This window comes from Sphingobium soli, assembly GCF_020782245.1.
Taxonomy (GTDB): domain Bacteria; phylum Pseudomonadota; class Alphaproteobacteria; order Sphingomonadales; family Sphingomonadaceae; genus Sphingobium; species Sphingobium soli.
Genome location: NZ_JAJGNP010000012.1, coordinates 1 through 57,671, shown reverse-complemented (window position 1 = coordinate 57,671; position 57,671 = coordinate 1). Strand labels below are relative to the sequence as shown.

Here is a 57,671-nt window from a genome sequence, read left to right as displayed (position 1 = left end):
TTGGCGAAGCGATTGCCAACGGCGTTGGTGATCGCCTGACCCGCGATCGTGCCGGTGATCTTCGTGTCATTATAACCATAATTGACCAGCGCGACCCAATTGGCGGTGATGTCGGTCGACAGGTCGATCTCAAACCCCTTGCTCGTCACCTCGCCGATCGGGCGTAGCTGGTCCTGCCCGTTGACGGGCGGCAGGCTGGTATCGGCCTGGAGGATATTCTTGCGCACGATGCGGTAGGCGGCCAGATTGGCTTGGAGCCTGCCGTCGAACAGGTCTGTCTTAATGCCGCCTTCGAACTGGTCGCCGGTGACAGGCGCGAAGGGACCCCCGACATCGCCATTTTGGCTGGCGGCGGTCTGAGGCTCGAAACTTTGCGACCAGCTCAGATAGAGGGAGACATCCTTGCGCGGCTTGTAGATCGCGCCGGTGCGGAAAGTGATGTCGCCATCCTCATAAGAGCCGGCGTTGATAACGGCATCCTCGAACTTGTCGTAGCGCACCCCACCGACCAGCATGAAGGCATCGGTCAGGCTGATCTGGTCCTGCAGATAAGCGCCCTGACGCTTCGTCCGCGTATCGGTCACGGTGAAGGGTAGCTTAGCAGCCCGCGCCACGTCGCGCGCGCTGTTGGTATAGATGGGATTGCTGAGGCTTAGCGACGTTACGTCGTCTCGCAGGATGCGCGAATTCAGCACGCTCGTTTCGTCATACCAGTCCGCGCCGGTCTGGAATTTATGCTCCATGCCGAACAGGTTGACTCGCGCCGTCAGATTTGCGGAAAAGGACAGGCCGTCGACATCACGGATCTGGTCGCGAAATTCGCGCGCGACAAGGTCGGTGCTGCCTGCGACCAACCCACGCGGTTCATGATATTGCTGCGTCTCGGTCGCCTTGAAATAGCGGGCTCCCGCGTCGAATGTGATCCGCTCTCCGATGGCGGTTGCATAGCGCACCTGATAGGCCTGTGACTTGAGGTGCAGAAAGTCGGTGGGTTCGTTGGCATTCCAGCGAATGTCGGTCAGGAAATTGCCGTTATCGTCGGTCAATATGCCGCGCAGTCGATTTGCCTGAAGATCATTGTCGTAGACCGTCGCCTGGAGCGTCAGCTTGCCGCCCTCGTTTGTCTTAATGGCAAGGCCGCCGTCACCGATCAGCGACACATTCTTCGTGTTGCGTCGATAGGGGTTCATCGCCTCGTAAAAGCCGCCGACGCGGTAGGTGACGATCCCGTCCTTGTCGATCGGGCCGGTCGCTTCGGCGGATATGCCGCGACGATCATAATTGCCCGCCGTGGCCACCAGGCGCATGGCGCTGGTGTCACTAGGCACCTTCGACACATAGTTGATGATGCCGCCGGGCGAGCCGGGGCCGAAGAAAAGCCCGGCCGGCCCCTTCAGCACCTCCACCCGTTCGATATTGAAAAGCTGAGGCACCGAAAAGCCGATGAACGGATTGCCGCGCATTCCGTCGTAGAAGGACTGATCCTGGCGAAATCCACGGAAGGTGACACCGGCATAGCTGAAGAAGCTGACACCGGAAATATTGCGATAGATATCGGTCGCGTTGCGTGCGCCCTGATCGGCAAAGAGGTCCTTGTTAATGACCTGTAACGCCTGCGGAATGTCGAGCGGATCTTCGGCACTTTTGCCGACAGTCGTGACTTCGGTGCGGTAGAGACGCTGGGCACGGCCTGTCACGATGATCTGATCGCTATCGGCCATGGCGGCATCCGGTGCCGACGCGGGAACTTCCTGTGCGCAAACCATCGACGTGCAGAAGGAAGCTGACGCAAACAGCGCCGTGCGGAACATGAACAAAACAGCCCCCGTATCATTTGTCGCTAATGATAGTGACTCGCGATAAAAGGTTTGAATGGTTAGTGCAAGCCGCCAAATTTTATTCTCCCTGTTCCGTAATTGGGAGAGACAGACACAGCGCCAAGCTGGCGGTCCATTAAGGAGCAGACCTTCCGTACTTGGGACCGTCCCTTGGGAGGCTGAGCGTCGTCCAAGCGTCGAACATAAGGTATTTGCAACGGAACATACGCGCCATTCGCTGCTTTCCCCAGCATCTTGAGATGCAATCGGGGATCAGATGATGAGCACAATAGCGCAGGTAATCGTGCAAACGCTGGCGGCCGCAGGTGCTCGGCGTTGCTATGGCATTCCTGGCGACACCCTCAATCATGTGACCGATGCGATCCGCGACAGCGATATCCGCTGGGTGCATATGCGCCATGAGGAAGCCGGCGGCTTTGCTGCTGGCGCCGACGCGCTGTTGACTGGCGAACTCGCCCTGTGTGCCGGATCGTGCGGACCGGGCAGCCTTCACTTCATCAACGGTCTGTTCGAATCCCATCGCAACCGCGCGCCCGTCGTCCTCATCGCCAGCCAGATCGTCCGCGACGAACTCGGCTTCGATTTTCCGCAGGAGGTTGATTTCCAGCAAATCTACCGGGCATGCAGCGTCTTCTGCGAGGAGATCAGGACACCCGCCCAGGCCCGACGCAAGACCGCCATGGCCGCGCAGGCTGCATTGGCGAAAAAGGGCGTCGCCGTACTCATCGTGCCGGCCGACATAGCCAGCGCCAAGGCCCCCGACGAACCGCCCTTCGCGGTCCACCTGGCCGAGCCCGTCATCCGTCCGACCGATATCGATCTGGACCGTATCGCCGCCCGATTGAACGAGGGGAAGAAGATCGCCATCTATGGCGGATCGGGCTGCGAAGGCGCGCATGACCAGCTTGTCGCCCTTGCCTCCGCCCTCCAGGCCCCGGTCGCCCATACATCGCGCGCCAAGGATTTCCTCGAATATGACAATGACTTCAATGTCGGGATGACGGGCATATTCGGCGGCGAATCCGGCTATCACGCGCTGATGACGTGCGACACGCTGCTGCTGCTGGGTTGCGATTTTGCCTGGCGGCAATATTATCCGGACAAGGCGACCATCATCCAGGTTGATATAGACGGCACCCATCTGGGGCGGCGTCATCCCGTCGATATCGGTGTCGTCGGCGACGTCGCGGCCACCTTGGACGCCCTGATGCCACGGATCGCGCCACGCAGCGACCGCGCGTTCCTGGACGAATGTCTGGCCCACCGGGTCCGCACGCTGGAGGTGGAGGCCAAACATGCGACCATCGGCAAGGGCGGCGCGATCCATCCCCAATATCTGACCGAACTGATTTCCAGGCACGCCCCGGATGACAGCATCTACACCGCGGACGGAGGATCACCGATGGTATGGTGCCTGCGCCACGTTGCCGCCACGGGGAAGAACCGCACCGTCATCAGCCTCAGCCATGGCACCATGGCCAATGCCATGCCCCAGGCGCTGGGTGCCAAGGCCGCCTTTCCCGACAGGACGGTGATATCCCTGTCGGGCGACGGCGGCATCGCCATGATGCTGGGCGATCTGCTGACGGCGGTTCAGGAACAGTTGCCGATCAAGGTCGCGATATTCAACAACAGCGCGCTCGATTTCGTCGAAATCGAACAGAAGGTCGAAGGGTTGCTGGAAGCCTATACCGACCTCGTCAATCCCGATTTCGCCCGCGTGGCCGAGGCTATGGGGTTCTGGGGGCGGCGCGTCGAGCAGGCCGAACATCTGGAAGACGCCGTCAAGGACTGGCTCGCCGCGCCCGGCCCCGCGCTTCTCGATGTCGTGACGGATCGTTTCGAACTGGTCATGCCGCCCAAGGTGGAGGCGGGCCAAGTGGCGGGCATGGCGCTCTATTCGGCCAAGGCGGTGCTGAACGGACGGGGCCGCGACGTGGTCGGAATGGTCCGGAACCTTCTGTCGTGAGCGGCAAACCCAGTCTGGTCGTAGCGCTGACCCGCGACCATGCCCTGTCCCGCAACCTGTTGCTGGTGATCGGGCTGCTGGGCACGCTGGGCGCGCTGGCGGTCGGATGGCGTCATTCCCGCGCGCTCTGGTTGCTGCTTCTCTTCGCGCCGATGCTTGTCTTGGCGCTGATTGATTTGACCCAGCCCCATCACAGCCTGCGCCGAAACTATCCCGCGTCCGCCCGCTTTCGCTGGTTCTTTGAATGGCTGCGTCCTTTTGCCCGGGCCTATATCGTCGAAAGCGACCTGGACGGTCGCCCCTACAGCCATGACGAACGGGCGCTGGTCTATGCCCGGGCAAAGGGGGACGGAGACGCCCATCCATTCGGCACGGAGCTCGACGTCTATTCCGACGAATATGAATGGCTCGCCCATTCGATTGCGCCGTCAGCCGATGCGCCGAAGGAAACCCGCGTCCATGTCGGCACCGATCAGTGCAGCCGCCCCTATCAGGCCGCACGCCTCAACATCTCGGCGATGAGCTTTGGCGCACTTGGCGCCCACGCGATCGAGGCGCTCAATCTGGGGGCAAAGATCGGTAAGTTTTATCATGACACTGGCGAAGGCGGGCTGTCGCCCTATCATCTCAAACATGGCGGCGACATCGTTTGGGAAATAGGGTCGGGCTATTTCGGCTGTCGCGACCGACAGGGCCGGTTTGATCCTCGCCATTTCGCCGAACGCGCCGCCCATGACTCGGTCAAGATGACGGAAATCAAGCTGAGCCAGGGGGCTAAGCCCGGTCATGGCGGCTTACTCCCGGGGGCGAAGGTCACCCCGGAAATCGCTGCCACCCGCGACGTGCCCACGGGCGAGGATTGCCTGTCTCCGCCCGGCCATAGCGCCTTTTCGACCCCCATTCAGCTGGTCGAATTTGCCGGCAGGATGCGCGAGCTGTCTGGCGGAAAGCCGGTTGGTATCAAATTATGCGTGGGCTACCCCCATGAACTGTTCGCGGTCGTCAAGGCTATGATCGAAACTGGCATCCTTATCGACTATATCGTGATCGACGGCGCAGAAGGCGGCACGGGGGCGGCGCCTACGGAATTGTCGGATCGCGTCGGCATGCCCCTGCGCGAGGGGCTAATGCTGGCGCGCAATGCGCTGGTTGGCAGTCATCTCAAGGGCAAGATCAGGCTGGCCGCATCGGGCAAGGTCAGTTCGGGCGCGGGTATCGCCATGAATGCGGCCCTTGGCGCGGACTGGTGCAATGCGGCGCGTGCCTTCATGTTCTCGCTCGGTTGCGTCCAGTCGATGCGCTGCCATACCGACACCTGCCCGACCGGCATTGCAACCCAGTCTCCCGCACGCCAGAGAGCTCTGGTCATCCCGGAAAAGGCCGAGCGCGTAGCCCGGTTCCAGCGATCCACCTTGTCAGCCCTGCACGACATGGTAGTCGCCTGCGGCCTCAACTCGCCAGACGAGTTTACGCCCGATAGCCTGCGTCAGCGGATCAGCGCAGTGGAGATGCGCTCAATGGACGAGCTTTATTCCTTCGTCGAGCCCGGCGAACTGCTCGATGGGGCGCGCGATGCCCGCCTCGCGCGCTGGTGGGCGCAGGCAGATCCGGAATCGTTTAAAAGGCGCATCACATGATCACTCGGCTCGCTTGTGAATGAGCAACCGGCTTTGGGAACCTGCTGCGTTCGCGTGCTCGATGCGTGTCGGCAGATCAGGATCGCCCAACAGACGCCATAGGTGGCATAAGGAATCTATTGGCCTGAAGGTCGATCAGATGCGTCGGACGAAGGATTTGGAGCTAGAGAATGCGCAGCCGAGGAAACTCGTGGCGGATCTGGCGCTGGACCAGGCGATCCTGAAAGGGGCGTCGAAGCTGCCTTCTTGAGTCCCTCCATATAATCGGACCATTCATCGCCGGCAGTCTAAAGGCGAAGCAACCGTAACCAATGCGACTCTCGAACTGATTGTGCAGCTACAACAGGGTCTTGATGCGTTGGTCGAGCATCTCGTTCCATGCGCGGATGAAGCCGAAGGTTCATCCTGGTTCATGGCAAATAAAGACGATCGGCCGTGACTATATCTGCGTCACGGCCGACCGGCGATCCTTTTTGGAAAGGCTATTTTGTCACGTTAGTCGAGCATGACCGCCCGCAATTTCGCGATGTCAACGTTGGTCAGGCCCAGCGCCTTTTTCATATAGCCTTCCGACCCGCCATATTCACTGTCGATATGCGTGAAAAACTGGGCCAGATGCGATGCGCCGGTGGGGGTGTAAAGTGGTTCGGCAACAGCGCGCTTTTTTTCGTCCGCGCTAAAATAATATTTCAGGATCGGATTGTTGGGATAATCTGCTGGATTGACCTTGGGCATTTCATATTGCGGCCGCCGCAGTGCGGTCGACATATGATAATCCTTGAGGATCGTCTCGCGATCGACGCCCAGCATATCGTAGAGGATGGCTGTCGCCATACCTGTGCGATCCTGCCCCGCCGAGCAATGATACAATACCGCGCCTTCATTCGCCTCGATCCGGCGATAGAGCGAACGAAGTTGTGGAACAAGCATCCGCTCCATGCCCTTGTAGGTGTTTTCGCCATTACCCTTGCCATAGGCTGCCATCAGGGGCTTGAGCGAATAGTCGTTGGCGATGAACAGGGCGCCGGTGCGATCGTCGATCTGGTCGGGCGCGACTTCGCGTTCTTCCAACGATCGCAGATCGACCACCGATCCTATGCCGAGTTGCCCAACCAAGGCATAATCGGCCTCCGTGAACAGTGGCATCGCGCCGGAGCGATAGACTTTGCCCCACCGTACGCTGCGGCCGTCTTTCGTCACATAGCCGCCAATGTCGCGGAAATTGCTGCCCTGTTCGATCGGCAGGACGCGTTCGCCCGCGACCGCGACGTTGCCAGCCTTGTCTTTCAGCAGGACATAGCGGCGTTCGGCGGCGGTAATGGGCAGCGTGACGGCGTCGCCCTTCGCCGCTGCGTTCATGAGCGCGCCATCGACCTTCTTGTCGTCCGCGTCGATCTGGTCATCCTTGCTGATCCAGATGCCGACCGGGATGATGTCGCCCCGGTTCAACGTGACGCTCTGCGCGTCGATGCGGGTCAGGCTGGCCACTTCCTTTGCCATTGCCGGGCTGGCCGAAGACAGCGCGATAAGGGCGAGGCTGATGATGAGGGTTGTGCGCATGGTGGGATCTCCCGTCAGAAGCCGAAGCGGACGCCGAACAGATAGCGCGACCCGATCTGCTCGACCTCGGTCGGCGTGGCAGGCGTGCCCTGATAGGCGATATATTTTTCGTTGGTCAGGTTGGCGAGGTCGGCGAAGAGCGTCAGATTTTCGGTCAATTCGTAACGGAGTGACACGTCGAGATTCTCATAGCCCTGACGATATTCGCCGCTGCCCATGCCGCCCAGAGTGTCGAGCCAGTGCGACCGCCATTGATAGCTGACGCGTGCCGAAATGCCGTATTTCTCGTAGAAGAGCGAGGCGTTGGCGATTGTCTTCGACATGCCTTGGAAAGCGATGCCCTTTTCTGTCGGGGTATCGAAGCTGCCGTCCAACAGGGTTACATTGCCCTGAAAGCCGAAGCCGTCCAGCGCGCCGGGCAGGAAGTCGAACTGCTTGAGCAGGTTGAACTCTACGCCGTAAAGCTTGCCGCTTTCGCCATTATAGGTGCCACTGAGCAAATAGCCCGACCGGTCGATACCACCGAAATTATAGAAGTCCGTGCCGACAGGCGCCTGGTTCTGATAGAGCACATTGTCGACCCAGCGGTGGAAGCCAGCAACCGAAATCATGCCGTTGCCGGGCAGATAATATTCGATGCTGGCGTCCGCGCCCCAGGTATATTCCGGACGAAGGGCGGGATTGCCGCCGCTGATCGTGCCGGGACTGTTGGTATCGTTGATAGATGCGCCGACACGGATTGCGCCATAGGCCGGGCGTGAAATGCTGCGCTGACCCGCCAGACGCAGGACCAGATTGTCGGTCGCGGCATATTTCAGATTCAGGCTGGGGAAAAAGTCGGTCTTCGTGTCGTCATAGGTTAGCGGCGTGGCGACGCCCTCGGCGACGACCGTGCCCTTGTTGTTCATGCTGTAGCGTTCGATGCGCACGCCACCCACGGCGGTCAGCGCGCCGCTTTCGACCTTACCCATAATATAGCCGGCCAGCGTCTTTTCGCGCTGGGCGTAGCGGTCACTCGCAGGGGTATCGAGCGCGGGATTATAAAGGCCTGCCGCTTCCATCCGGGCCAACAGGCTGTCGATGTCGCGGCGCATGGCGACATTGTCGACATAGTTGAGCGTTACACCAAGCGGAAAGCCGGTGTCCCAGGCCGTGTTCGTAACATAGCTGTTGATGTCAAACGGTTGACCCACGCTGGCGCCCAACGCGCCAATATATGCGAGGTTGGCGGTCGAGAAGAGAGTACCGTCAATCGTGCGATCGGCATAGAGGCTGCCAGCCGACACCGTGATATCACCCATTTCCTTGGCGATGTCGAACTTCGCCGTATAGCTGTCGGACACAGTCCTCTGCCGCGCGGCGATCATGTAGGCACCGCTGCTCGACAGGCTCGCCTGATTAAAAGGACCCTCGACACTGACGATCGGGAAATTAGGATCGCTATTGTCATAGCTGAGCGACAGATTATTCTCCCCGCTGGTAGACGCCTGCACCAACGGCAGGTAACTGGTATTTTCTGTACGGGTATAGTTGAACTTGAAAGATGCGGTCAGACCGTCATCCGTTTCATAGTCGCCGCCCACGGTGCCGATATAGTTGCGATTGCGATATTCACCGAAATTGAAGCTGCCGCGCAGCGGTACACCGGTCAACGTGCCGCTATCCTGCGTGCGAATACCGCCTGTTGCGCGATCCAGTCGGAATTCATACTGGTTGCGCTGTTCATTGTCGTTGAATTCACTGAAGATCGCCTTGGCATAAATGCGCTGGCCATCCGCTGGACTATACTCCACACCGCCAAACAGGCCGTTGTTCCAGCGCTCGATTTTATACTGGCGCACGTCGAATTCGGTTGGACCGTTCGCGTCGTAGGCGCCGACTTCGCGATTGTCAGTCAACTGTTTGCGGCGATAATGGGATCCGCCCAGCACGACGCCGAAATTGTCGTTGGACCAGGACAGGCGCAGCGACCCCTGACGCTGTTCGCCGCCGCCCAGATCCATCATGCCGTAGCCGGCATCGCCTGAAACGTGCAGCCCCTTGCGATCCATCGGGGAATAAGTCCGCAGATCGATAGTGGCAACGACCGCGTCAGCCTGCAGATCGCTGGTCAGTGACTTGTTGATGACCATTTGCGACAGCAGCACAGCGGGAATGGCATCGAAGCGGAAGGCGCGGGTGTCGCCGCCTTCATCGACACCGACCATCGGGATGCCATCGATACTGACACTGGTCCAGCGATTGGGTGCGCCGCGGACTTGAATATATCTTTCCTGGCCCTGATCGCGCTGAACGGCGACGGCGGGCAGACGAGACAGGGCAGCAGCGGCGTTCTGGTCAGGGAAGCGGCCGACGGAGTCGGATGCGGCAATGTCGGTCAGGTTGACCGCGTCGCGCTTCAGCCCGATTGATTCCTGCTGTGCGGACAGGATGGCGCCGGTGACGACGATTTCGCCCATATCGTCTTCCGCGGCAGGCGCAGGGGCGGGTGGTTGTTCGGCGGCAAAAACGGGCTGAGTTAAGGCTAAAACACCGCAGATGGCGGTCGTTCGCAAAAGCAAGGTGCCAGACAAGATCATGGTGCAGTCCCCCAAGTGGTTCGCCGGCCGACTAGAACGGTTGTATGTAACTTGTGTGACGCTTGTTCACTCGGACGCAACATATGTATGGCGCAGATTGCGGGTCGCTCGTTTGCGATAGGCTTGCTATGAGGGGCGGCCATATCCTTCAGATCAGAGCCGGTTCCCAATGATTGAAACGACAGCTAAATCGTCTGATATCAGGCTAATAGATGCTGTTATTGATATATGGGAAACGGGCGGGGCTGATGCCGTTTCCGCGCGGCAGCTGTCCGCTAACGCGGATGTACCCGCGTCTTCCATATACCATCATTTTGGATCTCTGGAACAGTTGTCGGTATTGGCGCAGGAACGGGCGCAGCGTGATGCACGGCTATGGGGACAGGATCGTCTGGTACAGATGGACGGCCTCTCGACCGATCCGCGGGCTTTTCCTGGTTTTTTTGCAGGGCTGGTTGACGATTGGGTGCATGATCAGCGCGGCGTGGCCTTTGCTTGGCGCGAAGGTCAGCTGCTTCGCACAAAAAGCCCGGCTGGGGCGCAGGTGCGGGCTGGCTGGCGCACGCTGTGGAGGGATTTTTGGGAGCAGGCCTGCGATCGGTTCGGTCTGAGCCATGGCGTAGACATGGTCGACCATCTGTTCGAGAACGAGGCGTTCCTGCATATGCTTAAGTGGCGCCGGGCGGTAGATCGCGCGGGGCTCGACGAATTGGCACAGGGTATCGGCGCATGGCTGATGGGGGAGGCGATGCCCGCGTCGCCCTGGCGCGATTTTGCGCGCAATCTGGCAATGGCGCAGGCCCCCGAACCTCCGGACCATGACCCCACGACCGCGCGGATTGCGGAGGCCGCGGCCGCGCTGGTCGAGGAAGCCGGGCCATCGGGGGTGACCCATCGCGCCGTAGCTGAACGGGCGGAACTGACGCTGGGCGTCGTGTCTCACAAACTACGAACCAAGTCGGAGCTGCTACAGGCCGGATATGAGGGCATTTATGTCGAGGCTGCCTCGCGCGTGCGCGCGCGCGCATCGGCTGCGGCAGCCGATGCGGCGGCGGCGCTGGACGGCATTGCCGATTTTCTCACTGTATCGCGAGGCGGACGGGGTGTTGATGCACTGCATCTGGCGGTCGCACGCGATGCTGCGCTACGCCCGTTCGGCCTGCAACTCCGCTATCTGCGCGGCGCTACATCGCGCTCTCTGCTCAGCCTGCTTCGCCCCGACCATCCTAAACCGGGTCATTTGGAAGCGGCCATATTGTCGGGTTTCCTGGCGGCGGTGACGCGCCTTCATGCCGACAGCGACGCCGATCATGCGCGCACGAAGATCAGGGCGGATATCGTCCGGATGATAGCGATACGCTGAAATATTCGCGCAGTGGGCGGTCATAAGCCTGTCACGCGCGCGGCGTAACGGCCCGCCATGTCGATCGGCCTTTCCTTGCAGGCGAAGTCCACATCCTTTGCACCGGGCGTGCGTATAGGACGCCTGGAACTGGCGGCCTTCACTTTGCCGGTGCTGCTGTTCCAGGCGATCGAACTGACCTGGCGTGCTTATCTGCCCCGCTTTCTCAATCAGGATGTGGGCATTGCGCTGGGCGCTGTCGGGGCATTGCTGCTGGGCGCGAGATTGCTCGACGCCATGGCCGATCCGCTGCTGGGATGGATCAGCGATACGGTCCGCACCCCCTTTGGCCGACGCAGGCCCTGGATGGTCTTTGGCGCCACCTTGGTGCCCTTCGGTGCGTTGCTGCTGTTTCTGGCGCCGACTGACGCTTCCATGACGATGATCGTGGCGGCCAGCCTGTTGCTGCACATCGGCTACAGCTTCATCATCACGCCGCATGGCGGCTGGGGACTCGAACTGTCCGACGATCGGCATCAGCGGACCCGGATCATGGGGGCGAAGGTCTGGTTCGCGGTGGTCGGATCACTTGGCCTGCTGGCATTCCTTGCCCTGCTGGAACGCGGCTTTGCAGTCCCGTTGCGGCTTGAAATGGCGCTGTTGGGCTGGGCGATTGCGGTCCTTGCGCCATTGACGGTACTGGTCGTGATCCTGCGTTTCCCCGAACGGCCTGCACCTGACGGGGCGGGACAGGCGGGTGGACCGATGATGCTGATCCGGGCGATGCTGACCAATGGCGATATGCGCCGGATACTGCTGCTGTATATCGTGACCGGCGCGGCCGATGCGGCGGCCGCCTCCATCTTTCTGTTTCTGGCGGAGGATGGGCTGGGGCTGAAGGGGTGGAGCGCGACATTGCTCATGATCCAGCCGGTCATGGCGTTGCTCACCCTGCCTTTGTGGAGCCGGTTGAGCGTCCGGATCGGGCGCAAGCGGGTATTGATGATCGCTTATGCGACGCAGGCTCTGGCCGCGCCGCTGCTGTTCCTCGTTCCTGCCGGGCAGCCGGTCCTGTTCGGTGCTTTTCTTGTGCTGCGGGCGCTGGGCTGGGGCGTAGACTATATGCTGTTGCGCGCGATGATCGCCGACGTTGCCGATGAGGGTGATAGGGGCGCCAGCCGCTTTTCCGCCAGCTATTATGGCGTGAGCAGCATCACCCTGAAAATCGCAATGGGGCTGGGCGGCGCGGGCGGCCTGTGGCTGATCGACCTGGCCGGGCGGGCAATATGGCCCGGCGGCGGCGACCTCATTCTGCGCATGGCTTTCGCCGCGCCGGCGATGCTGGCGGCGCTGATCGCGCTTCCCTTGCTGAACGGAGGACGGCAGATGGTCCCGCATGCGGGCACTTTACAAGCCGACGCTTGACCAAACCTGCATTTCGACGATCGCGGACGCGCTCGGAATCGTGGCGGCGGATGTCACGGTTAAATTAGGCGCCTCCGACCTTCCGCCATCGATTTGCGCGGGGGCGCGTGGACGACGGCCTCGGCAGGTTCTGCCATCCATCTTGCATGCAAATGGATCTAGGCGCGCTTTGGCGGTGCCTTGCCGAAATCGCTCGAGGCAGCTGGCGCCACCGTTATCGAGAAATATACCGAGTTCAACCCGCCGCATGGGGCGACCGAGATGGCGGACCTCCACCACGGCGCACTGATGACCGGAGGCAGCATCGCGACGCAGCCGATGCCTGACCCGCCACAAGCCGGATCATCAACCAGCAGACCCGCCGCAGCCAGCTGATGGGTGGCATGATTTGGGGTATCGCCTCGGCGTTGCACGAGGTGATGGAAATCGACGAACATAATGGCGGGGCGGTGAACGACAATCTCGCCGAATATGTCCTGGCGGTGCAGGCCGACATCCCTGACGTTGATATCATCGTGCTGCCGGAACGCGACGAGCAGGTGAACGCGCTAGGCATCAAGGGTGTGGGCAAGCTCGGCAATGTTGGTACTGCCGCCGTGTTTGCCACGGCCGCTTCGTCCAAGAGCAGTCACCCGCAAGCGCTGAGCAAGCGCTTGAGCCAACTCGATATGTTGCGGATGGCGTCAGCCTGCCAGCCTTTTAGCGATAGCTAGGGACTGTCGGATAAGGGGCATCCGCTTCCGCTCTGTACGCACCGCCAGATAGCCTTTCACTTCGATCAGCGAGGAGTGCGTGTCGAGCGGCAGCACGCGGATGCGGCTGTCGGGCGGGCATTCTTTTTCGAACATCAGGCTCATGCCGATGCCCTGCGCCACGCCTTCGCGGATCATCTCGCGTGTGTGCAGTTCCATCGTCTGGCCCGGCGCAATCTCCGCGTCGGCGAGCAGGCGGTTCATGGCGGCCAGAGTGCGAGACGTTGCCTCGCGCACCAATATGACCTCCTGCGCCAGACGCGCGATCGGAAACCGCTTCGCGCCATCGTCGGGCCACGACGCCGGCATGATCGCGACCAGCCTATCCTCATAAAGCGGGGTGTAAGTATAGTCTTTCTCAATCGGTGGTTCGCAGATGATGCCGATGTCGACCTGGGCCTTCAGCAGCAGTTCGTTGGTCTGCATGGCGTTGGCGATCGTCACGCGAAACTGCGCGTTGGGCACCTCGGCCTTGAACGCCGCCATGAATTCGGCAGCGTAGGGCGGCGAGTCCGTGCCGAGGCGCAGCAACGCGCCGCTGTCGATGTCATCCTCCCCCAGCAGCGCGCCGATCTCGTCGGCGATACCGAACAGATTTTCGGCCTTTTCATATAGCGCGCGCCCGGCGCTGGTCAGGGTCAGCGGCGGACGGGCTCCTTCGATCAGCTTGACCTTGTAGCGGTCCTCCAGAGCCTTCAACTGCTTGGACAGGGTCGGCTGCGAGATGTTGAGCCGCCGTGCCGCCTTGCTGACGCTGCGTTCGCTCGCCACCGCGTAGAAGGATCGCAGGTGCAGGAAATTGACGCTCACTTCATGCCTTTCAGGCCCGACCGCCGGCCGTCTATGGTCGCCATGCCTCAGATGCATTGGCTCTGACCGAGGCGCTGCCGCAAAAAGCCGTGAAGCAGAATTGTTACAAACAGGTCACAGGCAGGCAAGTACGCCATGAACAGGGATTTCGACGTCGCCGTCATCGGACGCGGCATAGTGGGCATGGCCCATGCGCTGGCAGCCGCGCGCACCGGCAAACGAGTCGTGGTGATCGACCGCCATGCGCGGGCGACGGGCGCCAGCATCCGCAATTTCGGCTTCGTCACTGTCACGGGGCAGGAACGGCATGACATGTGGCCAATGGCGCGCCGGGCGCGCGACGTGTGGGCCGATGTCGCGCCGCGCGCTGGCATCATCGTCGAACAGACTGGCCTCGTCCTGCCTGTCCGTCGCAAGGCGGCGGTGGCCGTGCTGGAAGCCTTTCTTTCCACGGAGATGGGCGAAGGCTGCGACCTGCTGACCGATGCGCAGTTGCGGGTGCTCGATCCGCAGACACCTTTCACCCCCTGCGAGGGTGCGCTCGTCAGCCCGCACGAACTGCGGGTCGAGGCGCGCGAGGCCATCCCGAAGATAGCCGCATGGTTGGAACGGGATATGGGCGTGACCTTCGCAGCCCCCACCACGGTGATTGCCTGCGAACAGGGGTGCGTCGTCACCAGCGGCGGCAACATTCGGGCGGAGGCGATCTTCGTCTGTCCGGGCGACGACCTCAACGCGCTGTTTCCCGACGTCATGGCCGACCATCAGGTCACGCGCTGCAAGCTCCAGATGCTGCGGCTTGCCGCGCCGGGCTGGCGCATGTCGCGCCCGGTGATGAGCGACCTGGGGCTGGCCCGTTACGAAGGTTATTCGGCGCTGCCAGAGACGACGGCGCTCACGCAGGAATTGCGCGCCGAGCAAGGCGCGCTGTTCGATGCGGGCATCCACCTCATCGCCGTCCAGTCGGCCGACGGCTCGCTGGTTGTCGGCGACAGCCATGATTATGGCGAAGCGCCCGATCCCTTCCATCATGCGGCGATCGATGCGCTGATGCTGGAGGAATATGCCGCCGTGCTGGGGCAGCCGACCGCCATCATCGAGCGCTGGATCGGCATATACGCCTCCTCGCCCAAGCAGAACTGGTTCACGCACCAAGCCGCCCCCGGCGTCCATGTCACCGTCGTGACATGCGGCGCGGGCATGTCCACCGCCTTCGCGATCGGCGAGCGGGTGGTTGGCGCGGCCCTCAACGCCCCGATCAAGGAGATTGCATGATGTCGGATATTGTCGCGGTGCTGTTCGACTGGGCAGGCACGATGATCGATTTCGGTTCCCGCGCACCGGTGATGGCGATGGAACAGGTGTTCGAGAAGACAGGCGTGCCGGCCGACGAAACGACCATCCGCCGCTATATGGGCATGGCCAAGCGCGAGCATGTCGTGTCTATCCTGTCCGAGGATGCCATGGCCGCGCGCTGGCAGGCGGCGAAGGGCAGCGCTTGGAGCGAGGCCGATGTCGATGCGCTGATGGTCGATCTAGAACCGGCCATGGCGGCCAGTGCTGCGCTCTGCCGGGAACTGATCCCCGGCGCGGCGACCGCTGCCTCGGCGCTGAAGCACAAGGGCATCAAGGTCGGATCGACCACCGGCTATACCCGCACGATGATGGCGGACATCATCCCCGCCGCCGCCGATCAGGGCTATGCGCCCGCCGCCATCGTCTGCGCCGGAGAGACGGCGCTTGGCCGCCCCGCGCCGCTGATGCTGTGGCAGGCGATGGCGGAGCTATCCGCATGGCCCGCCGGGCGCTGCGTTGCGGTGGATGACGCGCCGGTCGGCATCGTCGCGGGCCGCAATGCTGGCCTCTGGACCATCGGCGTTGCGAGATCGGGCAATGGCGTCGGCATGACCTATGACGATTTCATGGCCTTGGCAGTGGAAGAACGCGCGGAACGGATGGCGCCGGTCGTCGACGAGTTTGCCGCCGCCGGGGCTGATTTCGTCGTCGAAAGCGTCGCCGATCTGTGCCTTGCCATCCGCGCCATCGAGGAAGCGCTGACGAAGGGCGATCAGCCCGGCGCGGCGGCGACGCGGATGCTGGCGGGCCAGCCCACGTGACCGCGCTGGCGGTGGAGGACGGGATGGGACAAAGCGCGCCGATCGCCGCGCGCCGGACACTGACCGGACGTCTGGCGAGCGCGCATCCCGCCTTTTTTGCCCTTTATGCCGGCCTTGCCGCCTTCGTCGCCTATTGCTCCATGTATGCCTTCCGCAAGCCCTTCACCGCCGCGACCTATACGGATGCGGGCGGCTGGGAAGGGCTGATCGATTTCAAGATCGCACTCGTGATCGCGCAGGTGGCGGGCTATGCCCTGTCCAAGTTCATCGGCGTCAAGGTCGTGTCGGAAATGGCGGCGACCCGGCGCGGCCTTGCCATCGTCGGGCTGATTGTCGCGTCCTGGATCGCGCTGCTCCTGTTCGCCATCGTCCCACCGACATGGAAAGTCGCGGCGCTGTTCCTGAACGGCCTTCCGCTCGGCATGATCTGGGGCCTCGTCTTCGGTTATGTCGAAGGCAGGCGGACCAGCGAAGCGATCGCGGCGATCCTGTGCGCCAGCTTCGTCGTGTCGTCGGGCATTGTGAAATCGGTGGGCATGTGGCTGATGACCGATATGGGCGTCGGCGAATATTGGATGCCGGCGGCGACCGGCGCGCTGTTCATGCCGCTGCTGATCGTCGCTGTCATCGGCCTTGCGCAACTGCCGCCGCCCACGCCCGCCGAGCAGGCCGAACGCATGGCGCGGCCGCCCATGCCGGCTGAGGCGCGGCGCGCCTTCCTGCGCGACTATGGCCCCGGCGTCTGCTTCCTTGTCCTTGCCTATGTGCTGTTCACCGCCATCCGCGATTTTCGGGACAATTTCTCGGCGGAGATCTGGGTCGACCTCGGCTATGGTGGCGTATCCAGCATATTCACCGCCAGCGAAGCGCCGATCGCACTCGTGACGCTCGTCATTCTCGCCAGTCTTGGCTTCATCCGTGACAATATGCGGGCGCTGATCGTCATCCATGCCATCGTCATGGCAGGCGCAGCGCTGATCGGGGTGTCGACACTTGCCTTCCAATTAGGCTGGCTCGCGCCGTTGCCCTGGATGATTTTGTCCGGGCTGGGGCTGTATCTGGGCTACACACCGTTCAATGCGATGATGTTCGACCGGTTGGTGGCCGCGACGCGGCGGGCGGGAACGGCCGGCTTTCTAATCTATGTCGCCGATGCATCGGGCTATGGCGGCAGCGTGCTGTTGACGCTGCTGCGCAACATGCCGGGCGTGACACTCGACTGGCTGCATTTCTTCATCTGGCTTGCCTATGCGGGCGCGGCGCTGTGCCTGGTCATGGCGATGGCGTCGATCCTCTATTTCAGGCGGAAACTGGGAAACAGCGATCGATAGACCCGGTCAGATCATGTTTCCCATATCATGCCCCGTCCGGCAAAGCTGGACGGGGCATTTGTCGTCAAACCTTCATGTTGCTCTGTATATTGCTGCAATGCACCCAATGAATTGGTTGGAATCGACTAAGTCATGGCAACCCATTCGTCATGATCTGGCGGCGCAAGAATGCGCTGTAATCTATCGAGGGGTGACAACATGACTAAAGCAATCCTGCATTCCGCCGTCAGCATCGGCGTACTGATTTTTACGACCAGTGCCTATGCGCAGGCATTGCCCGAAGCAGAATCCGTCAGCGGTGATGATATCGTCGTCACCGGCACAATCGTCTCAGGCGAAATGAAATCCATCGCGGCGCAGCGCAAGGCGGACAATATCGTCAACGTCCTGACCAGCGACGGCATCGGCCGCCTACCGGACCGCAACGCCGCCGAAGCGGTGCAGCGCCTGCCGGGCGTCGCCATCGAGCGCGATCAGGGCGAGGGCCGCTTCGTCGCGGTGCGCGGTCTGCCCTCGCAATGGAACTCCACCCTCATCAACGGCAGCCGCCTGCCGACCGCCGAGGAGGAAACGACCAGCCGCGCCACCGCCTTCGATTTCTTCCCGTCCGAACTGATCGAGCAGGTCGTCGTCGCCAAGGCAATCACGCCTGACATGGAGGGTGATGCCATCGGCGGCTCCGTCAACTTCATCACCAAAACCGCGCCCGACAAGCGCACCCTGCAACTGACGGCCGGCGGCAATTATTCCGAAAAAGCCGACAAGGCAGGCTTCCTCGTCAACGGTCTCTATGGCGACCGTTTCGCCGACGGCAAATTCGGCTTCGTCCTGTCGGGCAGCTACTACAAGCGCCACTGGGCGACCGACAATTATGAGCCGCGCCGGGGTGGCGACGGCATCGGTATCACACGCTTGGAACTGCGCGACTATACCGGCGAACGCGAGACGATCGGCCTGAACGGCGCCATGGAATATGCGTTCGACGATGGCGGCAAGCTGTATGCGCGCGGCATCTACGGTTCGCTCAAGGATGATGAGACCCATTACAAGCATCGTCTGAACTTCGCGTCCAACCGGGTCGAGGTGCAGAATATCTTCAACACGCTGATTACCGAATTGTTGGGTGGCGAGATCGGCGGCGTCCACATGCTGGGCGGCGACGGCGGCGCGAAATTCGACTGGAAGGCGGCGCATTACGAAAATCTCTTCCGCTATGGCAACACGCCCGACGGCCGCGACAACAGCTATTTCGTGGTGCGTTTCGACCAGCGCAATGTCGGCTATACCGGCCTCGACAATCGCGGATCGGGCAACCTTGCCTATAATGAGATCGATGGCGGCACCGACCCGGCCGACGCCATCAGCAACCATCTGCCTTCTTCCTTCCAGATGGACCCGTCGCTCACCCGCCTTGCCAATGTCGAATTGTACAAGATCCGGGTAAAGGAAACCGACCGGATCGTGCTGGAAGGCAATCTCACCCTGCCGGCCAGCGACACGCTGACCTTCAAGGCAGGCGTTAAATATCGTGACAAGCTGCGCGACGCGACGTTCGAGGATCTGTTCTACACCTGGAACCGGGCTGCAGGTCCGGTGCCGACGCTGGCCGACTTCCCGCTGATGAACCAGCCGGGACGCGGCCAGTATCTCGACGAACTGGCGATCGGGAAACAGTATAGCGGCCAGTTCTCTCAGGTGGTGTCCGAAAAGGATCTGGTGAACTGGTATCTCGCCAACCGGGACAATCTGGTCCTCGACGCGGCCGGATCCGCGACAGCGGAAAATGGCGGGGCGCTTGGCCGCACCTTCCGCCTGTATGAAAAGCAGGCCGCCGGCTATGCCATGGCGACCTGGAATCCCAACGATGCGGTGACGCTGCTGGGCGGGGTACGGCTGGAGCATACGAAAACCACCGTGGCTGGGCAGGTGCTCGTCAACGTGGGCTGGAAAATGAGCGGCGCTCCAACGATTATCTGTCGATCCTGCCCTCGCTGCATCTGACCTACCGCTTCGATGGTGACACCAATCTGCGCGCTGCCATCACGCGCAGCTTTGCCCGCCCCGATTTCGGTGACCTCGCGCCGGGCGGAGCCTTCAGCGAGGCCGATCTGGAATTTCAGGGGGGCAACCCCGATCTCAAACCCACCTATGCCTGGAACGGCGACCTGCTGTTCGAACATTATTTCGGCAATGACGGTGTGATTTCCGCTGGCGCCTTCTACAAGCGGATCAGCAACCCGATCTACGACTCACGCCGGGTCGGCACCTATCGCGGCATCGACGGCGTTGCCTTCCTCACCTCGGCGAACGGCGCGGCGGGTGATCTGTACGGCTTTGAATTCAACGTCCAGCGGCGACTGAATTTCCTGCCGGGTTTCCTGTCAAACCTGGGGCTTAACGCCAACTACACGCTGATCCGCTCCACCTTCACCCTGCCCGACGGGCGCGAGGTGCGGGTGCCGCGTCAGGCCAACAATTTGGCGAATATCGCGGCCTATTATGACGATGGCCGCTTCTCCACCCGCCTCGCCATGAACTACAAGGGCGCCTTCATCGAGGAATATGGCGCGGACGCCGACAGTGACAGCTATTATGGCGCCTATACGAGCCTCGATCTGACGGTGAACTGGCAGGTGACGCCTTCGGTCACGCTGTTCGGGGAGGCAAGCAACCTCACCAACCAGAAGCTGCATTATTATCTGGGTAACAAGGAACGCCCGCTTCAGGTCGAATATTACGGCCCCCGTTTCGTCGTCGGCGTCAAGGCGGCGCTCTTTTGATGAGCGATGAGGCCCGGCTCCTCCATGGGGGCCGACCTCACCTGTTTTGAGAGGGACGCTTTGATCACGCCGCCATAAGCTGTTGCCATCGTCGACGCCGACAACGGCTGGTCCTTCAAATGGAAGGGATTGCGATGCCTGTGATTCGATTTGCACTTTCGGTGTTCGGTCCGGCCATACTGGCCGGCGCGGCTTAAGGACAGACGACACCCGGCCTCGGCGATCTCGTCGGTGCCCGCGGCGCGGGCGGGGAAACGGCGCTCCAGGCACGCGGATATGACTTCGTTCGGGGCGAGAAAGGCGAGGATCGCAGCTAACCTAATGGTGGAACGGCGTGAAGTACCAGTGCGTCACCGTGGCGACCATGGACGGTCGCTAAACCTCCATTACCGCCAAGCAGGCCACCGATTGCAACCAGCAAGAGGATCGGCGCCGTGGCGGTCAGGAAGTTCATGATCGGCCCGACCGGGAGCGCGGCTATCATCCTGACATCGGCTATGGCGGCCGTATCCGTCTGTCCAAAACGCGGGTGCCGCCGCTGAACAGCCGGGGCAGCGACGGCAGGCGGGATCTCTATGACGTCGCGATGGGGCCGGACATTATTCGCGCGAAATATCGGCTGCACGGCCTCAACAAGCCGCGTATCACCATCACCGGTGGAGATGAACCTCCTTCTCTCCAGTCATGACAGCAGTCTTCACCGGTTCTGCGCTGTAGGCGTAACATCGTCCGAGCATTACTGGATTTTCGCGAGCAGGGCGACCCGCAGCTTGTGATGGGCGGTAGCGCCGACCGACGGCTATGAGCCAGGTGCGCGCCAGGATGGTGGCGGCTTCAAGTTGGTCCTGGTCAAAAGCAGCACTGGCCCATGCGGCAAAGCCCGTTCCCAGCGGCCTTCCCCGAAGCTCCAGCGGCTCGAGAATCGCGCCCTGCCGGACGAGCCAGCGACAGATCAGATCACTATTTCGCCATACTGCGATGACGACAGGCAATTCGACCTCGTCAGGCACCTCCGCTTCATAAAGAATTTCCATCGATGGCTGCTGAGCATGGGCAATTGCCAAGACCGCAAGATCCAGAAGGTGCGTGCAATGATGGCGCGCGATCCCGCCGGCATAGAAGTCGCGCCTTGGCGTGCAGATCGGCAGCCCGATCAGGGACTGAAGCTGACCAACTGCGCCGGCGCATGCCGTGGTTGGGATGCGGATGCTTTGCCCCACTACGGCGGTCACGATTGTGCCATCGTGCACGATGGAGCAGTGCATCTCGTGAAAATTATCGAGGAGATGGCCGTTAATCCGATCGGACTGCGTGCGCAGGGAGACGCGGCGAACCGTGGAGCCAGTACCATAATCCGGATTGAGCGGAAAGTTGAGCTGCTTGGGTCTCATGGCAAAGGCACCGACCTTCCGACATGGTCGCGACGGTCATGCGCTTGTAGCGCGCCTTGTCCTTCAACCTGCGGTCATACGAAATGCGGCGGTCGCTTCGCCAGGAAAGCGGCGACTCCTTCCCGCCCTTCGGCCGCTCCGGCGGACTCGGCAATAGAGGCGGCTTCGCGATCTAGTTGGGTGGAAAGGTCGGCGTTTACCGATTCGACCAGCAAAGAGCGACATCTGGCGAGTGCGCGGATCGGCCCTTTTGCAAGCGTCGATGCGACGGCCGACGCCTCGGTGCGCAGCCTATCATCGGCAACCACACGTGTCACAAGGCCCATTCCCGCCGCTTCCTCGGCGCCGATCCGTCGGTTGGTGAATATCATCTCCTGCGCCCTGCGCATCCCGATCAGGCGCGGCAACCACCATGACGCGCCGCCGTCGGGCGTCAGTCCGACCGCGCTGTAGGCCGAGGTGAAATGCGCGGAAGCGGCCGTAAGCGCGATATCTCCCAATATCGCAAGGCTGAGTCCCGCGCCTGCCGCAGGACCGTTGATCGCCGTGACGAAAGGCTTTTCCATCGTAGCGAGCCGATGGATTCCGCGATGGAAACTGCGGGCAAGGGCACCGACTGCCGCTTCGGCATCCTCTCCGGCTGCGGAGAATGCGTCGATGTCGCCTCCAACGCAGAAGAATTTCCCGCTTCCGGTCAGGACGACGCAGCGTATATTCGCGTCCTCCGCACATTGCTCCGCCAGTTCATTGAGGCGGAATGCGAATTCGGGATCGACGGAATTGCGCTTTTCGGGCCGCGCCAATGTCAGCCAGGCGATGCCGTCCCGGATATCGAGCGTGATGGCAGGATTGTTCATTGCGCGCCCGCCTTTTCCGCCTGCTGCCACGCCAGACGCATGAGTTCGGGAAGCACCGCAACGCGCTCGCGCGCTTGCGCGGATGAGGCGTTGCCGCGGATGACCCGGCCCTTGATGCCATGAAATATGGCTGCGAGCCGAAAGAAGTTGAAGGCAACGTAAAAGTCGTAGCCGGGCATGCCCGCCAGCCCCCTGCGCCGGCAATAGGCGGCGAGATAGGCCGCTTCGTCGGCTATGCCGAGCGCGGCAGGTTCGGTCCCGCCCAGACCAGCGACGATATGCGGCGGCATGCGATACATCATCGCATGATAGGCGAAGTCGGCACCCGGATGTCCCAGCGTCGAAAGCTCCCAGTCGAGCACAGCCAGAATGCGAGGTTCGGTGGGATGGAAGATCAGATTGTCGAGGCGGAAGTCGCCATGGACGATGCTCGTTTCCTCTCCGTCGGGGATGTGGGAGGGGAGCCATTCGACCAGGCGATCCATATGGGGATCGCGCCCGGCCGCCGTATCCTCAAGATATTGGCGGGACCAGCGCGCAATCTGTCGTTCGAAATAGTTTCCGGGCCGACCATAGTCTGCAAGGCCGATGGCAGTGAAATCAATGCTGTGAAGATCGGCGATCGTCCCGTTCATCGCATCGAAGAGCGCGGCTCTTTCCGCGCGGGAGACGTCGGGCAACGCAGCGTCCCAGAAGATGCGGCCCTCCACCATGTCCATGACATAGAAGATTGTGCCAATGACGGTGGGATCGGTGCACAGGCCATGGATGGCTGCGACCGGGAATCCTGCCCGCGAAAGGCTGGTGAGCACTTTTGCTTCCCGATCGAGTGCATGCGCGCCCTTGAGCAGAGGGCCGGGCGGTTGCTTGCGCAGGACATACGTCTTGCCGGGCGTACGCAACTTATAGGTCGGATTGGACTGCCCGCCCTTGAATTGCTCGATTTCCAGCGGCCCGGCATAGCCTGCGACATTGGCTCGCATCCAGCCATCCAGCACCTCCAGATCCAGCTCATAGCCGGGGCGGACGGTCGCCGTTCCGCTGTTGCTATCAGCCGGAGCGCTCATTGCGCCCCCCGGTCTGCAGAGATGGGGGGCGGCAGCCATTGGCCGTTCAGCATGGCAGGCTTTGGTCCATAGGCGCGGATCACGACGAAGAACGGCCCCGCCGGAGCGGGCAGCCAATTGCCGGTGGCGGGGGCGTCATGCTGTATCCGGATATCGATCGAGCCGTCTTTCCGTATCTTGAGGCCCTTTGTCCGGTCGCTCACCAGATAGCGACCGAGCGGATTGGGATATAGGGCAAACGTTTTCGAGTCGTAGAGCGTGACCGACCAGAAGCTGTTGACGGGCGGCGGTGTTTGCAGGCGGAGCGTGTAGCGGTTGGATGCGCCATCAAATGTCGCGCCCTTGCCATCGACGAAGGTGGTGTAGGAGGCGTTTTCCTCTCGCACATTCGCGCCGAGCCCGGCGATGTTAATGACGGACCGGCGCACATAATTGAAACCGTAAACGGCCTTGTTGACCTTCATCCACCCCGTACCGGTGGGTTCGCCCAGTTGCGCCTTGGCGCGGGTAAGCATGCCCAGCGCTTCCGTATAGCCGCTTTCAATCGCCGCTTGCGCAGCAGGAGTGAGCGCGTCCGGATCAAACGCCTTGTCTCCCATTATGCCGAGCGAGCGGAACTGCGATACGAGCGCCGCTTCGCCCGGCTGCCATCCGTTGGTCCGCAGCACATAGTCGAGCACCCGAAGATAGCCCAAGGCGCCGGAAGCGGGAGGCGGGGGGGACGCATAGCCACTTACATTCGCGGTTTCTTCTCCTTCTTTCGGAGGGATGATTTTGACTGCATCCTGAAAGGCGCGCGCCGTCCGGACTTCCGCATCGGACTGGGCAAAGGCGCGCATGAGAATCCAGAGCTGGGTGGTTGCCGCGTGATAGATCCTCACCCCTTTTGGCGGAGTTCCGTTCCATCCGCGCGGTACCAGCAGGAAGCGGCCGCCCTCAAAGCCGATCGTTCGATTGCTGAGATTGCTCGGATTGCCGAAGATGTCGAAGATGTTGAGCGTGAAATATTTGAGCTGCGTTGCCGGGATATCGATTTCGACCGGCCCCTTGCTGAGGTCTATCCAGGCGGTGGAGTAAAGCGTGTCGGTGTTGGGAACCTTGAACGTGGCATAGTCCGGCCCGGCAAGGTTTCGGTCATGCGCGAAGCGGTTGAACCCGGTATAGTTGTCGGAACCGCGGTCAATCGCTTGCCGATAAAGCTGTTCATATTGCAGATACGCCGACATGCCGTAAACGGTCGCCTCGAACGCGGTGGTCCGCAGCAGTGCGGCGCGGTCCTTCTCGTTTCGTGGCAGCAGGTCTTCGCCATAGCCGGATCGGGTGGCCGGGGCTTCCGGCGCGGCGAAACTTCTTGTCTGGGCATGCCCCGCGCTCGAAGCCAGAAGTGGCAGGAGCATGGCCACCGACCGCGCGGCAGGTGCATATGATCTCATGTTCATGACTGTTCTTGCTTCCATTCGCGCTTGATCTTTTTGGCGAGGCTCCACTTATGGACTTCGGTTGGACCGTCGTAGATCCGGAACGCGCGGATTTCCCGGAATGCCTGTTCGACGATCGTGTCGCCGGAAACACCGGTTCCTCCCATCACCTGTACGCACCGATCCGCGACGCGAAACAGCGCGTCCGACACCGCGACCTTCGCCATGGAGCTTTCCGCCGTGCCGAGCGATCCTGTGTCGAGAACGCCTGCGCACCAGTCGATCATCAGTTCGGCCTGTTTCAGGTCGATGAGGTTGTCGGCAAGCATGAAGCCGACGCCTTCATGATCGACGAGCTGCTTGCCGAATGCATGGCGTCGGCAAGCATATTCAGCGGCGATTTCGTGCGCACGCATGGCGAGGCCGAGCCAGCGCATGCAGTGCGAAAGGCGGGCAGGGCTGAGGCGTATCTGGGCATAGGTGAACCCTTCTCCGCTGGCACCCAGCATCTGGTCTGCCGGGACGCGCAGATCGACGATGTCGACTTCGGCGTGGCCGCCGGGCATCGAACTGTCGATCGTGTCGATCACGCGCACTGTCCGGATCGCCGGATCGGGCAGGTCGACCAGGAACATACATGCGCCGTCGTCGGATCGCGCCATGACGATGCCGACATGAGCGCCTTCCGCCCCGGTAATAAACTTCTTTCGGCCATTGATGCACCAATGGTTGCCGTCGAGATGGCAGGAGGTCTGCATCATCGACGGATCGGAACCTGCGCCGCCCGCTTCAGCGGGCTCGGTCATGAAAAAGGCGGAGCGTGCCTCGCCTTTCACCAGCGGGTCGAGGAAGCGGGCTTTCTGCTCGGTGGTCCCGACCTTGCCCAGCAAATACATATTGCCTTCATCCGGCGCGGCGGTGTTGCATGCGATCGGACCGAGGGGAGACAGGCCCGTCCTTGTCAGAACGATCGCCGTTTCCCGCTGGGTCAGATGCGATCCGTCCTCCAGGATATGCGGGGTCAGCACGCCGGCCTCCCGCGCTTTGGCGCGAAGTTCGCTGACAAGTGCGTCCGCCGGTCCGTGGAAACCGAGGCGATCGTCGCTTTCATAGGGGACGACCACATCCCGGACAAAGGATTCCACCCTTGACGCGATAGCAGTTGCTCGCTCGGTCATTGCGCCGTGCTCCCCCCGTCGATCACGAGCTCGGCACCCGTCATGTAGCGCGATTCCTCACTTGCCAGAAACAGGATGCCGTCCGCGATCTCTTCGGCCTGTCCGATCCGGCCCAGCGGGACATCCGCCAGCAGGGTCTTGGCGATTTCCGCATCGGCATGGGCGGGCGCAGTCAGGGGAGTGGCTATGTGGCCAGGATGAATGGAATTTGCTCGTATGCCATTGCCCGCCGCCGCACATTCAATCGCGGTCGCCTTGGTGAACATCCGGACACCTCCCTTCGCGGCGCAGTAGGAGCCGGTGCCGGGGCCGGCCACGATACCGCGAATGGAGGACATGTTCACAATCGCGCCCTGGCCCGATGCGGCGAGCAAAGGCATCATATATTTCGTGCCCAGGAACACGCTGTCGAGATTGACGGCGATGATCGATCGCCACTGCTCCAGTGTCGTATCGGTGATCGAGGCGAACTTGCCGAAACCCGCATTGTTCACCAGAATGTCGAGCTTCCCGAACTGTGCGTCGATCCGTTCGGCCAACGCGGCCCATGCCCGTTCATCGGTGACGTCCATCGTGACCGTCTGGTGCCCGTCGCCGCGGAGCGATGCGAACACGCTCGACAGGGCATCTTCGTTGCGGTCTGCCATGACGACTTTCGCGCCTTCTTCCGCGAAACGGCGGGCGGTGGCCAGCCCGATGCCGGACGCCGCACCTGTTATCAGCGCAATCCGTGCGTCGAGCCTGTTCATATCCTTTCCTCCTCTGAATCGGCCTTGCCCTTGCTGAGAGAAATCAGACTGTCGAACTGAGGATTTTCCCGCTTCAGAATGGCTTGCGTCCTTTTTTCGATTGGTCCGTCGTACCGTGCGGTGGTGAAGACGTAGAACAGATCCTTGCGGATGCCGTCGAACGCCAGCGCGGCCACGTCCTCGGGGGAGGGGGCATTGCGGAACAGATTGTCGGAAATTGACTGGAATTCGGCGGCTTCGGTCGGTTGCCCGTCGGCAGGTTGCAAATGGGCCGGGCGCGATCGCTCGGCCTCGTAAATCCGCGTCGCGACGAGGCCGGGGCACAGCATCGTCACACCAATCGGTGCGTTCAGCGAGCGAAGGCCGGCATAGAGCGCTTCGGTAATGCGCACCATGGCGTGCTTTGACGCGCCATATACGGCGGACCCTTCACCGCTGACAAAGCCGGCCACAGACGCCGTGTTGAGAATATGCCCCTGACGCCCTTCGGCTAACATTCTTGGCACGAAGCTGCGGATGCCGTTTACGACGCCGTCCATGTTCACGCCAAAGGCCCAGCGCCAGTCCTCCGGCGCATATTCCCAGACGAACCGGTGGCGACCGCCGGGAACGACACCGGCATTGTTGCACAGCAGAGATACCTCGCCGAAGCGGGACCAGGCGAGGTCGGCGAGAGCCTGTACTGCTTCCGGATCAGCGACGTCGGTCTTCTGAAGCGCGATACCCGAACCGTCGATGGTGTCAGCCACCGCTTCAAGATCGGCAAGATTGATGTCCGCAAGGACGAGATTCATGCCCTGCTGCGCGGCCAGGCGCGCAAGCGCCGCACCAATGCCGCTGCCCGCTCCCGTAATAACGGCCGTCCGCCCCATAAAGTCTCTCATCCGGGCACGCTCCTCTCGCATCGGCCTTTATGCAAGAGAGTGTAGTCGACCGTCCGGTCGGACGTCAACTGGTTGTCGGATGTTGACCGCGCTTGCGAAGCGGCATAGCCATAGTCAACCGACCGGACGGTCCAGACATTATCGGAGAGACTATGACTGATCTTCTGCCACCGCTCACCAGTCTCGGCCGCTTGCGTCGTGACGCGCCTAAGACCGTTTCCGGTTTCCGACGGTGGCGCGCGATTATCGATACCGATGGCGCGGTTCCTGCCAGAATCAAGCGTCTGTTCGTCGCCTGCGCGGCTACGATCAAGGGCTATCGGGAGCTCGCGCAGCGGGAACTGGTCTTGGCCCGGGCGGATGGGCTGACCGAGGCGGAAGCCGGCGCGGCTGTGGCGATCCTTGCGAGTGTGCGCGGCGAGGGGGCGTCGCTGCGCTTTTACGATATCTACCGGGAGACATTCCCGGAAGCCGACGATCCCGATTGGCCAGACGAAGACATGGTCGTGGAAGATGGCGAAGCAGAGGCCAACTTTCTTCAGTATTTCGGAACGATGCCGCCTTCACTGGGCAAGTTGTTCGAGGTCAAGCCGCTTGGCGCCGACGCTTATTATCTCATGCGTGAGGGTACATTGTCGGGGACGGCGCTGGGGCCTGTATATGCCGAGCTGTTGCTCGTTACCGTCCTGGCTGCCGACTATAGTTCCTGGGCATCGGTGCATATCAAAGGCGCACGAACCGCCGGTGCCAGCGACGAAGCGGTGGCAGAGGCGATAATCTGCGCCGTGCCGACCGCTGGCCTGTCGGCATGGGTTATCGGCGCGACCGCAATGGACGCTTAATGTGGTGGATTTGGAATTCGCCTCATTGGCCGGGAGAGCTAGAGCGAATTGCAAATCCTTCAACCGCACTGGAATCCGGCGTTCAAAGGCCGCTGACCAGATGCCCGCCGTCCACCGCGATAACCGCACCCGTCATGTAGCGCGACTGGTCGGAGCACAACAGCAGGAGCGGACCGTCCAGATCGTGCATTTGGCCTAGCCGCTTCTGCGGGATGCGCGAGATGAGGCGTAGCCCCGCATCGGATGCGAAAAAGTCGCGATTGAGGTCGGTTTCAATATAGCCGGGGGCGAGCGCGTTGACCCGGATGCCCAGCGCCGCCCATTCCAGCGCGAGTGCCTTCGTCAGCTGGATCAGTCCGGCTTTGCTGGTTGCATACGCGGCCAGTCCCTTGGACACGCGTTCGCCCAGAATCGAGGCGATGTTGACGATCGTTCCGCCTTCGTTACGCATCATGCGCGCCGCATGTTGGGCCACCAGAAAGGCGCCGGTCAGATTGGGCTGGAGTACTTGCTCCCATTCCGATGTACTGAGATCGAGCGCCGCGCTGGTATGGGCAACCCCTGCATTGTTCACGACGATTGAGAGAGGTTCGGCAAGGCTCCGTTCGATATGTTCAAAGGCTGCTGCGACGGCAGCCGGATCGGTGACATCCATGGCGATGGGAATGCAGGTGCCGCCCTGCCGTTCAATCTCGTCGGAAAGCGCGGCCAGCGCGTCCACCCGGCGTGCCGCGGCTATGACCCTCGCTCCCTCACGCGCCAGAAGATGAGCGAAATGCCGGCCCAAACCTGAACTCGCTCCCGTGATCAGTGCTGTCTTGCCCTTAAGTTGCATTGTCCACTACCTCGCCCTTGCATTCTCGTCATCCAGCCGTATCCCTAGGAGGAACCGACCAGACGGTCGACTTACCTTTGTGAGAGGTAGGACGCGGAACAGGGACCAGAGCCGACAATGGCGCGAGAAGCAGCAAAGAAACGACAGACGACCGAAGCGCATGACGAGAAGCGCAACGAGATACTCGGGCATTGCGCGACGCTTTTCGACCGGGTGGGATATCACAAGGCCTCGATGCAGATGCTGGCGGATGAAGTCGGCCTCGGCAAGCCGACACTATACCATTATTTCTCGAGCAAGAGTGCGATCCTGTTCGCTATGCACGACGCGCATATGAGCGCGCTGCTGGCCGGTCTCGATGAGGAACGGGGATCGGACGATCCGCTGAGGCGCCTGCACGCAGCATGCGTTGATATCCTGCGACAAATCGCAGAGCATCCGGGCTATGTCCGCGCGTTTATGGACCATTATGAAGATCTGGAAGGCAAGATGCGCGAGCATATCCGGGCGCAGCGCAATGCCTATCTCCAGCGGGTGCGCGGCATCATCGAGCAGGGTATCGCGAACGGCCAATTCCGAGCCTGCGATCCGGGGCTCACGACGCTGGCTTTCCTCGGCATGTGCAACTGGGCCTATAAATGGTATCCTCCGCTGGCGAAGCGGAGATCGCCGGAAGATGTCGCCGACGCGATTTGCCAGCCGTTTTTCGAAGGGTTGAGTTTGAAGAGTAACTGACCATGTCCGCTATCGGCCCATGCTGCGCGATGCCGTCCAAAAGCTTGATCGACGCTATCCGCTTTTCGGAACCCGGTGGCATAAGACCGGCGGCAGAGCGACTGCGTGATGCAGTGGTCGATATTTGTGGGTTGCACACTGCGGTCACGCACAATGTGGCTTCCCGCGAACCGATGCGAGACGGCGATGGTGCGGTGCTTGCAAGTGAGGTTTTCGGATTCCGCAGCGAAGAGTCGCGCTGGTGGGAGGTGCCCCAGCTTGCCCTTTCCTCGCCGATCGTTCACGCCTGCCGGGTCGAAGCGGAGCCGTTCTGGTGTAATGCGCACGGTTTTCGCACCCGCTTGCCCAACCCGCTGCTCGATCTGATCGACCTGCACGATTTCCGTATCCGAGCAATGACGGCGGCAGCGATCGTGGTTCCCATCCACCTGCCGTTCGGTCAGATCGGTGCGGCGAGCTTCCTTTCACCTGAACCCGACACCAATGACCTGTCCGATGCCTATTCGTCTGCCGCCGACGCGCTGGCAGTGCTGGCGCGGGCCTTTGTGCAAAGCTATGCCAAGGTAACGGCGCGGGCGCGCCACGATCTGGCCAGCATTTCATTGACCAAGCGAGAGGTGGAATGCCTGCGCTGGGCAGCTGCCGGAAAGACGAACGAGGAAATCGGAATCATTCTGGGTCTGCAACGCACCACGGTGCGATTTCACATCCGATCGGCGTCGGTAAAACTTGACGCCGTGAACCGCGATCAGACGATGTTCAAGGCCGCGCAGCTCGGATTTCTGGGCATGATCAACTAGGCCCCTGTCGCATTGGTCAGAAGCAGACCGAACGGTCGGGCGCTATATCTTCGGCAGGAGATTAGCCGTGCCCGACATCCTAGAAGTCCCGATCGCAGATGACCTGATCCGCTCTGATACCGAGGGCGTCGCTCTGCTTGCGTCCCGCGAGCGCGCGACCGGGCGGCTCTGTTTTCCGGCGCGGACCGAAAACGATACGCGGTACGAGCGCATGGTGCTGCCCAGGACCGGTCGGTTATGGTCGTGGACCGTTCAGCGGTTTCGCCCCAAATCCCCACCATATGCCGGCCCGGACGCATTCGAGCCCTATGCGGTCGGCTATATCGAACTGGAGGGTGCGTTGATCGTCGAGGGACGTCTGGTCGACGTGGCATTCGACGCGTTGGAAATCGGTATGGCGATGCGGGTCGTGCCGCTGCCCTTCCGGCTGGCGGACGGCTCGCTGCGCACCAGCTTCGGGTTCACAGCGGACGAGGGGCAAGGCGCATGAGCGACGATGTCTTCATTGTCGGTGCAGGAATCCATCCCTTCGGCCGTACACCCGGTCTGTCGGGCCTTCAGCAGGGAGTCTTCGCCGTCAGGCAGGCACTCGATCGCGCAGGGCTGGCATGGCCTGACATTCAGTTCGCGTTCGGCGGATCGGATGCCGCCGGGAACGCCGACACGATGGTGGCGGAGCTGGGACTTACCGGCATTCCCTTCATCAATGTCGCCAATGGGTGCGCGACGGGTGGCTCGGCGATGTTCGGAGCCTATAGCACGATCAAGTCTGGTGAGTTTGATCTGGGGCTTGCGGTTGGGTTCGACAAGCATCCGCGCGGCTCATTCTCACCGCTTCCTGCGGATTGGGGCCTGCCGGACTGGTATGGCGAAACCGGGCTGATGCTGACCACCCAATTTTTCGCCATGAAAATACAGCGTTATATGAGCATGTACGGCATCACCCCGCACACGCTGGGCGCGGTCGCCGAGAAGGCATTTGCCAACGGCGTCCTTGCCGATCATGCCTGGCGGCGCGAAGCGGTCGACATTGATACCATCATGAATTCGCAAATGGTCAGCGATCCGCTCACCAAGTTCATGTTCTGCTCGCCGGGAGAGGGCGCAGTGGCATTGTTGCTGGCGAGCGGCAAAAAAGCGCGTGAGCTCGGACTGCCTGCGGTACGATTGCGTGCGGCCGCCGTCCGTACCCGCCCCCCGGGCTCCTTCGAGGTTTTCTCGCCAGCGCTTGATCTTGAACGCGGTGGTTCGCCGACCAGCATCGCCTCGCGAGCGGCCTACGATATGGCCGGCGTCGGCCCCGAGGATATCGACATCGCGCAGCTTCAGGATACTGAGGTGGGCGCGGAGATCATGCACATGGCCGAGAATGGCTTTTGCGCTGATGGCGACCAGACCGAGTGGATCGCGAAAGGTCGCACGCGGATCGACGGAGACCTGCCGGTCAACACCGACGGCGGCTGTCTTGCCTGTGGGGAGCCGATCGGCGCATCCGGACTTCGCCAGGTGTACGAAAATTATATGCAGTTGACCGGGCAGGCGGGTGCGCGGCAGGCACCTGGCAAGCTGCGGCTGGGCTATAGCCATGTCTATGGCGCACCCGGCGTCTCCGCTGTCGCGATCGTGGAGCGTTGACGCCATGGACCTGTCCCTTACCAAAGATCAGCAGTCTTTTCGCGAGGAGGTGCGGGCTTTTCTCGCCGCCTCGCTTACGCCCGAGCTGCGGCGCGGAGCCGAGCTGACATCCGGGGTGTTTGCAGAACCCGATATTGCGCGCGAATGGCAGGCGATCCTGGAAGAGCAAGGCTGGCTGGTCTATCATTGGCCCGATCATGCAGGTGGGCCGGGATGGACGCCGATCCAGCGCTGGATCTTTGAGAAGGAATGCGCTGAGGCGGGCGCTCCTGTCCTGCCGGGTATGGGGCTGAAACTGGTGGGGCCGGTGCTCTACACATTCGGCACCCAGGCGCAGCAGGATTATTATCTTCCGCGTCTGCGCTCGGCAGAACATTTCTGGGCGCAGGGCTTTTCGGAGCCCGGCGCGGGTTCCGATCTTGCCAGTCTGCGGACGCGCGCCGTGCGCGAGGGAGATCATTACATCGTGTCGGGCCACAAGATCTGGACGACGCAGGCCCAGTATGCGAACCGGCTTTTCGCGCTGGTCCGTACCGACGCCGAAGTGAAGCCGCAAAAAGGCATCAGCTTCCTTTTGATCGACATGGCGCAGCCGGGCGTCACCGTAAAGCCGATCCTCAGCGCATCCGGCGATCACGAGCTGAACGAGGTCTTCCTCGATGAGGTAAGGGTGCCTGTTTCCGACCGTGTCGGCGACGAAGGACAAGGCTGGTCGATCGCAAAATTTCTACTGGAGAATGAGCGGGGAGGGTCAAGCTTTGCGCCGGCGATCCTCGCTGACCTTGCCCGTTTGCATACTTCGGCAGGCCCATTGACCGGCGAACTCGCCGACCGCGCTCTTCGACTTCGACTGGAGGCGGAAGCGCTTGAAATGACAGAGCTTCGGACGCTGATTGAGATTGAGCATGGCGCCGCGCCCGACCCGCGCAGCCTGACCACCAAGCTGCTGGCGTCCGAAATCCGGCAGGGCTTAGAGGCCCTGGCGGTGGACGCATTCGGACTAGCCGGCCTTCAATTGCCGGGCGAACGCCCTTTTTATGGTGGCGACATGCCCGCGCCTGTCGTTTCGCCGGCGGCGCAGGTCGCGGCGGCCCGCTATCTCAACGCTCGCGCCTGGTCGATTTTCGGCGGCACCAGCGAAATCCAGCTCACCCTCATCGCAAAGGCCGCGCTCGGCCTTTAGACAAAGAAGGACGCATCATGCCTGAAGCCTATATCGTTTCTGCCCGCCGTACCGCCGGTGGCCGCCGCAATGGCCGCCTTGCCGGCTGGCACCCCGCCGATCTTGGCGCCCTCGTTCTGAACGCACTGGTCGCCGACGCCGGTGTCGATCCCGCAGCGATCGACGATGTCATCATCGGCTGCGTGAGCCAGGTGGGCGAGCAGACATTCGCCTTCGGTCGCAATGTGGTGCTCGCGTCCAGCCTGCCCGACAGCGTGCCGGCCGTGACGATCGACCGGCAGTGCGGATCATCCCAGCAGGCGGTGCATTTCGCGGCGCAGGCGGTCATGTCAGGCCTTCAGGACATCGTAATTGCAGGCGGCGTCGAGAGCATGACGCGCGTGCCGATGGGATCAGCCATCACGCTGGCCAAAGCCGGCGGAATCGGCGCCAATCCTTTCTCCGGGGCGATTCAAAAGCGCTATGGCGTGGAGATGTTCAGCCAGTTTCAGGGCGCGCAGATGATTGCCGACAAATATGGCTTCACCCGTGAGGATCATGACCGGTTTGCGCTCGCCAGCCACGAGAAGGCGGCGGCGGCGATGAAGGCGGGCGCATTCGACCGGGAGATCGTGCCGGTGCCCATCGTAACTGCGGACGGCGAGCAGGCAGTGCATGATCGCGACGAAGGGGTGCGGGCCGATGCATCACTGGAGTCGATTGGCTCGGTCAAGCTGATCAGCGAGGGAGGCACGCTGTCCGCCGCCGCTGCCAGCCAGATTTGCGACGGGGCGAGCGGTGTGCTCGTCGCATCCGAAGCGGCGGTGCGGGCGCATGGCCTGAAGCCCATCGCCCGCATCGTCAATCTGGCGGTGACGGCTGGCGACCCGGTGATCATGCTGGAGGAACCGATCCCTGCAACCCGCCGAGTTCTGGATCGCGCGGGCATGACGATGAAGGACATCGACCTGTTTGAAGTGAACGAAGCCTTCGCGCCCATCCCGCTGGCCTGGATGAAGGCACTTGATGCGGACCCGTCCAAACTGAACGTCAACGGCGGCGCGATCGCGCTCGGCCATCCGCTCGGTGCCACCGGCACGAAGCTGATGGCGACGCTCATCCATGCGCTCAAGGCGCGGGGCAAGCGCTACGGCCTCCAGACAATGTGCGAAGGCGGCGGCATCGCCAACGCCTCGATCATCGAGGTGCTTTGAGCCATGAACCTCGCGCTCAGCGATGAGCAGGCTATGGTCCGTGACATGGTCCGCCGCTTTCTGGCGGACCGCTACGACGCGACGACCATGGCGAAAGGGCCGATGTCCTCCGACGACTGGCGCGCGTTGGGGGAGCTCGGCCTCTTTGCTCTGCTCATGCCGGAACAGGCCGGTGGGCTGGGTGGCGGTGCGGTGGAGGTGATGATCATCTCGCAAGAGCTGGGACGCGCGCTTGCGATCACGCCACTGGCCGAAGCCATCCTGCTGTGCGGGCGCGCGCTGGCCGCTGATCAGGCCGTCGGAGGTTGGACCGACAGACTGATGCAGGGAGACGCCTTGCTCGCGTTCGCGCGGGGCGGAGAGGTTGTGGATGGACGGCTCTCCGGTTTGGCGGATATCGTCCGGGACGGCGTCAATGCCGACGCGTTCGTCGTGGAGACGGAAGTGGGCGCGCTTCTGTTGGTCGATGTGCAGGACAGCGGCATCCGCCGGATACCGGTTCGCCTGGTGGACGGCAGCATGGCGGCGAATGTGCGGTTCGATGCGGCGCTGGCCCAACCGCTCACGGCCCCCGCAAGCCTTTGGGCAGAAGCGCACACTCTCGCCGGCCTGTCGATCATCGCCGAACTGGTTGGCGCGATGTCAACATTGCTCGACCTTACGGTCGACTATATCAAACAACGCCATCAGTTCGGTAAGCCGATCGCAAGCTTTCAGGTCGTGCAGCATCGCTGCGCCCGGATGTACACTTGGCTGGAGCAGTCTCGCTCGCTGCTTTTGAAAGCGGCCATGGTCGGGGAAAAAGAACGGACCCGGGCTGTGACGACCGCGAGAGCCTATATTGGCGATACTGCCTTGAAGCTTGCTGAAGAAGCGGTGCAGCTGCATGGCGGCATGGGGGTCACCAATGAACTCGCGGTCGGACGTGGGCTGCGCCGGGTGCTACTGCTGTCACGCTTACACGGCGGTGGAATCGCCGCCCGTTCTGCCTTGGCGGCCTGACGGGATCGGCCATGGCTACGACAGGCAGGGTCGAGGGAAAGGTCGTTCTCGTGACCGGCGCGGCGCACGGGCTGGGCCGGGCCGATGCCGAAGCATTGGCGCGCGAGGGCGCGCGGGTCATCGTCGCCGATGTGGATGGGGAACAAGCGCAACGGGTCGCGGACGCGCTTCCGGCCGCGATAGCGCTGCGTCTGGATGTGACCTCCGAAGCACAGTGGCAGGCTGCGCTGACGAAGATCATGTGGGCGCATGGCCGTCTTGATGCGCTGGTCAACAATGCGGGCATCGCGGCTTTCGAGACGGTCGAGCAGTCGTCGCTGGAGGTATTCCGCCGCGTGATGGCCGTTTCGGCGGAAGGAACGTTTCTGGGATGCAGGACCTGCCTGCCGGCGCTTGCAGCCAGCGGTGCGGGATCGATCGTCAACATAGCGTCGGTGGCCGCGATCCGGGGCAATCCGTCGGTTTTCGCTTATAGCGCGGCCAAAGGCGCCATACTTTCCATGACGCGCAGCCTGATCGTCCATTGCCAGCAGCAGGGCTATCCCGTTCGCGCCAATGTGGTTCTGCCCGGCTCGCACGATACGCAGATGGTCCGTGACGCTTATCAATTCGCCGCGCCTGAATTGCGCGAAGCCGCGCAACGGCATGAAGGGCAGCCGGAGCATGTCGCCGATCTCGTCCTGTTTCTGGTGTCGGACGAGTCCGCCCGGCTGAACGGCGCTGAGATCGTGATCGACAACGGCCGGACGGTAGCCTGATGCTAGGGGCTCCTGCAACCCGCTGAATCGGGCGGGACTTTTGGGTTAACCGGCCTGACCGCTGGAGGATGCCATCTCGCCTCCGCAGCCCTTGCCTCGGGGCGGTAAAGGCGCATCATTAGCATGAATGGTTCGTGCGGAGCGGGCAGCCAGTTTGCCCGGCCTTCTTCGCCGGGATCGTCATTCTGGATGAGAAGGCGAAGGGATCCATCCGGTCCATAGACGATGCCCGGCGTCCGGTCGCCGATTGAGTAGCGTCCGATCGGATTGGCGGCCAGAAAGCCTTTCTCGTAATATAGTGTGATGGACCAGAAGCCGTCCACCGGGGGCAGATCCTGCTTGCGAAAGCAGAGGGTATAGGTGTTCCGGCCGTCGAGCTGTTGCCCCTGCGCATCGAGATGCGCGACCGGATAAAGCGCTTCGTCCTTGTCCAGCACATAGATCTGGTCCATCGCCACGGCCGCGCGCAACAGGAGGTCTCGGCCGAAGCGGGAACCAGCATAGCTGGTCGTCCAGCCGCCTGAAAGCGTGCCCAAATGGCGGGTCTTCTCGCGGATAATGGCGAGGCCGTCGGCGACGCCACGTTCGATGACAGCGCGCTCGACTGCCGGCAGATGCGCATAGCGGAAGCCGTTTTCAGTGGTGAGGCCTATGCGGCGCAGAGAAGCGATGAAGTCAGCATCCTCTTTCGACACGCGCCAGTCTTCAAGAACGGTGCCCAAGTTGGCGAGAAGGTTCAGGCCATTGGGCGCGCCGTTAATATCGCCCGCCAAGGGGCGCTGCGATGTTATCGGAGTTTCGGCCAGGCGTCCTTTGCCAAGCCACTTGCGCAGCCTTATCGCATCCTGAATACGGTGTACGTTCGGTAGGTCCTGCGATCCGTCGACGAGGACGCGTCCCGCCACCATCAGGTAGCGCTGCGCGCTGCGCACGACTTTTGCCCCCTTCGGGATTTCCCCGCGATAGTCAGGCCCGGCGATGAAGATCGGTGGAAGCCGCCCACCATGGCTGCTCTGACCATAGGATTGTCGTGTCTCACTGTCGGCTTCGCCGAACTGAAAGATATAGTAGCGTGTCCCGAAGTCCGGCGTGTCGAGTTGAAACGGGCCTGCCTGCGTGTCGACAAAGGCAAGGCTGTAGAGCGTGTCGTTGTTCGGCGCGACGCCAATTCGCGTATCCGGTCCGGCAAGGTCTCGCGCCTGGCCGATCCGGTTGATGGGGGCCGTGGCAAGCGTCGTCGGGCGGGGAGCGAAGGGATGCTCTGGCTGGGTTGCCTTCTGCCGCAGCTGCGCCGCCCGAACCAACGGATAGCCCCAAACGGTCGCGCGAACGGCCAAGGTGTAAGGATCGGTGCTCGCGCCGGAAAATATCTGCTGGGTGCTCGTCGCGTTTCGGAGCGGCTCTGACTGAAGCGGTTGCGAGGCTAAAACGCTCAGCAGAAACGCCAATGACAGCCTATAAGAAAAAAAGAGCGGCATGAGAGATTTAATGCTCCGTCAGATCGCTTGCGTAGAACCGGGATGCCCAAGCGATGCTCCCAGCGCCCGCGAGCGAGAACAGCACCACGACCGAAAGCGCGTAACGTAGCGATATGTCGTGCATCCCGTCCGCCGCCGCCAGATGATCGCTGAGGAACCCCGTCACCGCTGGTCCCAGGCCAAGCCCGAACAGATTGAAGACGAGCAGGGTCACCGCCGACGTAAGGGCCCGGATGCGTGGCGGAACGACGGACTGCGGAACGCCGATGATTGGCCCATAGTAAAAGAACATGAGCATGGTCGCGACGAAGCCGAACACCAGCGATGCCGTCAGCGATGGGATCAGGAATTGGAGCAGAGCAGCCGGCACCATCAGCAGCATCGCGACGGCGCTCACCCACACGCGGCCCGCCGGGTCGCGCGATCCTGCCGCGTCGGACAGGCGCCCGCCCAGATAGATGCCGATGCCACCGCCGAGCCCGTTCATCAGCGCCAGCCAAGAAGCGACATCGGCCAGCGGCATGTCGTGAACGCGCATGTAGAAGGGCGCGGACCAACTCATCATCGCATATTGGGCGAAAGCATGAAGGGTCGTGCCGATCAACATGTAGCGATAGGTGCGCAACCGCCATAGGAATCGTATGGCTTCGCCCAGGGGTGGCGCTGTTTCCGCTTGCATCGAAAGGCCTGATCCCGTCCGCTTAGGCTCCCGCACGAGCAGCAGGACGAGCGGCGCCAGGGCCAGCCCCGCAACGCCTATCACTCCGAAAGCGAGACGCCATCCCAGCGCCGCGGCGATCCATCCGCCGGACGCATAACCGAGCATGATCCCGGCCGGGAGAGCCAATCCCCATAGCGCGAGCGCCGTGACCCGTTTTTCAGGCGGATAATAGTCGGCTATTATGGAATGCGAGGCCGGCACGGAACCCGCCTCGCCCAGTGCGACCCCGATGCGGAAGGCGACGAGGGAGCCGAAACCGGTCGCCAGGCCCGAAAGCGCCGTCATGCCGCTCCAGGTGGCGATCGAGGCGGCGATGATATTGCGGCGGTTGAAGCGATCCGCCAGGCGCGCGATCGGAAGGGAAAGCGTCGCGTGGAACAGCGCAAAGGCAAGGCCGGTGAGTAGTCCGAGTTGGCCGTCGCTCAACTTCAGTTCCTGCTTTATCGGTTCCTGAAGCACCGAGAGAACGGTACGGTCGATATAGTTGAACATCGAGACCAGCCCCAGCATGACCAGCATCGTACGGCGTAAACCGGCCGCAGAGGTGGTCGGCGGGGCAGTTAAGCCAATGGGAGGGCTGTTCATGCGCTTACCTCTTGAAAAGCTCTTTCATTGAAGGAAGACCCGCCTTGGGCGGGCCTCCCCGAATTATCGAACTTCCCTCGCCGGCAGTCCGTCTGGCAACTCATCAGAACTTGAAACGAACCCCGGCCGTGAGCGTGCGCCCAGCGACGTTATAGAGCGTGAACAGGGTCGGATAGAGAAGCCCCGGCGCTGCGGCCGCGGCAACCAGCGGCGGCTTGCGGTCGAACAGGTTAGTGGCTGTCACGAACAGCTCCGGCTCACCGCGCACGTCGAACTTATAGGAAGCCGTGGCGTCGGTATAGAAGACCGGCTTGATCGCCGGGACATCGTAAAAAGACGTCGGATCGTTCTTGAGGTTGCCGATGGTCACCTTGCCGATCATTGATTCCTGCACGAACAGGGTCAGGCCGCCATTGGTGTAATTAGCGCTGAGGGTGCCCCTGAACTTGGGATAGGCATAGCCCGTCTGGCTGTTGACGCCATGGCCCGCATAATCGATGATCGGGGCGATCGAGTTTGTCTGCGACTTGTAACGGTCAAGATAGTTGGCAAAGGCGCGCAATGCGAGATCGCCATTGCCCAACTTGGTCCGGTACGACATGGTGATGTCGAGGCCGCTGGTCCGCAGGAAGCTGATATTCTGGGTGATGAGGCTCACCGAAATTGGATAGTTCGCGGCCGAGCGATCACTAAACGGCAGCGGTCTTTCAATGAGGGCGCAGGTCGGCGATGTGCCGTTCGAGGTTTCGCACTCGTTGATCACATCATTCAGCCCTTGCGTGGCGATGGCGCCTTTGATCTTGAGGTCGTAATAATCGACCGAAACATCAAGGCCGGGTAGGAAACTGGGGCTAAGGACCACGCCAGCGGCGAACGTGTCGCCCGTTTCGGGATCGAGGTCGGGGTTGCCGCCGCTGAATTGGCGGATCGAACCGGGCTGGCCCGTGTGAGGGTCGTTGAAGTTCACCGGCTGGGTCTGGACGCCGGCAAACAGCTCAAACAGCGAGGGCGCACGAATATCGCGCGAGCGCGTGACACGGAACATGATGTCCTGGATCGGCTTGTAGACCGCGCCGACCTTCCAAGTCTTGACGCTTCCGCTGGTGCTGTAGTCGGTAAGGCGAAAAGCGCCATTGAGGCTCAGTTCCTCGGCGAAGGGCTGGCTCTTGAACACCGGAACCTGCGCTTCCGCGAACGCCTCCTTCACGTTCAGCTTGCCATAGGCCGAGCCGACATTGGTGTTGTTGAAACGGGTCATGCGATTGGCCGGAATGCCCCGCAGGCCGGTAAAGTCTGTGGGCACCGCGGGATCGGAATTAGACCTCAGTTCCAGCTTCTGCTTACGATATTGCCCGCCAACGGCGACCGTCACCGGACCAGCCGGGAGCTCGAAAAGGTCCCCGCGCGCCGACACGACGAAGTCGTCGGTTGTGTTCATGGCGCGGTAGCGGGATACGCCAAGGACGGTCTGCAGATCGGCGGCTGAGGGTGTTCCCGCGCCGAAGACATTGAGCGGCGTGCAGCCCGGATAGAGGCCCGGGTTGGTCAGCGTAACGCGGCAGACGATCGAGCCGTCGGGTCCGCGAACCGCATCCAGCGCTGCTGCCATCTTGGGAATCTCGACCTGCGTCTGGGCAAATTTGGTGACGGAATTGCCATGAGTATAGTCGGCGGTGATGTTCCATCCGCCGAGGTTCCACTCAAGCCCGCCATTGATGAGAAAGGCATTGGTCGCCTCCCGCGTCGGGATGGGGCCCTGCTCGCCGATGAAGCGGAAGACGGTGAAGCTATCGTTGGGTCCCATTTGCGCCTGAACACCCGGGTCCAGGAAGGCATTGCCACTGAAGAAACGGAAGCCGAGCACGGACTGCGCCTGCGTATCGTAACTGGTGACGCTGCGCGAATAGCTGCCCTGGACATGCGCCGTCAGCCCGTCAGTCAGATCATAGGCCAGTCGGCCAAAGCCCTGGGTGGTTGTCAGCGGCGCGATAAGCTGGTTGAAGCCGGGAATATAGAGCCCGTCGCCGCCCACATTGGTGCCGGGCGTCCCGGTGGGGGTGCCGCGCTGTATCGGGCGGACCGCGCCGCCCGGCAGGAAGATGTTGTTGGCGAGCGCGGGTACGGTGCTCGTCAGGATGATGCCGTTATTATAGTCGTTGGTCGTGAAACGCAGGTTCGGCAGGAAGATGAACGGGTTTGCCTCGCGACCAGGTGCGGCGGTCGATCCTGGGACCGAACCTACGGCGGCATAGGCATCGTCACCATAGATGCGCGCGCTACGCTTGATGCCATCGCTGTGGAAACGCTCGATCGAGGCAAGAACATGACCGCGATCGCCTGCAAAGCTCAGGCCCCCTGCAATGCCAATGCGATAATTGCCGAGATCGCCTCGTGTCGATACGCCGCGCTGCGCGACGCCCTTTACGCCTGTGAACTTCTTGTCGAGGACGAAGTTGACCGCCCCGCTCACGGCGTCAGAGCCGTAGACGGCCGATGCGCCGCCGGTCACAACATCCACCCGCTGGACCAGTAGTTGAGGAATCGTATTGACGTCCACTGCGCCGCGGAAAGTCGTAGGCGGAACGCGGATGCCGTCGAGGAGGATCAGCGCTCGCGTCGGGCCGACGCCGCGCAGGTTGAGCAGGTTGCCATGCTCGCCACTATTGCCCTGCAACTGGCTGTTGGATTGCGGGCTGACAGAGTTGGCAAATTGCGGCAACTTGTTGATCGCATCGGCAAGGTTGGTCGGGGTCGCCTTCTCCAACTCCGTTGTGGGCGCAACAGTGACTGGTGTCGGCTGGCTGTAGCCGTCGCGCACGACGCGCGTTCCGGTGACGACGATGTCGCGTGTGGTAGGCGCGCCAGCATCCTCCATCGGCTGGGGTTCGGGCGACGCTGTCGTCGCCGTTTGCGCATGGGCCGGTGCGATTATACCGGCGAAGGCGCATCCAGAAAGGAGCGCTAGTCGGCCAAACTTGAACCTTGTCATCATCTCTCTCCCTCCGATTAGGGCCATTTTGTCTTTCGCCCTGAATTCTCGTTTCATCCTGTCAGAAGATCAGACTGCGCCGGCCTCCTGCGCTGCCTGCCAGGCGGCCTTGGCCAGTGGTTCGATCCGTGTGACGATGTCGCCGGCATTGCTTGCGGTCTGCACGCCGTCGCGCGCCCGGCCGGCGATGCCTTGCAAAATCGCGGCCACCCGGAACAGGTTGAAGGCGCGGTAGAAGGGGTGCGTTGGATCGCCGCGAAGGCCGGTCCGCTCGCAGTAGCGCCGGGAATAGTCCTCCGCAGTTGGAATGCCGAGCGTGGCTAGATCAGCCCCGCGCAGGGTACCGCGCACATCAACGCCCTCTGGCCGGAACCATTCCATCATATGATAGGTGAGGTCGCCGAGCGGATCGCCCAAAGTCGACAGTTCCCAGTCTATGACAGCGGAGACGCGCGGTTCGGTCGGATGGACCAGCAAGTTGTGGAAGGAATAGTCACCATGGATGATCGTGGTGCGTTCTTCTGTGACTGGAATCGCGCTGGGCAGCCAGTCTATCAGCCGGTCCATTTCCGGAATATTCCGGGTGCGCGAGGCATCATATTGCCGCGACCAGCGTGAGATTTGCCGCGCGAAATAATTGCCCGGCTTGCCATAGTCGCCGAGCCCGAGCGACGCAAAGTCGACCAGATGCAGGCGGGCGAGAGTTTCATTGGCGGAATCATAGATCGCGGCCCGCTCCGCACGGTCGAGGCTTGGCATGCGCGGGTCCCAGAAGCTGCGTCCCGGGACGTAGCGCATCACGTAGAAGATGCTGCCGATGACATCCTCATCCTCGCAGAGCAGTAGCGGCTCAGCAACAGGCAGCCCTGCTTCGTGCAGGGCCATGGTGATGCGATATTCGCGATCCACCGCATGGGCGGATTTCAGCAAAACGCCCGCAGGCTTGCGTCGCAGGACGTAGCGATGGTCCGGCGTCGACAGAAGGAAAGTCGGGTTGGATTGGCCGCCCTCGAACTGCTGGACGCGCATGGGTCCGGAAAAATCGACGATCCGACCTGTCAGATAAGCGGCAAGGCGCGTCTCATCGAACGCGCTGTTAATGGCGACATCGATTATCGAGCCGATCGTGGCGGCAGGCTGCGCGGTGCTCACGATGCGGCCCTTTCGGCATATTTTGCGAGCTCCATACGGGCAAGCTGGCGTTCATGCACCTCGTCCGGGCCATCGGTCAGCCGCACGATGCGGGTGTTCGCCCAAAGCTCGGCTAGGCCAAAGTCGTCGCTCACCCCACCTCCGCCATGCGCCTGGATGGCGTCATCGACGATCTGTTGCGCCATCTTGGGCGCGGCGATCTTGATCATCGCGATTTCGGCGCGCGCGGCCTTGTTGCCGACAATGTCCATCCTGTGCGCGGCCTTCAGGCACAGCAGGCGCGCCATTTCGATCTCGCAGCGGGCGCGGGCGATCCGTTCTTCCCAAACCGAATGTTCGGCGATGGCGTTGCCAAATGCCCGCCGCGAGAGCAGGCGGCGGCACATCTTTTCCAGCGCGACTTCCATCGTCGCGATGTTGCGCATTGTGTGATGGATGCGTCCCGGACCCAGCCGCCCCTGTGCGATTTCGAAACCGCGGCCCTCACCGAGCAGCATGTTTTCGGCTGGCACCCGCACGTTGTCCAGTGCCACCTCGAAATGGCCATGGGGGGCATGATCGTAGCCAAAGACGGGAAGGTGCCGCACAAGCGTCACGCCCGGCGCGTCGCGCGGCACCAGAATCATCGACTGCTGCCGATAGGGCGCGGCGTCCGGATCGGTCTTGCCCATGACGATGAAGAAATCACAGCGCGGATGGCCGGCACCCGACGACCACCATTTCCGGCCGTTGATGACATAGTTGCTGCCGTCACGGCGAATCTCGGTCTGGATGTTGCGCGCGTCGGAGGACGCGACGGCCGGCTCAGTCATCAGGAAGGCAGACCGGGTCATCCCGTCACGCAGCGGCACCATGAAGCGCTGCTTCTGCTCGGCCGTGCCATAGCGGTGGAGCACCTCGAAATTGCCGGTGTCGGGCGCCATGCAGTTGAACACCTCGCTAGCGAAGGAAATCCGGCCCATTAGTTCGGCGATCGGCGCATATTCGACGTTGGTAAGGCCAACGCTGGTGAAAAATTCGTCGTCATGCTCAGATGGCGGCATGAAGATGTTCCACAGCCCGGCCGCCTGCGCCTTGTCCTTGAGTTCGTCAAAGATGGGGGGAATTTCGGTCCAGCGATCAATCGCGGCGGACTGCGAGTGATAAAGGGGGACCGCCGGAGCGATGTGCTCCTCCATGAACGCCCGCACACGCTCCATCCAATCCCTGGACTTGGCCGACTGTTCAAAATCCACGCATCCGCTCCATTTATGCCACCGGATTCGAGCCGGCCCAGTTATGTTCTAGGACTCACCCGACCGATCGGTCGAGTGATTATTATTCAACCGACCGGTCGGCTGTCAAACTGGTCAGGCAAAAAATTTTTAGTTGACGTCCGACCAGTCGGTCGAGCATCTCAGTGGCAGGAGAGCATGCAATGACCAATAACCCGCTCATGGAAGTCGCCCTGTTGCAGGGCCATGCGCCCTACACGCTTGCGGGGTATGAGAAATTTCGTTCCGTGATCGATTCAGACGGCGCGCTTCCGGCCAAGTTTAAGGCGCTATTCGCTGCGGCGGCAGCAATCGATCGCCGGCATCTCGCCCTTGCGCGGCGAGAATTTCGGCGTGGCGTCGTTCTTGGCTTGACGCCCAAGGAGGCAACGGCAGGCCTGATTGTTTTGGCGAGCCTGCGCGGCGAGGCCGCCGCCATCGATTTCGCGTTGATCATCCATGAAAGCTTTGACGATCCTGCCGCACCGCCGCCACAGGCGCTGCCAAACGCAGCTGCGGGCGAGGCAGAGGCCAATTTCCGGGCCTATTGGGCGGGCAGCATACCTGCGCCGCTCGCCCAGTTGATGCGCCTCCTGCCGGCAGCGGCGGATGCCTATTATCTGATGCGGCGCGGCAGCATCGACGCCAATCCGCTGTCGCCCAAATATGGCGAGTTGCTTCTGCTCGCCATACTGGCGGCAGGATACAGCCCGATGGCAGCGACCCATGTGCGCGGCGCGCGCAATGCCGGTGCTACGGACGAGGAAATTGCGGAGGCCGTGCTGTGCGCGATCCCCGCTGCGGGGATTGCAGCCTGGATGGCGGTCGGCGGGATGCTGGCGCCACCCGAAGAAGGCGGCATTGCCCGCTGAACCACTTAGTTTTCACATCTTTGCCAAGGAGAGAGATTTATGGAACCGGAAAAGGATGTCATCCAATATGAAGTGGCTGACAACGGCATCTGCACCATCTGGCTTAACCGCCCCCATGTGAAGAACTGTGTGAGTCCTCAGCTGCTGCGCGATCTTGAGGCGGCGGTGGACAAGGCGGCGGATGACGATTCGGTGCTGGCGGTCGTGTTCCGTGGGCGCGGCCACACCTTCTGCGCCGGTGCGGATCTTGGGCAGCTCGTAGGACCCGTGCTGCACGAAACCAGCACCTCGCTTCAACTGGCGATCGACTCGGCGCGCACCTATGACAAGATCTACAACATGAAAAAGCCGACCATTGCTTGCGTCGAGGGTTACGCTGTCGCCGGCGGATTCGAGCTTTTTATCTCTTGCGACTTCGGCATTGCCGCCGACGATGCCAAGATCGGCGACTTTCACATCCGCCGCGCCCTGTTCGGCGGCGCCGGCCCGATCTATCGCCTGCCGCGCTATATCGGCATGCGCAAGTCGAAGGAACTGATGCTGACCGGCAAGCTCCTGTCCGGCAAGGAATGCGTCGAATGGGGCCTGTGCAACGCCTCGGCGCCCAGCGACCAGCTGGATCAGCTGATCGAGGATTTCTGCGCACCGCTGATCGACAAGAGCCCCTTCTGCATGTGGATGACCAAGATGGCGGTCAACCGCGGTATGGACGCCGATACCAACTCACTCATCACGCTGGAAACGATGACCTGCAACGTGGTGCATCACTCCGCCGATGCGAAGGAAGGTGTCGCGGCGTTTCTCGAAAAGCGCCAGCCGGTCTGGACGGGCAAGTAAGCCATGGCGGTGAGCATGGTCGTCCTGGCCAGCCGGCCGCAGGACTGGACGCACGAGCAGTTCACTGCCTGGTGGCGCGGCCCCCATGCCGACGCTGCCAAGATACTGCCCGGGCTTCTGGCCTATCGCCACGGCGCGGTGACGAAGGATTATGACAATCCGGAAGCGCCGGCCTGGGACGGTCACGCCGTGCTGACTTTCGCCGATCACGGCGCGCTCGACGCCGCCTTTGCTTCTCCGGAATGGAAGGCGGCGACAGCCCAGACGAAGGGCATGGGCGGTCAGCGCATCATCCTCATCACCGATGAGGTAAATCTGCTTGGCGAAGACGATCATGGCTGACTGGAACCCCGGGTTCACCTCCGCGCAATTTCGCCTCGACGGCAAGCGGGCGCTCATAACCGGTGGACGCGGCGCGTTGGCCGAAGCAATGGCCGCGACGCTGGCGGATCTGGGCTGCGCTGTCGCGCTTGCTTCGCGCACGGAGGCCGACTGTGCCGATCTGGCCGCCGGCATTGCCGAGCGGTTCGGCGTTCCGGCTGTCGGCCTTTCCTGCAACATCGCCGACGAAGCATCGGTGGAGGCGGCGGTCGCGGGAACGATCGACCGGCTGGGCGGCCTCGATATCCTCATCAACAATGCCGGCGCGTCTTGGTGGGGCCTGCCGCAGGATATCCCGCTCAAGGGCTGGCAGAAGGTGATGGACGTCAATGTGACCGGCACCTTCCTCGCTTGCCGCCATGCGGCGCGCCATATGATCGCGGCGGGCGGCGGCGCGATCGTCAACATCGCGTCGGTGGGCGCATTCCTGTCCTATCAGCCTGACGCGGGCCAGGTCGTTCCCTACACCACCAGCAAGGCGGCGATCGTTCACCTGACCAGCGACCTCGCCGCCCAATGGGCCGGACACAATATTCGCGTCAACGCCATCGCACCCGGCTCGATCGAGACGGGAATGACCGAAACGCTTGATCCCGCCATTCAGGAAAAGACGCGGGCGGGCATATTGATGCGCCGCTTCGGCCGCCCGGACGAAGTGGCAGGCACGCTGGCCCTGCTGGCGTCGGACGCAGGTAGCTTCATAACGGGGCAGACCTTCTTGGTCGATGGAGGGCAATCCCTTGCCTGAAGAGCAAAGCCATCCGGCGTTCGAATGGAACGCTGAGCGGCTGTGGCCGCAATTCGCCCGCCTTGCCGACGCCGAACCGGACGCGCTTGCCCTGGCGGATTGCGGCGACCGTCTGTGGAGCCGGGCAGAGCTGCGAGGGCAGGCGGTCGAGATCGCGGCCTTGCTGAAGGCGGCCGGGGTCGGACCGGGCGACCGCGTCCTCGTCACCGCACATAAAAGCCCCGCAACGATCGCCACGGCGCTCGCCATATCGTCACTGCAGGCGATCTTCTGCCCCGTATCGCCAAAGCTCGGCACGGGCGATCTTGCCGCGCTCGAGTCCTTGCTCGGCCATGCTGCCAAGCTGAGCGGCACCAGCAGCGCCTTGCCTGATGTCGCTGCCGTATCCGGCAAACGGTCAACCGATCCGCGCGACCGCAATGCCGCGCTCATCGGCTTTACCTCTGGCAGCACCGGTGTGCCCAAGGCTGTGATGCATGCCCCCGAAGCGCTGAATTACGCGACCCGTGCCTGCGCGGCGATCGCGGGCCTGCAACCGGACGACGCTATCCTGGGCATCGTCCCGCTCGACAGCGCGCCTGGTTTTACCTTCACCGCGCATTTCGCGCTGTCTCTGGGGCATCCGCTGGTGCTGGTCGATCCCTGGGTGCCGGTCGAGGCGCTGCGTCGGGCCGAACGCTATGGTTGCGGCTGGGCGATCGCGGTGCCGACGCATCTCTTCACGATGGTCGAGGCTGCCCGGCTTGGCGAATGGACAGGCCGCTTGCCGCTTCGCGCCATGGCGGTGGGAGGCAGCGCGATGACGCCGGAGCTTATCGAGGATGCTGACCGGCTGCTCGGCCTCAGGGCGCTGCGCATGTTCGGCATGTCCGAATGCATGGGCCATGCGTCCACCAGTCCCGTGCATCCGTTAGAACGCCGTCAGATTTTCGATGGCATCCCCTTCCCTGGCACGCAGGAGGAGGCGTTCGACGCAGAGCTGCGCCCACTGCCGCGCGGCAGTCGGGGACAGGCAGGCGTGCGCGGCCCCTCGCTCTTTCTAGGCTATGCGCAGGGCATGGGGGCAGGGCAGGAGCGGATGACGCCCGACGGCTTCTATCTGACCGGCGACGAGATCGTTCGGGACGAAGAGGGCTTTGTCCGCGTCGTCGGCCGCATCAAGGACCAGATCATTCGCGGCGGCTTTAACATCGACCCCGCCGAGGTGGAGGCTGCCCTTCTGCGCCACCCCGCCGTCGCGGAGGTGGCGGTGGTGGCCGTGCCCGAGCGCAAGCTGGGCGAGCAGGCCTGCGCCGTCTGCCGGCTGCGGACGGACGATGGGAGCATCGACCTGTCCGCGCTGCTTCACCATCTTTCGCAGCAGGGCTTGTCCCGCAAGAAATGGCCCGAGCATCTGGTGCTGGTGGAGGCAATGGCCGTCACCGCCACCGGTAAGCTCGACAAGAAGGCGATGGCCGCCATCGCCGTGGAGGAGGTCGCCCGCAGACGCGCGGCGTCGGCCGCCAGACAGGACGCATGACATGAAGCAGACAGCAACCAGCGTCGTCGTCGACGGCGTGGCTCTTATCCCGCTCGACAATCCCCCGGTGAACGCGCTCTCTGCGTCCCTGCGTCAGGGATTGCAGGCCGAACTCGAACAGGCCTTTAGCGACAAGGCGGTTCGCGCCATTATCTTGCTCTGCGCGGGACGGACCTTCATCGCTGGGGCGGACATCACCGAATTCGGCCAACCCTGGCAGCCGCCGTCCTTGCCAGATCTGTGCGCCATGCTGGACGATGCGCCCAAGCCGGTCGTCGCTGCCATTCACGGCACCGCTTTGGGCGGCGGTTTCGAACTGGCGCTAGCCTGCCACTATCGGGTGGCCGCACAAAGCGCGAGGGTCGGACTGCCGGAAGTGCATCTGGGCCTGCTGCCTGGAGCGGGCGGTACCCAGCGCGTGCCCCGGATCGTCGGTGCGGAGACAGCGCTCGAGATCATCACATCTGGCCGGCAGGTCAAGGCGGCCGAGGCTCTTTCGCTCGGACTGGTCGATACCGTGGTCGAAGATGCCGCCTTGCGCGACAATGCGCTGGCCTTCGCCCACCGCATTGTGGCTCATGGCAGTGACAAGCCACGAGTCCGCGACCGGGCCGACGCGCTCAGCGCCGATCGGGATCGTCCGGAGCTATTCACCGCCTTCGCCGCCGCAAATGCGCGTCGTTTCAAGGGGTTCGTCGCACCCGCCGCCATCATCGAAGCCGTCAAGGCAGCCGTGACCCTCCCCTTCGAGCAGGGGCTAGCGAAGGAAACCGATTTGTTCGAGCGGCTGATCGCCAGCCCCGAATCCGCCGCCCAGCGCCATGTCTTCTTTGCCGAGCGCGAGGCGGCCCGTGTTCCCGACATCGGCCCCGACACGGCCGCGATCGACATCCGGTCGGTGGGTGTCATCGGCGCGGGCACGATGGGCGGCGGCATCACGATGAATTTCCTGAACGCCGGCATTCCCGTCACGCTGTTGGAGACAAGCCAGGAAGCCTTGGATCGCGGCATCGCCACCATCCGCCGCAACTATGAGGCGACGGCGGTCAAGGGGCGGATGACGGCAGCGCAGGTGGAACAGCGCATGGACCTGATTGCGCCCAGCCTCGACCTTTCCTCGCTTACCGACGCCGATCTCATTATCGAAGCCGTCTATGAGAGTATGGACGTCAAGACGGGCATATTCGCCAGTCTTGACCGGATCGCCAGGCAGGGCACGATCCTGGCGTCCAACACCTCCTTCCTCGACCTCAATTGCATTGCGGCAGCGACCAGTCGGCCCGAATGGGTCGTGGGCCTCCATTTCTTCTCACCCGCCAATGTCATGCGCCTGCTGGAGGTCGTGCGAGGGGCCGAAACGTCTAAGGCGGTCGTCGCAACAGCGATGCGGCTCGCTAAACGGATCGGCAAGGTGGCCGTGCTGAGCGGCGTGTGCGACGGCTTCATTGCCAATCGGCTGATGGCGCCGCGTGGCGCGCAGGCGGAAGCGATGATGCTTGAAGACACGCCGATCGCGGAGATAGACCGCGTACTTGTCGACTATGGTTTTGCCATGGGCCATTTCCAGATGATGGATCTGGTTGGCTTGGACGTCATCGGCCGGAACGCGACGGAACGAACCGTGATGGGCGATTTGGTCGCTGTCGGCCGACTGGGCCAGAAGCGTGGCGCGGGCTATTATGATTATGATGATAAGCGGCGGTCGCGTTTTTCGGACGTGACAGGCAAGCTGATAAAGGAGGTCGCCGCCGCCCGAGGCATCGCAAGCAATCGCACTTCAGGCGACGAGGCCTTGCTCGGCCGGCTGCTCTATCCGGTCGTCAACGAGGGCGCGAAAATCCTCGAAGAAGGCATTGCCCTACGCGCATCGGACATCGATATCGCCGCCGTGCTTGGCTATAACTGGCCTGTCTATCGCGGCGGGCCGCTTTTCTGGGCCGATCAGGTTGGACTGGACCGGATCGTCGCAGACATGCGCGCGCTGGAGGTGGTGCATGGCGAAACATTCCGCCCGGCGCCGCTGCTCGTGCGATTGGCGGAGGCGGGGCGCCGGTTCGGCGACAAGCCGTGACCCTCAATCGCGCCTGTGTGCTTGCGCACAGACCCGAAGGCGCCGCGCGCACCAACGATTTCGCCTTCCGGGGAGGACGTAGTCTAACCGCCCGCGCTACAGGAGGACGAAATTCTGGTCCGTACGCGGATCATCTCCTGTGTTCCGACGATCCGCAACTGGCTGAACCCGCCCGGACGCAGTTATCGCGGCGCAATAGGCATCGATGATCCGATCCGGGGCACTGCGGCGGTCGGGATACTGCCGTCTCGTCATCCACTTTTCAAAATCGGGCGGTGGGCTAGAGCGGTGGCGCCTAGGGTCAGGATACATTGATGTGAGAGGCGCAATCTGATTCAGGCTCTGCGAAGAGACTGAATATGAGCGACTTGTACTGGCTGACAGACGAGCAAATGGCGCGGCTCGAGCCATATTTTCCCAAGAGCCATGGCAAGCCGAGGGTTGACGATCGGCGCGGGCTGAGCGGGATGATCTTCGTCAACCGGAATGGGCTGCGCTGGCGGGATGCGCCGAAGGATTACGGACCAAACAAGACGCTCTACAATCGTTGGAAGCGCTGGGGTCAGATGGGCGTCTTCACGCGCATGATGGAAGGGCTCACGGCCAGTGTTGAGCGCAAGACGGTGATGATCGACGCGACCTATTTGAAGGCGCACCGCAGGGCATCAAGCCTGGCGGTAAAAAGGGGGATCTCGGGCGCCTGATCGGCCGCACCAAGGGCGGCATGAACACCAAGGCTCTCCTGAGCTTGTCGAAGGGCTCATGCCGTTACCAATGCCAACGGACGCCCCTTGAACTTCTTCATGACCGCCGGTCAGATCAGCGACTATATCGGCGCAGCGGCCCTTCTTGACGAATTACCCAAAGCATAGTGGTTGCTCGCCGACCGAGGCTATGATGCTGACTGGTTCAGGGACGCGCTGGAGGAAAAGGGCATCAAGTCTTGCATTTCGGGCCGGAAATCGCGCAACGAGCCCATCAAATACGACAAACGCCGCTACAGGCGCCGCAACCGGATCGAGATTGTGCTCGGCCGTCTGAAGGACTGCGCCGTGTCGCCACCCGCTACGACCGACGCCCAATCGCCTTCTTATCGGCGATAGCACTCGCGGCCACCGTCATCTTCGGGCTCTGATCAGTGAGTTCTGACCCTAGCCGCGCAATCGGCGCGATCTGGCGCGGCGCAGGCCGTCCTTCTGCGATCCGATCATAACGGCTTGTCGAGGATGGTCGGGAATGTCGGTTTGATGATGTCGATGTCCGGCCAAGCAGGGGTCATTCGTGCCGATCGCGCTTCGAACTGTGCCTCTTCCATCGGTGCCAGGCCAAGGCCATGACGATGTCGCCCCTGCCGGTTTTTCAATCAATCTCCGCTCGCCACCGGCAACGGCCCTTCCTGCTCTTCAGCTTTGCAGGAAGGCAAGGATGTCGGCATTCAGTTCTTCGGCGTTGGTCGTCAGCATGCCGTGCGGGAAATCCTCATAGATTTTCAGTGTTGCATTGGGCAGCAATTCGGCCTGGAGCACGCCCGCATTCTTGTAAGGCACAACCTGATCGTCATCGCCGTGCAGCACCAGCGTCGGGACGCTGATCGCTTTCAGATCGTCGGTCTGGTCGGTTTCCGAAAAAGCCTTGATGCCGTGATAATGGGCGAGTGCGCTGCCCATCATGCCTTGACGCCACCAATTATCGACAACGCCTTGCTTCACGTCCGCATCCTCGCGATTATAGCCGTAAAAGGGACCGCTCGCGACGTCACGAAAGAATTGCGCACGGTTCTTCGCCAGGCTTTCGCGAAAGCCGTCGAACACGTCGATCGGCAGGCCCCCGGGATAGCGATCGGTCTTGACCATGATCGGGGGCACGGCGCTGACCAGCACAGCCCGGTCGACGCGGCCCTGAGCAATGCCGAAACGCGCGACATAGGCGGCGACTTCGCCACCCCCAGTCGAATGGCCGATATGAACGGCGTTTCTAAGGTCCAAATGCTCGGCAACCGCTGCGGCGTCTGCCGCGTAATGGTCCATATCATGGCCGAAATCGACCTGCTGCGATCGGCCATGGCCGCGCCGGTCATGGGCGACGACGCGATAGCCCTTGTCCAGGAAGAAGAGCATCTGCGCGTCCCAATCGTCGGACGAGAGCGGCCAGCCATGATGGAACATGATCGGCTGGGCATCCTTGCTTCCCCAGTCCTTGTAGAAGATGTCGACGCCGTCGGTGGTGGTCACGAAGCTTGATGGGGCGGGGCTGGGCATAGCAGGCTCCTGATGAAGCGGGATGACGATGAATGTTCGGTTCCGGTCTGGGAAGAGGGTGGCCCTCGTTCGTTGCACAGTGATGAACGCATCGGCCAGGCACATGATGCGTGCGGCCGATTATGCCATTTTTGCGGGCTAAACGATATCTAGAATTGTCACGTGACCGCATCTGCCGCGGGTCTGGCCGCACACTGGTTGAATAAGTAAAGGCGGAAGCGGCTTTCACCGCTTCCGCCTCAGAAGCACATCGTTCTTTCTGCCAAGCCAGCCGTCAGAAGTTGGCGCGAATGCCAGCCAGAATTGTGCGACCGGGATAATAGACCGAGTAAGGCGCATTATCATATTCGAACAGGGTACGGATCGGCTCGTTGGTCATGTTGAGCGCATCGAGCGTCAGGCGTACGCCATCGTTGAGGAAAGGCAGCTGATAGCCGGCCGACAGGTCGAGCTGGCCCCGAGCCTTCGACCGCAGCGAGGCATTCTGGATGCCGTTTTGCGGACGATTGACTGCGATCGCGTCGTCATTCCACACATAGTTCAAGCTGACCGACAGCCGATCGTCTTCATAGAAGCCCTGAAGATTATAGGAATATTTCGACACGCCTGTCGCCACCAGTCCGGAGGAGGAGGATTGGTCCAGATAGGTGCCGTTGGCCGAGAAGCCGAGTCCCTTCATCAGGAAGTCGAGCGGCTGGACCCAGGTGATTTCCAGCCCCTTGATCTTCAGGTCCGACAGGTTGATCGGGCGGTTGTAGGTAATTTCAAGATCGTTGATCGGGACGCCTGTCAAATTTGAACGGTTCCTGAGTGCGTCCTGCTGCGTAGGCAAGAGAGTATCAAACGGGATGCCGAGCGAACCGAATGTGCGCTGCTCTCCCTGTGTCACAGTAAAGCCCTGGATATTTTTCATAAAAAGCGACAGTCCGACATAGCCGATCCCGCCAGTATAGATTTCCCCACCTATGTCGTAGTTGTCCGACGTGTACGGCCTGAGATCGGGATTGCCAGCGGTCGCTACCAAGGCCGATGGGTCGGAGAAGGTGACACCCGGAAGGATCGCGCCCGCGTCAGGCCTCGTCATGGTTCGAGAAGCCGATGCGCGTAGTTTTACATTATCCATGACGTCATAGGTCAGATTAATCGAAGGAAGGAAATTTTCGTATGTCGAACTGGCTGTGAAATTTACGACGCTCTTGTCCGGTAATTGGCTCGGCGCCTCTACATATTGCTCCGTTCGGGCATAACGCATCCCGGTATTAATATGCAGGTCGCGACCGCCAATCGTCGTAACCCCATTCAGTTCGAAATAGGCCCCCCAGACCTTCTCGTCCATGTCGCCGGTCGCGCCGCCGGTGACTGCGCCGATTGCCTCCGGTGCGCTGTCACGATAGCTTTCATAGTTAGTCGCGTCGCGGATCGCGCCAAAGTCCGGCATGATGTAACGGGTAAAGCCGATATCGCCGCTGGCAAGATGGCCAAAATTCTTGACCGATCCGGGCATCAGATATTGCGGGATAGCGCTGGTCGGGATCGACCCAGTGTCGCCCGTGCAGCCGGTGCCGCACACCGACAGCTGATAGGCCGGGCTGTTATCATAGGCGCGGATGGAACGCTGCGCCCGGTCATAGGCGGCGCCGACCTTGACGTTGAAGACGTCGTCACCATAGGTGACATCCAGATGCGCGCCCCTGGTTTCCGTCTTGCGACGGACAAGCGCGACATTCTGGCGATACCATTCCCACAGACCGTTATTGGGGTCGTTCAGGTCGACATTGGTGGTGATCGACGGGTAATCACCCTGGCCGGTGTTGTCATAATAGACGTCGACGCCCGATTGCGGGGCGGCCTGGAACACCCAACTGGGCTGTTCACGGAAAAAGCGGCTCTTCGAATAATTGGCGCTCAAATCGACCTTCAGCAGGTCGCTGGGCTGCCAGCTCAGGCTCGGGTTGATATTCCAGAATTTGGTGGTCTGACGGAACTGGCTCGCCTCCAGGAAGAAGGAGCTATTGGCGAAAGTGCCGCTGGTCACAATATTATTTTCGTCAACTGCCAAGTCGATCGGGATCATGCCGCCCGTCGCCTGCGCGCCTGTGCCCGGCCCGGAATTACGGACCTGCCAGTTCATGATCAGACGGTCATAGTTGCGCTTCGACTGAGCCCAGATCCCATCCAGCGCGAAATGCAGCTCATCGCTCGGCCGCCATTCCAGCGAAGCCAAGGCGGAGATGCGCGAGCGGTCACCCTGCGTCAAAGCCTGGCGGCCCAGACGCGGAATGAGCGCGGTACGAAGTTGATCGAGCGACAGACCCGAAGTCGCGGCCAGATCGACCGGATCGCCAGCCGTCAGGCCATGCCCGGCGTTATTGGGCACTACTGGGGCGTAGAAGAAATTGTTACCGCCTGCATCCGTGCAATCGGGGCCGCAAGAGATATCGCCGTCGCTATAGCCCAGCGTTTCATAGCCATCGACCCGCGTTTTCGTCTTTACGCCTGCTACGCCCAGCAGGATGCCGAACGTATCGGTGGTGTGGCTCGCGACGATCGCGCCGCGCGGGCTGATCTTGTCGTTGCTGTCGGTATATTGGCCCTGCGCGACGACCGTGACATGCGTGCCGGGCTTGTCGAACGGCCGCGCGTTGCGCAGGTTGACCGTGCCGGCGATGCCGCCTTCCAGCGTGGAGGGCGAGGGGGTCTTGGCCAGATCGAGTCGGGTGAACAGTTCCGACGGGAAGAAGTCCAGGTCGACCTCGCGATTGGCGCTGCCGCCATTGGTGCCGCCATCCGACGCGACCTGCAACTGCGATCCGTTCAGCAGCACCCGGGTAAAGCTCGGCCCTAGCCCTCGGATCGCGACCTGCGTGCCTTCGCCATTGATATCGCGGTTGAGGCGGACGCCCGGCATACGGTTGAGCGTTTCGGCAAGATTGGTCGCGGGCAGCTTGCCGATATCCTCGGCAAAGATCGAGTCGCCAAATGCCACCGCGTTCTTCTTGGCGTTGGTTGCGCTTTGGAGAGAGCCGCGGATGCCGGTCACGACGATGTCGGCGACGTCGTCTTCCTGTGCGGCGGGCGGTTGCGGCGTTACCTGGCCAAGGGCCATGGTGGAGGCGGACAGGGCTCCCACTGCCGAGGCCGCGAAGAGCGCGGAACGTAGATGGTTCTGGCGTAACAACATGACAAATCCCTCTCCTGCAATCTCTGTCCGCTTCAGCGGCAAAGTTTTTACTGGTAACGCTATCAGTGGTAACCAAAGCCGCAAATCAGCAATTCTGTCAACAAAAATTTGAGCGATGATAGCGCTATTCGTCATGCGCGCCTTCGCGTTTGCCGGATGGGCTGCCGCTATTTGGACTGCCGCTGGGGGCGCGGATTGCAAGTGTCCTGTTGTAGTGGAGCGAGCCGGCAATGACCTGCGCACGGGACTTCCAAGCAGCGGAAAATCCGATCCGGGGGGCGCGAAAGTTTGTAAGGGCTGCAGGGAACGGCAAGTGTCGGCTTCTACCTGATCAGGGGCACATGCCGTCTGATGCTTGACCGCCGGGATGTCATGGATCAGCTGAGCCGATCGTACCGTCCTTCATCGCGTTGACACCGCTGCGGCCATGGTGCCCTCAAACTGAACCCAGTCGAGAATATAGTGCGGTTGATGCGCGACATCGGCCTCTCTGGCCGCATCTTCATTTTACGACGACGGTGTCGAACATTGTTGTCTCGCTTGGAACCAGCGCTTCGACCAGATTTGACGGATCACGTCGCCAGACTTGGGAAATTAGGCTTATGGCTCTAATACCTGCGCCTTGGCCCGAGAGCGATACAGGCGGGCGTCATTTCGGCATCGCTTTACCTTGCACCACGGCAGGCGCGGATCGCATGATCGAAGTCAAACCGACTACTGCCGCCGGCGAGTCCGACAAGGCCTGACAGGTGCAACTGTAGGCAAATTCGAATGAACGGATGCGTTAATTGGTGGCCAGAAAAGCCGTAGGATTTTCGTCGCTTTCGTCAGGTCCGCTCGAACACTGATGAATGGGTAAATGGCGGACCGAAAGATATTCGAAGGTCGTGTCCCGCGGGGTGGTGTAGGAACCGTCGATCTACGGCAGGATCGGGTTCAGGTCAGGCCGCCAGTGCTGG

General features: G+C 61.9%; 47 protein-coding genes and 1 pseudogene (1 of these 48 running past the window's edge). 28 read left to right on the top strand and 20 right to left on the bottom strand.

The features are described from left to right. Window positions 1–1,721, bottom strand: the 5' portion of a protein-coding gene (locus LL253_RS13965) for a TonB-dependent siderophore receptor (RefSeq protein ID WP_228227572.1). The gene continues 295 nt to the left of window position 1, outside the view; only the first 1,721 of its 2,016 coding nucleotides appear in the window; it begins with the start codon at window positions 1,719–1,721; the stop codon falls past the left edge of the window. Between the two features lie 376 nt (window positions 1,722–2,097). On the opposite strand from LL253_RS13965, the gene LL253_RS13960 reads away from it, so the two are divergent. After that, window positions 2,098–3,807, top strand: coding sequence for a thiamine pyrophosphate-dependent enzyme (locus LL253_RS13960; RefSeq protein ID WP_228227602.1), 1,710 nt, complete (start codon window positions 2,098–2,100; stop codon window positions 3,805–3,807). Beyond that, a complete protein-coding gene (locus tag LL253_RS13955; protein ID WP_228227571.1) occupies window positions 3,804–5,444 on the top strand; it encodes an FMN-binding glutamate synthase family protein in 1,641 nt (546 codons plus the stop codon). Before LL253_RS13960 ends, LL253_RS13955 begins: the two co-directional genes overlap by 4 nt. Before the next feature lie 495 nt (window positions 5,445–5,939). Here LL253_RS13955 and LL253_RS13945 read toward each other — a convergent pair whose 3' ends face one another. Beyond that, complete coding sequence (locus tag LL253_RS13945) at window positions 5,940–7,004, bottom strand: tyrosine-protein phosphatase (protein ID WP_228227570.1); 1,065 nt, start codon at window positions 7,002–7,004, stop codon at window positions 5,940–5,942. A gap of 14 nt (window positions 7,005–7,018) precedes the next feature. Then, complete coding sequence (locus LL253_RS13940) at window positions 7,019–9,463, bottom strand: TonB-dependent receptor (protein WP_228227569.1); 2,445 nt, start codon at window positions 9,461–9,463, stop codon at window positions 7,019–7,021. Between the two features lie 289 nt (window positions 9,464–9,752). On the opposite strand from LL253_RS13940, the gene LL253_RS13935 reads away from it, so the two are divergent. The 4 genes from LL253_RS13935 (at window position 9,753) to LL253_RS13920 (ending at window position 13,063) form a co-directional block, all read left to right on the top strand. Further along, entirely contained in the window at window positions 9,753–10,946 is a 1,194-nt protein-coding gene (locus LL253_RS13935) for a TetR/AcrR family transcriptional regulator (RefSeq protein WP_228227568.1), read from the top strand. Between the two features lie 108 nt (window positions 10,947–11,054). Further along, the gene (locus tag LL253_RS13930) at window positions 11,055–12,350 is read left to right on the top strand and encodes an MFS transporter (RefSeq protein ID WP_228227567.1); all 1,296 of its coding nucleotides are present in this window, start codon (window positions 11,055–11,057) and stop codon (window positions 12,348–12,350) included. Between the two features lie 180 nt (window positions 12,351–12,530). Beyond that, a complete protein-coding gene (locus LL253_RS13925; protein WP_009820421.1) occupies window positions 12,531–12,725 on the top strand; it encodes a hypothetical protein in 195 nt (64 codons plus the stop codon). Next, a complete protein-coding gene (locus LL253_RS13920; RefSeq protein ID WP_266101014.1) occupies window positions 12,725–13,063 on the top strand; it encodes a hypothetical protein in 339 nt (112 codons plus the stop codon). The genes LL253_RS13925 and LL253_RS13920 overlap by 1 nt, the downstream gene beginning before the upstream one ends. Here the strand turns inward: LL253_RS13920 and LL253_RS13915 are convergent. Continuing rightward, entirely contained in the window at window positions 13,034–13,912 is an 879-nt protein-coding gene (locus LL253_RS13915; RefSeq protein ID WP_228227566.1) for a LysR family transcriptional regulator, read from the bottom strand. The two genes, LL253_RS13920 and LL253_RS13915, sit on opposite strands and share 30 nt — an antisense overlap. A 135-nt stretch (window positions 13,913–14,047) precedes the next feature. Here LL253_RS13915 and LL253_RS13910 point away from each other — a divergent pair, with 135 nt between their 5' ends. The 5 genes from LL253_RS13910 to LL253_RS13890 all read left to right on the top strand — a co-directional run bounded on the left by LL253_RS13910 (window position 14,048) and on the right by LL253_RS13890 (window position 20,140). Beyond that, window positions 14,048–15,187, top strand: a complete 1,140-nt coding sequence (locus LL253_RS13910) for a TIGR03364 family FAD-dependent oxidoreductase (RefSeq protein WP_228227565.1) — start codon at window positions 14,048–14,050, stop codon at window positions 15,185–15,187. After that, window positions 15,184–16,029: a phosphonoacetaldehyde hydrolase gene (gene phnX / locus LL253_RS13905; protein WP_228227564.1), complete on the top strand. Its 846-nt coding sequence runs from the start codon at window positions 15,184–15,186 to the stop codon at window positions 16,027–16,029. The genes LL253_RS13910 and phnX overlap by 4 nt, the downstream gene beginning before the upstream one ends. Further along, window positions 16,026–17,360 carry a DUF5690 family protein gene (locus LL253_RS13900; protein ID WP_228227563.1) on the top strand — a complete coding sequence of 445 codons (1,335 nt, stop codon included), beginning with the start codon at window positions 16,026–16,028 and terminating at the stop codon, window positions 17,358–17,360. The genes phnX and LL253_RS13900 overlap by 4 nt, the downstream gene beginning before the upstream one ends. A gap of 198 nt (window positions 17,361–17,558) precedes the next feature. Then, window positions 17,559–19,361, top strand: coding sequence for a TonB-dependent receptor domain-containing protein (locus LL253_RS13895; protein WP_228227562.1), 1,803 nt, complete (start codon window positions 17,559–17,561; stop codon window positions 19,359–19,361). Beyond that, window positions 19,304–20,140: a TonB-dependent receptor domain-containing protein gene (locus tag LL253_RS13890; protein WP_228227600.1), complete on the top strand. Its 837-nt coding sequence runs from the start codon at window positions 19,304–19,306 to the stop codon at window positions 20,138–20,140. The genes LL253_RS13895 and LL253_RS13890 overlap by 58 nt, the downstream gene beginning before the upstream one ends. A gap of 650 nt (window positions 20,141–20,790) precedes the next feature. Here the strand turns inward: LL253_RS13890 and LL253_RS13885 are convergent. From LL253_RS13885 to LL253_RS13855, 7 genes are all read right to left on the bottom strand, one after another. Next, window positions 20,791–21,531 carry a DUF2889 domain-containing protein gene (locus tag LL253_RS13885; RefSeq protein ID WP_228227561.1) on the bottom strand — a complete coding sequence of 247 codons (741 nt, stop codon included), beginning with the start codon at window positions 21,529–21,531 and terminating at the stop codon, window positions 20,791–20,793. Between the two features lie 74 nt (window positions 21,532–21,605). Then, a complete protein-coding gene (locus tag LL253_RS13880) occupies window positions 21,606–22,388 on the bottom strand; it encodes an enoyl-CoA hydratase/isomerase family protein (RefSeq protein ID WP_009820708.1) in 783 nt (260 codons plus the stop codon). Further along, entirely contained in the window at window positions 22,385–23,455 is a 1,071-nt protein-coding gene (locus LL253_RS13875; protein ID WP_228227560.1) for a phosphotransferase, read from the bottom strand. The genes LL253_RS13880 and LL253_RS13875 overlap by 4 nt, the downstream gene beginning before the upstream one ends. After that, window positions 23,452–24,852, bottom strand: a complete 1,401-nt coding sequence (locus LL253_RS13870; RefSeq protein WP_407696106.1) for a DUF1254 domain-containing protein — start codon at window positions 24,850–24,852, stop codon at window positions 23,452–23,454. Before LL253_RS13870 ends, LL253_RS13875 begins: the two co-directional genes overlap by 4 nt. A gap of 38 nt (window positions 24,853–24,890) precedes the next feature. Continuing rightward, window positions 24,891–26,051, bottom strand: a complete 1,161-nt coding sequence (locus tag LL253_RS13865; RefSeq protein WP_228227558.1) for an acyl-CoA dehydrogenase family protein — start codon at window positions 26,049–26,051, stop codon at window positions 24,891–24,893. After that, the gene (locus tag LL253_RS13860) at window positions 26,048–26,800 is read right to left on the bottom strand and encodes an SDR family NAD(P)-dependent oxidoreductase (RefSeq protein WP_228227557.1); all 753 of its coding nucleotides are present in this window, start codon (window positions 26,798–26,800) and stop codon (window positions 26,048–26,050) included. The genes LL253_RS13865 and LL253_RS13860 overlap by 4 nt, the downstream gene beginning before the upstream one ends. Continuing rightward, entirely contained in the window at window positions 26,797–27,684 is an 888-nt protein-coding gene (locus tag LL253_RS13855; RefSeq protein ID WP_228227556.1) for an SDR family NAD(P)-dependent oxidoreductase, read from the bottom strand. Before LL253_RS13855 ends, LL253_RS13860 begins: the two co-directional genes overlap by 4 nt. A gap of 152 nt (window positions 27,685–27,836) precedes the next feature. Here LL253_RS13855 and LL253_RS13850 point away from each other — a divergent pair, with 152 nt between their 5' ends. After that, on the top strand, window positions 27,837–28,526 hold the full coding sequence (locus LL253_RS13850) for a carboxymuconolactone decarboxylase family protein (RefSeq protein ID WP_228227555.1): 690 nt from the start codon (window positions 27,837–27,839) through the stop codon (window positions 28,524–28,526). Window positions 28,527–28,608: 82 nt separating this feature from the next. On the opposite strand, the gene LL253_RS13845 is transcribed toward LL253_RS13850, so the two are convergent. Then, on the bottom strand, window positions 28,609–29,361 hold the full coding sequence (locus tag LL253_RS13845; RefSeq protein ID WP_228227554.1) for an SDR family NAD(P)-dependent oxidoreductase: 753 nt from the start codon (window positions 29,359–29,361) through the stop codon (window positions 28,609–28,611). A gap of 117 nt (window positions 29,362–29,478) precedes the next feature. On the opposite strand from LL253_RS13845, the gene LL253_RS13840 reads away from it, so the two are divergent. The 8 genes from LL253_RS13840 (at window position 29,479) to LL253_RS13805 (ending at window position 36,667) form a co-directional block, all read left to right on the top strand. Then, the gene (locus LL253_RS13840; protein WP_009820716.1) at window positions 29,479–30,096 is read left to right on the top strand and encodes a TetR/AcrR family transcriptional regulator; all 618 of its coding nucleotides are present in this window, start codon (window positions 29,479–29,481) and stop codon (window positions 30,094–30,096) included. 2 nt (window positions 30,097–30,098) lie between these two features. Beyond that, a complete protein-coding gene (locus tag LL253_RS13835) occupies window positions 30,099–30,896 on the top strand; it encodes a helix-turn-helix transcriptional regulator (protein ID WP_228227553.1) in 798 nt (265 codons plus the stop codon). A 67-nt stretch (window positions 30,897–30,963) separates the two neighbouring features. Further along, a complete protein-coding gene (locus LL253_RS13830) occupies window positions 30,964–31,386 on the top strand; it encodes a Zn-ribbon domain-containing OB-fold protein (protein ID WP_228227552.1) in 423 nt (140 codons plus the stop codon). Continuing rightward, a complete protein-coding gene (locus tag LL253_RS13825) occupies window positions 31,383–32,531 on the top strand; it encodes a thiolase family protein (RefSeq protein ID WP_228227551.1) in 1,149 nt (382 codons plus the stop codon). The genes LL253_RS13830 and LL253_RS13825 overlap by 4 nt, the downstream gene beginning before the upstream one ends. Window positions 32,532–32,535: 4 nt before the next feature. Further along, window positions 32,536–33,714 carry an acyl-CoA dehydrogenase family protein gene (locus LL253_RS13820; protein WP_228227550.1) on the top strand — a complete coding sequence of 393 codons (1,179 nt, stop codon included), beginning with the start codon at window positions 32,536–32,538 and terminating at the stop codon, window positions 33,712–33,714. Window positions 33,715–33,731: 17 nt separating this feature from the next. Continuing rightward, on the top strand, window positions 33,732–34,907 hold the full coding sequence (locus LL253_RS13815) for an acetyl-CoA C-acetyltransferase (RefSeq protein WP_009820722.1): 1,176 nt from the start codon (window positions 33,732–33,734) through the stop codon (window positions 34,905–34,907). Window positions 34,908–34,910: 3 nt separating this feature from the next. Beyond that, entirely contained in the window at window positions 34,911–35,909 is a 999-nt protein-coding gene (locus tag LL253_RS13810) for an acyl-CoA dehydrogenase family protein (RefSeq protein WP_228227549.1), read from the top strand. A gap of 11 nt (window positions 35,910–35,920) precedes the next feature. Then, window positions 35,921–36,667: an SDR family oxidoreductase gene (locus LL253_RS13805; RefSeq protein WP_228227548.1), complete on the top strand. Its 747-nt coding sequence runs from the start codon at window positions 35,921–35,923 to the stop codon at window positions 36,665–36,667. Window positions 36,668–36,669: 2 nt separating this feature from the next. Here LL253_RS13805 and LL253_RS13800 read toward each other — a convergent pair whose 3' ends face one another. From LL253_RS13800 to LL253_RS13780, 5 genes are all read right to left on the bottom strand, one after another. Then, a complete protein-coding gene (locus tag LL253_RS13800; protein ID WP_228227547.1) occupies window positions 36,670–38,145 on the bottom strand; it encodes a DUF1254 domain-containing protein in 1,476 nt (491 codons plus the stop codon). 7 nt (window positions 38,146–38,152) lie between these two features. Beyond that, window positions 38,153–39,451, bottom strand: a complete 1,299-nt coding sequence (locus LL253_RS13795) for a spinster family MFS transporter (RefSeq protein ID WP_228227546.1) — start codon at window positions 39,449–39,451, stop codon at window positions 38,153–38,155. A gap of 103 nt (window positions 39,452–39,554) precedes the next feature. Beyond that, window positions 39,555–42,443 (bottom strand): TonB-dependent receptor plug domain-containing protein, encoded by a 2,889-nt coding sequence (locus tag LL253_RS13790; protein WP_407696105.1) that lies wholly within the window; start codon window positions 42,441–42,443, stop codon window positions 39,555–39,557. A gap of 66 nt (window positions 42,444–42,509) precedes the next feature. Continuing rightward, window positions 42,510–43,592, bottom strand: a complete 1,083-nt coding sequence (locus LL253_RS13785; RefSeq protein ID WP_228227544.1) for a phosphotransferase family protein — start codon at window positions 43,590–43,592, stop codon at window positions 42,510–42,512. Then, entirely contained in the window at window positions 43,589–44,827 is a 1,239-nt protein-coding gene (locus LL253_RS13780) for an acyl-CoA dehydrogenase family protein (protein ID WP_407696104.1), read from the bottom strand. The genes LL253_RS13785 and LL253_RS13780 overlap by 4 nt, the downstream gene beginning before the upstream one ends. A gap of 182 nt (window positions 44,828–45,009) precedes the next feature. Here LL253_RS13780 and LL253_RS13775 point away from each other — a divergent pair, with 182 nt between their 5' ends. From LL253_RS13775 to LL253_RS13740, 8 genes and pseudogenes are all read left to right on the top strand, one after another. After that, window positions 45,010–45,717 carry a carboxymuconolactone decarboxylase family protein gene (locus LL253_RS13775; RefSeq protein WP_228227543.1) on the top strand — a complete coding sequence of 236 codons (708 nt, stop codon included), beginning with the start codon at window positions 45,010–45,012 and terminating at the stop codon, window positions 45,715–45,717. A 39-nt stretch (window positions 45,718–45,756) separates the two neighbouring features. Continuing rightward, on the top strand, window positions 45,757–46,554 hold the full coding sequence (locus LL253_RS13770; RefSeq protein ID WP_009820731.1) for an enoyl-CoA hydratase/isomerase family protein: 798 nt from the start codon (window positions 45,757–45,759) through the stop codon (window positions 46,552–46,554). 3 nt (window positions 46,555–46,557) lie between these two features. Next, entirely contained in the window at window positions 46,558–46,896 is a 339-nt protein-coding gene (locus LL253_RS13765; RefSeq protein WP_009820732.1) for an EthD family reductase, read from the top strand. Beyond that, on the top strand, window positions 46,889–47,683 hold the full coding sequence (locus LL253_RS13760; RefSeq protein WP_009820733.1) for an SDR family NAD(P)-dependent oxidoreductase: 795 nt from the start codon (window positions 46,889–46,891) through the stop codon (window positions 47,681–47,683). Before LL253_RS13765 ends, LL253_RS13760 begins: the two co-directional genes overlap by 8 nt. Beyond that, window positions 47,661–49,202 carry a class I adenylate-forming enzyme family protein gene (locus LL253_RS13755; protein WP_228227542.1) on the top strand — a complete coding sequence of 514 codons (1,542 nt, stop codon included), beginning with the start codon at window positions 47,661–47,663 and terminating at the stop codon, window positions 49,200–49,202. The genes LL253_RS13760 and LL253_RS13755 overlap by 23 nt, the downstream gene beginning before the upstream one ends. A 1-nt stretch (window position 49,203) precedes the next feature. Further along, window positions 49,204–51,273 (top strand): 3-hydroxyacyl-CoA dehydrogenase NAD-binding domain-containing protein, encoded by a 2,070-nt coding sequence (locus LL253_RS13750; RefSeq protein ID WP_228227541.1) that lies wholly within the window; start codon window positions 49,204–49,206, stop codon window positions 51,271–51,273. 111 nt (window positions 51,274–51,384) lie between these two features. After that, window positions 51,385–51,588: a hypothetical protein gene (locus LL253_RS13745; RefSeq protein ID WP_228227598.1), complete on the top strand. Its 204-nt coding sequence runs from the start codon at window positions 51,385–51,387 to the stop codon at window positions 51,586–51,588. A 44-nt stretch (window positions 51,589–51,632) separates the two neighbouring features. After that, window positions 51,633–52,408: pseudogene (locus LL253_RS13740) on the top strand (IS5 family transposase). 72 nt (window positions 52,409–52,480) lie between these two features. Here LL253_RS13740 and LL253_RS13735 read toward each other — a convergent pair. From LL253_RS13735 to LL253_RS13725, 3 genes are all read right to left on the bottom strand, one after another. Continuing rightward, the gene (locus LL253_RS13735) at window positions 52,481–52,636 is read right to left on the bottom strand and encodes a hypothetical protein (protein WP_228227540.1); all 156 of its coding nucleotides are present in this window, start codon (window positions 52,634–52,636) and stop codon (window positions 52,481–52,483) included. 40 nt (window positions 52,637–52,676) lie between these two features. Continuing rightward, a complete protein-coding gene (locus tag LL253_RS13730; RefSeq protein WP_228227539.1) occupies window positions 52,677–53,531 on the bottom strand; it encodes an alpha/beta fold hydrolase in 855 nt (284 codons plus the stop codon). A 274-nt stretch (window positions 53,532–53,805) separates the two neighbouring features. Continuing rightward, a complete protein-coding gene (locus LL253_RS13725) occupies window positions 53,806–56,637 on the bottom strand; it encodes a TonB-dependent receptor (protein ID WP_407696107.1) in 2,832 nt (943 codons plus the stop codon). Window positions 56,638–57,671 lie beyond the last annotated feature (1,034 nt).

Bases quoted from the DNA above. Each gene is read 5' to 3' on its own strand.
- LL253_RS13960 (WP_228227602.1), top strand. From the start codon at position 2,098: ATGAGCACAATAGCGCAGGTAATCGTGCAAACGCTGGCGGCCGCAGGT.
- LL253_RS13945 (WP_228227570.1), bottom strand. From the start codon at position 7,004: ATGCGCACAACCCTCATCATCAGCCTCGCCCTTATCGCGCTGTCTTCG.
- LL253_RS13940 (WP_228227569.1), bottom strand. From the start codon at position 9,463: ATGGGCGAAATCGTCGTCACCGGCGCCATCCTGTCCGCACAGCAGGAA.
- LL253_RS13935 (WP_228227568.1), top strand. From the start codon at position 9,753: ATGATTGAAACGACAGCTAAATCGTCTGATATCAGGCTAATAGATGCT.
- LL253_RS13920 (WP_266101014.1), top strand. From the start codon at position 12,725: ATGGGTGGCATGATTTGGGGTATCGCCTCGGCGTTGCACGAGGTGATG.
- LL253_RS13910 (WP_228227565.1), top strand. From the start codon at position 14,048: ATGAACAGGGATTTCGACGTCGCCGTCATCGGACGCGGCATAGTGGGC.
- phnX (WP_228227564.1), top strand. From the start codon at position 15,184: ATGATGTCGGATATTGTCGCGGTGCTGTTCGACTGGGCAGGCACGATG.
- LL253_RS13895 (WP_228227562.1), top strand. From the start codon at position 17,559: ATGACTAAAGCAATCCTGCATTCCGCCGTCAGCATCGGCGTACTGATT.
- LL253_RS13885 (WP_228227561.1), bottom strand. From the start codon at position 21,531: ATGAGACCCAAGCAGCTCAACTTTCCGCTCAATCCGGATTATGGTACT.
- LL253_RS13880 (WP_009820708.1), bottom strand. From the start codon at position 22,388: ATGAACAATCCTGCCATCACGCTCGATATCCGGGACGGCATCGCCTGG.
- LL253_RS13875 (WP_228227560.1), bottom strand. From the start codon at position 23,455: ATGAGCGCTCCGGCTGATAGCAACAGCGGAACGGCGACCGTCCGCCCC.
- LL253_RS13870 (WP_407696106.1), bottom strand. From the start codon at position 24,852: ATGCTCCTGCCACTTCTGGCTTCGAGCGCGGGGCATGCCCAGACAAGA.
- LL253_RS13865 (WP_228227558.1), bottom strand. From the start codon at position 26,051: ATGACCGAGCGAGCAACTGCTATCGCGTCAAGGGTGGAATCCTTTGTC.
- LL253_RS13860 (WP_228227557.1), bottom strand. From the start codon at position 26,800: ATGAACAGGCTCGACGCACGGATTGCGCTGATAACAGGTGCGGCGTCC.
- LL253_RS13855 (WP_228227556.1), bottom strand. From the start codon at position 27,684: ATGAGAGACTTTATGGGGCGGACGGCCGTTATTACGGGAGCGGGCAGC.
- LL253_RS13850 (WP_228227555.1), top strand. From the start codon at position 27,837: ATGACTGATCTTCTGCCACCGCTCACCAGTCTCGGCCGCTTGCGTCGT.
- LL253_RS13845 (WP_228227554.1), bottom strand. From the start codon at position 29,361: ATGCAACTTAAGGGCAAGACAGCACTGATCACGGGAGCGAGTTCAGGT.
- LL253_RS13840 (WP_009820716.1), top strand. From the start codon at position 29,479: ATGGCGCGAGAAGCAGCAAAGAAACGACAGACGACCGAAGCGCATGAC.
- LL253_RS13835 (WP_228227553.1), top strand. From the start codon at position 30,099: ATGTCCGCTATCGGCCCATGCTGCGCGATGCCGTCCAAAAGCTTGATC.
- LL253_RS13825 (WP_228227551.1), top strand. From the start codon at position 31,383: ATGAGCGACGATGTCTTCATTGTCGGTGCAGGAATCCATCCCTTCGGC.
- LL253_RS13820 (WP_228227550.1), top strand. From the start codon at position 32,536: ATGGACCTGTCCCTTACCAAAGATCAGCAGTCTTTTCGCGAGGAGGTG.
- LL253_RS13815 (WP_009820722.1), top strand. From the start codon at position 33,732: ATGCCTGAAGCCTATATCGTTTCTGCCCGCCGTACCGCCGGTGGCCGC.
- LL253_RS13810 (WP_228227549.1), top strand. From the start codon at position 34,911: ATGAACCTCGCGCTCAGCGATGAGCAGGCTATGGTCCGTGACATGGTC.
- LL253_RS13805 (WP_228227548.1), top strand. From the start codon at position 35,921: ATGGCTACGACAGGCAGGGTCGAGGGAAAGGTCGTTCTCGTGACCGGC.
- LL253_RS13800 (WP_228227547.1), bottom strand. From the start codon at position 38,145: ATGCCGCTCTTTTTTTCTTATAGGCTGTCATTGGCGTTTCTGCTGAGC.
- LL253_RS13795 (WP_228227546.1), bottom strand. From the start codon at position 39,451: ATGAACAGCCCTCCCATTGGCTTAACTGCCCCGCCGACCACCTCTGCG.
- LL253_RS13790 (WP_407696105.1), bottom strand. From the start codon at position 42,443: ATGATGACAAGGTTCAAGTTTGGCCGACTAGCGCTCCTTTCTGGATGC.
- LL253_RS13775 (WP_228227543.1), top strand. From the start codon at position 45,010: ATGACCAATAACCCGCTCATGGAAGTCGCCCTGTTGCAGGGCCATGCG.
- LL253_RS13770 (WP_009820731.1), top strand. From the start codon at position 45,757: ATGGAACCGGAAAAGGATGTCATCCAATATGAAGTGGCTGACAACGGC.
- LL253_RS13765 (WP_009820732.1), top strand. From the start codon at position 46,558: ATGGCGGTGAGCATGGTCGTCCTGGCCAGCCGGCCGCAGGACTGGACG.
- LL253_RS13760 (WP_009820733.1), top strand. From the start codon at position 46,889: ATGGCTGACTGGAACCCCGGGTTCACCTCCGCGCAATTTCGCCTCGAC.
- LL253_RS13755 (WP_228227542.1), top strand. From the start codon at position 47,661: ATGGAGGGCAATCCCTTGCCTGAAGAGCAAAGCCATCCGGCGTTCGAA.
- LL253_RS13750 (WP_228227541.1), top strand. From the start codon at position 49,204: ATGAAGCAGACAGCAACCAGCGTCGTCGTCGACGGCGTGGCTCTTATC.
- LL253_RS13730 (WP_228227539.1), bottom strand. From the start codon at position 53,531: ATGCCCAGCCCCGCCCCATCAAGCTTCGTGACCACCACCGACGGCGTC.
- LL253_RS13725 (WP_407696107.1), bottom strand. From the start codon at position 56,637: ATGGCCCTTGGCCAGGTAACGCCGCAACCGCCCGCCGCACAGGAAGAC.